We start from the raw sequence: 57,116 nt of genomic DNA on the forward strand, positions 1-57,116 counted from the left end.
GGCCCCCCCCGGCCGCCCCCCCGCCCCCCCCCCCGCCCGGGGGGGGGGGCCCCCGGGGGGGGGCCCCCCCCCCCGGGGGGGGGGGGGGGGGGGGGGGGGGGGGCCCCCCCCCCCCGCCCCCCCCGGCCCTGCGTCATGTCTGCACCATGGAAGGATGCCGCTCATGCTGCGTTGGTTGACCTCCGGTGAGTCCCATGGCCCGGCGCTCGTCGGCATCCTCGAGGGCCTCCCGGCCGACGTCGAGGTGCAGAGCTCGGACATCCAGGAGGCGCTGGCCCGTCGGCGCCTCGGCTACGGCCGGGGTGCGCGGATGAAGTTCGAGCAGGACGAGGTCCGGCTCCTCGGCGGCGTGCGGCACGGGCGCACCCAGGGTGGGCCCGTGGCGATCGAGATCGGCAACACCGAGTGGCCCAAGTGGGTCGACGTCATGTCCTCGGACCCCGTGGAGGACCCCGACGTGCTGCTGCGGGCGCGCAACGCCCCGCTCACCCGTCCGCGCCCCGGGCACGCCGACCTCGTGGGGATGCGCAAGTACGCCTTCGACGACGCCCGGCCCGTCCTGGAGCGCGCCAGCGCCCGCGAGACGGCCACGCGCGTGGCGCTCGGCACGGTCGCGGCCCGGTTCCTCGAGCAGGCGGCCGGCGTCCGGCTGGTGTCGCACGTGGTGAGCATCGGACCGGTGTTCGCCCCGGAGGACGCCGCGATCCCGACGCCCGACGACACGGCGGCGCTCGACGCCGACCCCGTGCGCTGCTTCGACGCGGCCACGTCGGCGGCGATGGTCGCGGAGATCGACCAGTGCCACAAGGACGGCGACACGCTCGGCGGCGTGGTCGAGGTGCTCGCGTACGGGCTGCCCTCCGGGCTCGGGTCGTACGTGCACTCCGACCGTCGGCTCGACGGTCTGCTCGCGGCCGCGCTCATGGGCATCCAGGCCATCAAGGGCGTCGAGGTGGGGGACGGGTTCCGTACCGCCGCCCGGCGCGGGTCGCAGGCGCACGACGAGATCGAACGCGACGGTTCCGGCCGGATCGTGCGTCGGACCAACCGCGCGGGCGGGCTCGAGGGCGGGATGACGAACGGCGAGATCCTGCGGGTGCGTGCGGCGATGAAGCCGATCTCCACCGTGCCGCGGGCGCTCGACACGGTCGACACCGCGACGGGCGAGGCCACCAAGGCGCAGCACCAGCGCTCGGACGTGTGCGCCGTGCCGCCGGCCGCTGTCGTCGCGGAGGCGATGGTCGCGCTCGTGCTGGCCGACGCGCTGCTGGCCAAGACGGGTGGCGACTCGGTGGGCGAGGTCCGCCGCAACCTCGAGGCGTACGTCGCGTCGATCCCGGACCTGCTCGCGTGAGCACGACGCCAGGCCCGCGCATCGTCCTGGTCGGTCCTCCCGGCTCCGGCAAGTCGACCGTGGCGCTCGCCCTGGGGGAGCGCTGGCAGCTCGCCGTGCGGGACACCGACTCCGACGTCGAGGCCACGGCCGGCAAGGCGATCGCCGAGATCTTCGTGGCGGACGGCGAGCCCGTGTTCCGGGCGCTGGAGCGCGACGCGGTCCGGGTCGCCCTGGAGGAGCACGACGGCGTGCTCGCCCTGGGCGGGGGAGCGGTGCTCGACGAGACCACGCAGGAGCTCCTGACCGCCTACGGCGCCGAGGGCGGGACGGTCGTGTTCCTCGACGTGACGCTGGCGCACGCCGCCCCGCGCGTCGGGTTCAACCAGGCGCGGCCGCTGCTGCTGGGCAACCCGCGCGCACAGTGGCAGGCGCTGATGGAGGCCCGTCGGCCCGTGTACGAGCGCCTGGCCACCGTGCGGGTGCTCACCGATGGCCACCGCCCGGCCGACGTGGCCGAGCTGATCGAGCAGGAGCTCGCGGTCCTGCGCCGCGGCGAAGGGAACCCGTCATGACCGACACCCGTACCGTCCGCGTCCACGGGGACCAGCCGTACGACGTCGTCATCGGCCGGAACCTGCTGGCCGCCCTGCCCGACCTCGTCGGTCCCGACGTGCGACGGGTGCTCGTCGTGCACCCGTCCGCCCTGGCGACCACCGCCGACACCGTCCGCGAGGACCTGCGCGCCCACGGCTACGAGGCGTTCATCGCCGAGGTCCCGGACGCCGAGGAGGCCAAGACCGCGCAGGTCGCGGCGTTCCTCTGGCAGGTCCTCGGCCAGGCGGACTTCACGCGCACCGACGCGATCGTCGCCGTCGGCGGGGGTGCGACGACGGACCTCGGCGGGTTCGTCGCCGCCACGTGGCTGCGCGGGATCCGGGTGGTGCAGGTGCCGACGACGCTGCTCGCGATGGTCGACGCGGCGGTCGGCGGCAAGACCGGCATCAACACGGCCGAGGGCAAGAACCTCGTCGGCGCCTTCCACCCCCCGGCGGGCGTGCTCTGCGACCTCGCCGCGCTCGAGTCGATGTCGAAGCACGACTTCGTCGCGGGCCTCGCCGAGGTGGTGAAGTGCGGCTTCATCGCCGACCCGCGGATCCTCGAGCTCGTCGAGGCGAACACCGCGGTCCTGACCGACCCCGTCGCGGCCGCGTCGTCGCCCGTGCTGCTGGAGCTCGTCGAGCGCGCGGTCGCCGTGAAGGCACGGGTCGTGGGGGAGGACCTGCGCGAGGGCGGGCTGCGCGAGATCCTCAACTACGGCCACACGTTCGCCCACGCGATCGAGCACGTCGAGCGGTTCCAGTGGCGGCACGGGGCAGCGGTGTCCGTCGGCATGGTCTACGTCGCGGAGCTCGCCCGGCTGGCCGGGCGGCTGTCCGACGAGGTCGTCGACCGGCACCGCTCGATCCTCACCTCGCTCGGGCTGCCCGTCACCTATCGCGGGGACCGCTGGGACCGGCTGCTGGCGGCCATGCGGCGGGACAAGAAGACGCGCGGCGACCTGCTGCGGTTCGTGGTGCTCGAGGACATCGGCAAGCCCGTCCGGCTCGAGGGTCCCGACCCGGCGCTGCTCGCCGCCGCGTACGCGGAGCTCAGCGAGGGCGCACCGGCCCCGTCGCGCGCGATCTCCCTCTGACCACCACAGCCGTCACCTAGGCTTCCCGACATGACGCGAGTGCTGGTGCTCAACGGTCCCAACCTGGGTCGGCTGGGGGTGCGCGAGCCCGAGGTCTACGGTTCGGCGACGCACGCCGACCTGGCTGAGGCGGTCGGTGCCTGGGCCGCCGAGCTGGGTCTCGACGTCGAGGTGCGCCAGACCGATGACGAGTCCGTGCTGGTGGGGTGGCTGCACGAGGCCGTGGACACGCGCGCCCACGTCGCGCTCAACCCCGCCGCGTTCACGCACTACTCCTACGCGCTGCGCGACGCCGCGGCGCAGGTCACCCACGCCGGCCTCGTGCTGGTCGAGGTGCACCTGTCCAACCCGTACGCCCGCGAGTCGTTCCGGCACGTGTCCGTCATCGGGCCGATCGCGACGGGCACCGTCGCCGGCTTCGGCGTCCTCGGCTACCGCCTGGCGCTGGAGGCTGTCGCAGCTCGCCTGTGACAGTGCCGCGGTTCTCGCACGGTACGATGGTCGGCGGTCTGCGGCCGTAGATGCCGCGCACGCCCTCCGGGGCCGCGCCCGCGCGCGGACCGCACAGAACTCACTCGACAGGAAGCGACGATCGTGGCGACCACCAACGACCTCAAGAACGGCACCGTGCTGAAGATCGACGGCCAGCTGTGGACCGTGATCGAGTTCCAGCACGTCAAGCCCGGCAAGGGTGGCGCGTTCGTCCGCACCAAGCTGAAGAACGTCCTGTCCGGCAAGGTCGTCGACCGTACGTTCAACGCCGGCCTGAAGGTCGAGACGGCGAACGTCGACAAGCGCGACATGCAGTACCTGTACAAGGACGGCACGGACTTCGTGTTCATGGACACGGACAACTACGACCAGATCCACATCTCGGAGGTCACGGTCGGCGACGTCGCCAACTTCCTCCTCGAGAACCAGAGCGCGATGGTCGCGACGAACGAGGGCGTGCCGCTGTACGTCGAGCTGCCGCCGTCGGTGATCCTCGAGGTCACCTACACCGAGCCGGGCCTGCAGGGCGACCGCTCGTCCGCCGGCACCAAGCCCGCGACGCTGGAGACCGGTTACGAGATCCAGGTCCCGCTGTTCCTCGAGGCCAACACGAAGGTCAAGGTGGACACCCGCGACGGGAGCTACCTCGGCCGTGTGAACGACTGAGGTGGGCGCTCGCTCCAAGGCCCGCAAGCGGGCCCTCGACGTCCTCTTCGAGGCGGACCAGCGGGGGATCGACCCGGTCGGCCTGCTGGCCGACCGCATCGCCGAGCCCGGTACCGAGGCGTCGCTGCCGCAGTACTCCGTCGACCTGGTCGAAGGAGTGATCGCCGAGCAGGACCGCATCGACGAGCTGCTCGCGACACACGCCCACGGCTGGACCATCGACCGCATGCCCGCCGTCGACCGCGCCCTGCTGCGCCTCGGCACGTGGGAGATCCTCTTCAACGACGACGTGCCCGACGCCGTGGCGGTGGACGAGGCCGTCGAGCTCGCACGGTCGCTCTCCACGGACGAGTCCCCGCAGTTCGTCAACGGGCTTCTCGGACGCATCGTCGACCTGAAGCCGACGCTGCTCGCCTGACGTCCCGACGACGCCCGCGCCCCGCCCGACGGTGCGCGGGCGTCGTTGCGTCCGGGCACGGGCGGATGGTCCGGTTCGCGTCCTCAGCCGCCGTCCGGGTGATCGTCGGTGCAAGCGCGCAGGCGAAGGTGCAGGTCGTGGGCGCGAGCCCGCTGAAACGCAGACTGCAAGTTGCTGCAAGACGTTGCGTACGTGTCGGTGGCGCGCCTAGCGTCGGCACGCGACGGCCCGACGACGGGTCGTCACCCACCGAACTCCCGGAGTGCCCGATGCACCGTCGCATCCGTCCCCTCGCTCTCGTCGCCCTCCTCCTGCCGCTCAGCGCCTGCACCGCGGCCGCGCAGGACCCCCTGCAGGCCACCCCGGAGATCACCGTGTGGGCGGACGAGTCGCGGACCGCAGGGCTCGAGCGGCTCGGGGAGCAGTACACGGCCGAGACCGGGGTCGCCGTCCACGTCGTCGGCCGGGACAACGAGACGATCCGCGACGAGTACGCGCAGGCTGTCGACCGTCGGACGGGACCGGACGTCCTCGTCGGTGCGCACGACTGGCTCGGGCAGCTCGTCTCCGCGGGCACGGTGCTGGCGATCGACCTCCCGGACCCGGCCGCGTTCGTTCCCGTCGCGGTCGAGGCCATGGCCTACGACCACGTCACGTACGGCGTCCCGCTGTCGACCGAGAACGTGGCGCTCGTGCGCAACGACGCCCTCGCCTCCACCACGCCGACCGACTTCGACGGCCTGGTCGCCCAGGGAGAGGAGCTGGTCCGCCGCGGCGTCGCCGCGTACCCGGTCCTGGTGCAGCAGACCGAGGCGTCGAGCGACCCGTACCACCTGTACCCGCTGCAGACCTCGTTCGGTGCGCCGGTGTTCGCCACCAACGAGGACGGCTCGTACTCGGACCAGCTGGCGCTCGGCGGCGACGCCGGCCACGCGTACGCGGACTACCTCGCCGCGCTGGGGGAGAAGGGCGTGCTGAGCCCGACGGTCACCGCGGACGTCGCGAAGGCGGCGTTCCTGGCGGGTCAGTCGCCGTACATCATCACCGGTCCGTGGAACACCGGGGAGTTCGTGGAGGCAGGCCTCCAGATCAGCGTGCTCCCGGTACCGCCCGCCGGCCCGCTGCCCTCGCAGCCGTTCGTGGGCGTCCAGGGCGCCTTCGTCAACAGCGGGAGCCTGCACGCGGCGGACGCCACCGACTTCGTCACGCGGTTCCTGACCACCCCGGAGGCGCAGGTCGCGCTCTACGAGGAGAGCGGTCGCGCACCCGCCCTGCGTGCCGCCGTCGAGCAGATCACCGACGACGCCGTGGTCCGGGGCTTCTCGGCCGCCGGGGCGGACGGTGCGCCGATGCCGTCGATCCCGCAGATGGCCGTCGTCTGGACCTTCTGGGGAGGGTCGGAGCACCTGGTCATCTCACGCAGCGGTGAGCCGCACCAGCTCTGGGACGACATGGTGTCGATCATCTCGACTGCCATCGCCCCGGAGGCGCTCCAGCCGTAGAGCGACCGTCAGCCGCGTCGCCGTACCGTCGCCAGCCGCGAACCGTCGCGGCTGGCGTTCGGCGTCGGTACCCCGATCGCCCGCAGGGGTCGCGCCCGCTCGGGCACGATCGCGGTCGCGCCGGTCACCGGCCGCGGTCCACGGACCGGAAGGTTGGGTGCGGCCCGGCCGAGGAAGTTGCCCTGGACGCGGGTCACGCCCATCTCGGCGAGCGCCGTGAGCTGGTGCGGGGTCTCGACACCCTCCGCGACGACCGCGAGGCCGTGGGTGCTCGCCAGCGCGACGATCGCCCGGACGACACCCCGGCCGCGCTCGGTGCCCATGTCGCGCACGAACGACCGGTCGATCTTCAGCTCGTCGACGGGGAGGCGGGCGATGCGGGCCAGCGAGCTGTAGCCGGTCCCGAAGTCGTCGACGGCGATCCGTGCGCCACGGGCCCGCAGCTCCGACAGCACGGGGACGGCCGACGAGGTCTGGACCAGCGCGCTCTCGGTGATCTCCAGCGTGAGGTGCTCCCAGAACGCGTCGCCCCAGGCGGTCTCGATCTGCTCGAGCGCGTCCGGCTCCGCCAGCTGCCGCGCCGCGATGTTGACCGAGACGGGCATCTGGAAGCGCTCCAGGGCGCGACGGGCCTGCCGGAGTATGTCGAGGCCGATGGGCACGATGAGCCCGGACTCCTCGGCGAGCTCCAGCCAGTCGGCGGGCAGGATCAGGTGGCCGTGGTGGTCCCAGCGTGCGAGCGCCTCGACCTGGACGATCTCGAGGGTCTCCGCGTCGACGATCGGCTGGAAGTACGCGGTGAAGTGCCCCTCGGCGACAGCCTCCTCGAGCGCCGCGCGCTGGTGCCGCTCGGCCTCGACGCGGCGCCGCAGCGCCCGGTCGAAGACGCGGAACCCGGACCGCGAGCGCTTGGCCTCGAGCATGGCCGTGTCCGCGTGCCGGACCAGCGCGTCGGCGTCGACGACGTCGCCGGGCAGCCAGGTCGCGACGCCCACGGTGAGGCGCGCGGGTCGGCTTCCGCCGTTGCGGTCGATGAACCCTTCGCGGATGGACCGGGCGATGACGACCAGGTCGACGTCCTGGGGTGCCCGGGCGAGGACGATGACGAACTCGTCGCCGCCGACCCGTCCGACGTAGGAGTCGTACTCGGTGAGCGCGTGCCGCAGGTAGTCGGACACCCGGACGAGGAGCGCGTCGCCGTGGGCGTGCCCGAAGGAGTCGTTGACGCGCTTGAACCCGTCGAGGTCGCAGTAGATGAGCGACACGCGGGTGCGCTCGACGTTCGCCCGCTCGAGCATCGCCAGGAGGTGCTCCTCGACCGCACGCCGGTTCGGCAGGCGGGTCAAGGGGTCGGCGAACGCCGTCACGTGCAGCCGTTCGCTCAGCTGGTAGCGCTCGGCGGCGGCGGACACGATCTGCGCCAGGTCGATGAGGAAGGTGCGGGCCTGCGGGGAGTGCTCGACCTTGTCCGACGAGAAGAGCTCGGTGACGAAGCGGTCGCGGGCGATCGGGCGCAGCGAACCCTCGATGCTCGGGTCACGCAGGATGATTCGAGCCTCGTCCCGGGCGGTGAGCAGCAGCCCGTCGGCGTCCTTGACGAACCACGCCGAGTTGGCCAGGCGGGCCAGGGCGTCGCGCATGCGGTTCTGCCGCGCCGCGGCGTCCTGCGCGTCCCGGAGCCGGTTGAGCGCGAGCACCTCGATGCCGACGGCCATCGGGATGGCCCACAGCGCCCCGAACATGGCGCCCAGGGTGTGGTCGTGGACGATCACGCCCGCCGTGAAGATCGCCAGCGACTCGGCACCGGCGACGACCAGGAGGGAACCGAACGCGGTGAGCTGGGTCCGGCCGACGGCGACGACGACGTACGACACGACGACCGCGGTCGGGATGAGCAGGAGGGCGGCGGCGAGGACGTCGGCGTCGGCGATGTACCGGTCGACCGGCACCCACCACAGGCCGGCACGCGCGAGGAAGAGGGCGATCGACGCCCAGAGCCAGTAGCGGATCTTCGGGCCGCCCGCGATCGCCCGCGTGGTGGGGATCGCCATGACCAGGAAGGCGGCCACGAGCTGGGCATGGACGAAGACGAGCACGTCTCGCACGGAGCCCGGCGTCGTCAGGGCGAAGAGCCCGCCGGCCAGCAGGATCAGGGACATCACGAGCGACCAGGCGAGCGACCATGCGGCGCTGGCGGGGCGGACCTCGCCGCGCCACCACACCCACTGGAGCGCGCAGAAGCCGGCGACCAGACCTGCAGCGAGCAGCTGCAGCACGGTGACCCACGCGGGAACGGTTCCGAGCACGAATGGTGAATCGTCATGTGCCTGCTCAGGGATGACGTGGCATCCGGGTGACTGGGACAACCGGGCTGTCATCATGGCGCTGTGACCTCGACCTCCGTCCCCGTGGTGCTGCCGCGGCGCACCGTCGTCGGCTACGCGCTCGGATCCGTCGGCACGGGCGGCTTCGGGACGCTGCCCGGACTGGTCCTGGCCTATTACCTGACGGACACCCTGGGCGTGGCCGCGGGGCTCGCCAGCCTGGTCGTCACGGTGCCGAAGCTCTGGGACGTCGTGATCGACCCGCTGATCGGGGCACGGTCGGACGTCTCCGCGGCACGGCACGGCAGCCGACGCCGGTTCCTGCTCGCGGGCGCCGTCTCGATCCCGCTCCTGTTCGCTGCGCTGTTCGCCACCCCGACCGCGCTGACCGGCTCGGCGGCGGCCGTCTGGGTGGTGGTGGCGTTCATCGCGGCGGCCACGGCGTTCAGCGTCTTCCAGGTGCCGTACATCGCGCTCCCGGCCGAGATCGCCCCCGACTACGACTCCCGGACCCGGCTGCTCGCGCCCCGCATCGCGGTGCTCGCGGTCGCGATCCTCGCGTTCGGTGCGGGCGGACCGCTCGTGCGGGACGCGGCGGGTGGCGGTCGCACGGGGTACGCGGTGATGGGGCTGGTCGGCGGTGTCGTCATCGGGCTCGGCATGCTCGCCGCCTGGTGGGGTGCGCCGCGCCGTGCGGGCATCGCGGTCCCGGCCGCGGCGCCGGTCGCCCCTCGTCCGGAGCGCCGTGGTGACGCCCTGCGGCTCGGGCTCGCGACCCTGCGCGAGCTCCCGGCGTTCCGTCGCCTGCTGTCGACGTTCGTGCTCCAGGCGCTTGCCACGGGGGCGATGCTGGCCGGCGCGCAGTACGTCGCCACCTACTCGCTCGGCTCCGAGGGAGCCGTGACCTTCCTGTTCGCCGCGCTCGTGGCTCCCGCGCTGCTGGTGATGCCGCTGGCCACCCGTCTCAGCCGTCGGGTCGGCAAGCGCACGGCGCTCACCGGCGCGACGACCCTCTTCGCCGTCGCGGCGCTCTCGCTGCTGCCCATGCGCTGGGTACCCGGTCCCTGGGTCTACGTGTCGGTCGCGCTGGCCGGCCTGGCGTACGCGGGGATGCAGCTGTACCCCCTGGCGATGCTGCCCGACGTGGCCGCGGTCGATGCGCGGGACCGGGGTGTCGACCGTGCCGGGGTCCTCGGTGGCGTGTGGACGGCGGGGGAGACCGCGGGGCTCGCGCTCGGACCCACGCTGGTGCTGGGCATGCTCGCCGCCACCGGCTTCGTGTCCCGGACCGGTGACACCGTGGTCGCCCAGCCGGCGTCGGCGCTGACCGGGATCGTGGTCGCCTTCTCCGTGCTGCCCGCCGCGCTCGCGTTCCTGAGCCTGCTGCCGCTGGCGCGCTACCCGCTGTCGGAGGCCGTCGTCGACGCGCCCGGAGTTCCCTCGAAGGAGACCCGCTCATGACCACCGGACGCTCGGCCGACGACGTCCTGGCCGACCTCGCGACGCTGCGGGCAGCCGACCCTCCGACGCACGGCGGCCGGGTGCTGTCCTATGTGTACGACCCCGGCCGCGCGGACCTGGACGAGGTCGCCGCGCAGGCGGTCCGCCTGTTCCTGCCCGTCAACGGTCTCGACCCGACGACGTTCACGTCGGTCGCGGCGCTCGAGCGACGACTCGTCGCGTTCGCACGCGACGTCCTGCACGGCGACGCCGGCACCGTCGGATCCGTCACGTCCGGCGGGACCGAGTCGTGCATGCTCGCGGTGAAGTCCGCCCGCGACCTGTGGCGCGCGGCCGACCCCGGGCGCGCGCACGCCCGGCCGACCCTCGTCCTGCCCACCACCGCGCACCCGGCGTTCCACAAGGCGGCGCACTACCTCGATCTCGACGTCGTCCCGGTCCCGGTCGACCCGGCGACGGGCACACCGTCGGCCGCCGACGTGCTGGCCGTGGTCGACGAGCGGACGGCCCTCGTCGTCGTCAGTGCGCCCAGCTACCCGTTCGGCGCCATCGACCCGGTCGCCGAGGTGGCCGCGGGTGCGGCCGCGCGCGGTGTCGCCTGCCACGTGGACGCGTGCGTCGGCGGCTGGGTGCTGCCGTGGTGGGGCGACGTCGACCAGCCGTGGGACCTCGCCGTCCCCGGAGTCACCTCGATCTCGGCGGACCTGCACAAGTTCGGCTACGCACCCAAGGGCGCCTCGGTGGTGCTCTACCGGGCGCGCGAGCGGCACCACGCCCAGTACTTCGCGACGACCGCCTGGCCCGGGTATCCGGTCGTCAACCCCACCATGCTGGGCTCGCGCGGCGCCGGTTCCATGGCGGCCGCGTGGGCGGTCCTGCAGGTGCTGGGCACGGACGGGCTCGCGGAGCTGGTCGGTGCCACGCGCCAGGCGACCGATCGCCTCATCGAGGCGGCCGGCGCCGTCCGCGGGCTGCGGGTCGTCGGGACCCCCACCGGTCCGCTGGTCGCGCTCGCCGCGGACGACTCCCTGCCCGCCACCGAGCAGGTCGACCCGTTCCTGCTCATCGACGAGGTCCGTCGTCGTGGCTTCCTGCTCCAGGCCCAGCCCGCGATGGTGCAGCCGGACGGCTCGGTCCTGCCGCGCACGGCCCATCTCACCGTCACGGCCGTGACGCACGGGATCGTCGAGGAGCTGGTGGAGGCGCTCGTCGCCGCGGCCGACGCCGTGCGCGGACTCCCTGCCGCGGTCCCGGACGCATCGCTCGCGGGACGGGTGCTCACCGAGGGGCTTCCCGACGAGCTCGCCGGGGTCATGGCCACGTTGGAGGCACTGCCGGGCGAGGTCGTGCACCCGCTCCTGATCGCGGTGCTCGCGGCGGCGATCGACCCAGCGCGCGAGTGAGACGGTGCGAAGGGCCAGCCTGCCAGCACGCTAGAGTGCCAGGCGAGACATTCCTTTAAGACCCGTCCTGTGAGGCGGGGAAGGAGCTTGCTTGATGAGCACTGGCACGCCCGCGCCCGGCACCAGCGTCGACGACGACGCCAACGTGGTCCTCGGCGCCCCGGAGATCAACCGGGCCCTCACGCGCATCGCGCACGAGATCCTCGAACGCAACAAGGGCGGCTCCGACGTCGTCCTGCTGGGCATCCCCACCCGTGGCCTGCCGCTCGCGCGCCGGCTGGCGGAGCGCCTGATCGCGGTCGAGCCCGGCCTCGACCCCGCCCTCCTGGTGGGCAGCCTCGACGTCACGATGTACCGCGACGACCTCGCGCACCACCCCACCCGGACGATCGGTGCCACCGACATCCCCGGTGGCGGCCTGGACGGCAAGGTGGTCGTGCTCGTCGACGACGTCCTCTACTCGGGCCGCACCATCCGCGCGGCCCTGGACGCGATCAGCGACCTCGGCCGTCCGCGCGCGGTGCAGCTGGCGGCGCTCGTCGACCGCGGCCACCGCGAGCTCCCGATCCGTGCCGACTACGTCGGCAAGAACCTGCCCACCTCCACGAGCGAGCGGGTCCGCGTCCTGCTCGAGGAGAGCGACGGACGCGACGCCGTCCTCATCGAGGGACGGACCCGATGAAGCACCTTCTGTCCACCGCCGACCTCGACGTCGCCGACGCCGTCCGCATCCTCGACACCGCCGGCTCGATGGCCGCCACGCAGGCGCGCGAGATCAAGAAGCTGCCCACACTGCGCGGCCGCACGGTGGTCAACCTCTTCTTCGAGGACTCCACGCGCACGCGCATCTCGTTCGAGACCGCCGCGAAGCGCCTGTCCGCGGACGTCATCAACTTCTCCGCCAAGGGTTCCAGCGTGTCCAAGGGCGAGTCGCTCAAGGACACCGCGCTCACCCTGCAGGCGATGGGTGCGGACGCCGTCGTCATCCGGCACCACGCGTCCGGGGCGCCGCACACGCTCGCGACGTCGGGCTGGACGCACGGCGCGGTCATCAACGCCGGCGACGGGATGCACCAGCACCCGACGCAGGCCCTGCTCGACGCGTACACGCTGCGCCGGCACCTGGCCGGTCCGGGCGACGTCACCGGACGCGACCTGACCGGGCTGCGGATCGCGATCGTCGGTGACGTCCTGCACAGCCGGGTGGCCCGCTCCAACGTGCACCTGCTCCACACGCTGGGTGCCGAGGTGGTGCTGGTCGCACCGCCCACGCTGCTGCCCGTCGGCGTCGGCGCGTGGCCGGCCCGGGTCTCCTACCACCTGGACGAGGTCCTGGCCGACGAGAAGCCGGACGCCATCATGATGCTGCGGGTCCAGCGCGAGCGGATGTCGAGCGCGGGCGGCGGGTTCTTCCCCAGCCCGCTGGAGTACACCCGGCGCTACGGGCTGGACGCCCGGCGACTGGCCCTGCTGCCCGAGCACGCGATCGTGCTGCACCCCGGGCCGATGAACCGCGGCCTGGAGATCTCGGCGGACGCCGCGGACTCCACGCGCGCGGTCATCGTCGAGCAGGTGGCCAACGGCGTGGCGGTCCGCATGGCCGTCCTGTACCTGCTGCTCGCGGGCGGCGACACCTCCGCTCGAGCGGCCGCCCCGAGCACGACCGACGAGACGAAGGTGGACGCGTGACCAGGAACTACCTGCTGCGGGACGTGAGCCCGCTCGGTGAGGGCACGACCGACGTGCTGCTCGCCGACGGCGTGATCGCGGCGATCGGAGCCGACGCGGAGCCGCAGGCCGGGCCCGACGCGGTGATCATCAACGGCAGCGGCCTGGTGCTGCTGCCGGGTCTGGTCGACCTGCACACGCACCTGCGCGAGCCGGGTCGGGAGGACGCCGAGACGGTCCGCTCCGGCACGCGTGCGGCGGCGATGGGTGGCTTCACCGCGGTGCACGCGATGGCCAACACCACGCCCACCCAGGACACCGCGGGCGTCGTCGAGCAGGTCTGGCGGCTCGGTCGCGACGCCGGCTGGGTCGACGTCCGACCCGTCGGCGCCGTCACGGTCGGCCTGGAGGGCGAGCGGCTGGCCGAGCTCGGCGCCATGGCCGAGTCCGCCGCACAGGTGCGCGTGTTCTCCGACGACGGCAAGTGCGTCCACGACCCGGTGGTCATGCGGCGCGCGCTCGAGTACGTCAAGGCGTTCGACGGCGTCATCGCCCAGCACGCCCAGGAGCCCCGGCTCACCGAGGGCGCCCAGATGCACGAGGGCGTCGTCTCCGCGGAGCTCGGGCTGGCCGGCTGGCCCGCCGTCGCCGAGGAGGCGATCATCGCCCGCGACGTGCTGCTGGCCGAGCACGTCGGCTCACGCCTGCACGTCTGCCACCTGTCCACGGCCGGCTCCGTCGAGATCATCCGCTGGGCCAAGTCCCGGGGCATCGACGTCACCGCGGAGGTCACCCCGCACCACCTGATCCTCACCGACGAGCTCGCCCGCGGCTACGACCCGGTGTTCAAGGTCAACCCGCCCCTGCGCACCCAGCGCGACGTCGAGGCCGTCCGCGAGGGCCTGGCCGACGGCACGATCGACATCGTCGCCACCGACCACGCGCCGCACACGCGCGAGGACAAGGACTGCGAGTGGGGCGCCGCGGCCTTCGGCATGACCGGCCTCGAGACGGCGCTCTCGGTCGTGCAGGAGACGATGGTCGACACCGGCCGGATGACCTGGGCGGACGTCGCGCGGGTGCTCTCGACCACCCCCGCCCGGATCGGCCGCGTCGCCGACCACGGCCGGCCCATCGCGGTGGGCGAGCCCGCCAACCTCACGCTGGTGGACCCGGGCATCCGCCGGGTCGTCGTGCCCGAGGAGCAGGCCACGCAGAGCGTCAACTCGCCCTTCCGCGGCCGTGAGCTGTCGGGCTGCGTCATCGCGACCTGGCTGCGCGGCCGCGCGACCGTCATGGACGGGTCGGCGTGCGACGAGAGCGTGGTGGTCAGCTCGTGAGCCGCCAGGCGGTCTCCACGCTCGTCCTGGTCCTCGTGGTGCTCCTCATTCTCTGGGGCATGCGCGCGGGCTGGCGTGCACGGACTCGCCGGTCCTCCACGCTGGTGCCCTCGCTCCCGGCCGCACCCGCCGAGCTCGGTGACGCACGCCTCGCCCCGGTCGACGCCACCTACGTCTCGACCACCCGGGCCGGCGACTGGCTCGACCGCGTCACGGCCCAGGGACTCGGGGTCCGCAGCCCCGCGCAGGTCGCCGTGTTCGACGCCGGGGTGCAGATCACCCGCCAGGGCGCCACAGACCTCTTCGTGCCGGCGACGGCGCTGCGGGGCGCGTCCGGGGCACCCGGCATGGCCGGGAAGGTCGTCGGGGGAGAGGGCCTCGTCGTCCTCACCTGGCAGGCCGATCCCGCCGACCCGCGCGGCCTCGACACCGGGCTGCGACCGAAGCATTCCGCCGACCGCGAGCGGCTCATCGCCGCGCTCCAGACCTTGACCCCGGGCCAGGCGCCCGCGCAGGAGGAGAACACATGACCGACGCAATCCTGATCCTGGAGGACGGCCGGACCTTCCGCGGCCGCGCCTACGGGGCAGAAGGCTCCACGCTGGGCGAGATCGTCTTCAACACCGGCATGACCGGGTACCAGGAGACCCTCACGGACCCGTCGTACCACCGGCAGATCGTGGTGATGACCGCCCCGCACATCGGCAACACCGGTGTGAACGACGAGGACGACGAGTCCACGCAGATCTGGGTGGCGGGCTACGTCGTGCGCGACCCCGCGCGGCGGGCGTCCAGCTGGCGCGCCGTGCGGACGCTCGACGACGACCTGGTCGCCCAGGACATCGTCGGGATCAGCGACATCGACACGCGCGCGCTGACGCGCCACCTGCGCGAGCGCGGCGTGATGCGCGCCGGCATCTTCTCGGGCGCCGCCCTGCTGGACGAGAACGGCGAGCGGCGCCCGGACGACGAGCTGCTCGACGACGTCCTGGCCGCACCCGCGATGGTCGGCGCCGACCTGGCCGGCGAGGTGTCCACGGCGACCGCCTACGTGGTCGAGCCGGTCGGGGAGCACGTCGCCACCGTCGCCGCCGTGGACCTCGGCATCAAGGCGATGACGCCGCAGCGTCTGGCCGAGCGCGGGGTCCGCGTCCACGTCCTGCCGTCCAACGCGACCATCGACGACGTCCTGGCCACCGCGCCGGACGGCGTGTTCTTCTCCAACGGTCCGGGTGACCCGTCCGCGGCGACGCACGAGATCGACCTGCTCCGCGAGGTGCTGGACCGCAAGATCCCGTTCTTCGGCATCTGCTACGGCAACCAGCTGCTCGGCCGGGCCCTCGGCTACGGCACCTACAAGCTGGGCTACGGCCACCGCGGCGTGAACCAGCCGGTGATGGACCGCGCCACCGGCAAGGTCGAGATCACCGCGCACAACCACGGCTTCGCGGTGGACGCGCCCCTCGACGGGGAGTCCGTCGCACCGCACGACGGCGGCCGCTACGGCCGGGTCGTGGTCAGCCACGTCGACCTCAACGACGACGTCGTGGAGGGTCTGCGGGCGCTCGACCTGCCGGCCTTCTCGGTGCAGTACCACCCCGAGGCGGCCGCCGGCCCGCACGATGCCGCGTACTTGTTCGACCGCTTCGTCGATCTCATGAACTCAGAGAAGGGTGCCGCCTGATGCCCCGGCGCACAGACATCAAGAGCGTCCTGGTTATCGGGTCCGGCCCGATCGTCATCGGCCAGGCCTGCGAGTTCGACTACTCGGGGACGCAGGCCTGCCGCGTGCTCAAGGAGGAGGGCCTGCGGGTCATCCTCGTGAACTCGAACCCGGCGACGATCATGACGGACCCGGAGTTCGCCGACGCCACGTACGTCGAGCCGATCACCACCGAGATCCTCACGACGATCATCGCCAAGGAGCGCCCGGACGCGATCCTGCCGACGCTGGGCGGCCAGACGGCGCTCAACGCGGCGATCGCCCTGGACGAGGCGGGCGTCCTGGAGAAGTACGACGTCGAGCTCATCGGCGCCAACATCGCGTCCATCCAGAAGGGCGAGGACCGCGAGCAGTTCAAGGAGGTCGTGGAGGTCTGCGGCGCCGAGAGTGCTCGCTCGGTCATCGTGCACAGCATCGAGGACGCCCTCGCGGCGGTCGACGAGCTGGGCTACCCGATGGTCGTGCGGCCCTCGTTCACCATGGGCGGTCTCGGTTCGGGCATCGCCTACGACGAGCAGGACCTGCGCCGCATCGCGGGCCAGGGCCTGCACTACTCGCCGACCACCGAGGTGCTCCTGGAGGAGTCGATCCTCGGCTGGAAGGAGTACGAGCTCGAGCTCATGCGCGACAAGCACGACAACGTCGTGGTCGTCTGCTCGATCGAGAACGTCGACCCGGTCGGCGTGCACACCGGCGACTCGGTCACGGTCGCCCCGGCGCTGACCCTGACCGACCGCGAGTACCAGCGGCTGCGCGACATCGGCATCGCGGTCATCCGCGAGGTCGGCGTCGACACGGGCGGCTGCAACATCCAGTTCGCCATCGAGCCGTCCACGGGCCGCATCGTCGTCATCGAGATGAACCCCCGCGTGTCCCGGTCGAGCGCGCTGGCGTCGAAGGCGACCGGCTTCCCGATCGCGAAGATCGCCGCCAAGCTGGCGGTCGGCTACACGCTCGACGAGATCCCCAACGACATCACCGGCGGATCCACGCCCGCGTCGTTCGAGCCGACGCTCGACTACGTCGTCGTGAAGGTTCCGCGGTTCGCGTTCGAGAAGTTCCCGGCGGCCGACGACACGCTGACCACGACCATGAAGTCGGTCGGTGAGGCGATGGCCCTGGGCCGCAACTTCACCGAGGCGCTCGGCAAGGCGATGCGCTCGATCGACAAGAAGGACTCGGTCTTCCACTGGGCGGGCGACGCGCTGGCGGGCGAGGCCCTCGACGCGCTCGTCGCGACGATCTCCCGGCCGACCGAGCACCGGCTCGTCGACGTGCAGCAAGTGCTGCGCGCCGGGGTGTCGCTGGAGAAGGTCTACGAGCTGACGGGCATCGATCCCTGGTTCCTCGACCAGGTCCAGCTGATCAACGAGGTGGCGGAGCAGACCCGGACCGCCGGCGCGCTGACCCGTGAGGTGCTGCTGCACGCCAAGCGGCACGGTCTGTCGGACGCGCAGATCGCGACCCTGCGCCGCACGTCGGAGGACGCGGTCCGGCGCGGCCGGCACGCGGTCGGCCTGCGCCCGGTCTTCAAGACGGTGGACACCTGCGCCGCCGAGTTCGCCGCCAGCACGCCGTACCACTACTCGTCCTACGACGAGGAGACCGAGGTCGCCCCGCGCACGCGGCCCGCGATCCTCATCCTCGGCTCGGGTCCCAACCGGATCGGCCAGGGCATCGAGTTCGACTACTCGTGCGTGCACGCCGCCCTGGCGCTCAAGGGCGAGTACGAGACCGTGATGATCAACTGCAACCCCGAGACCGTCTCGACGGACTACGACACCTCCGACCGCCTCTACTTCGAGCCGCTGACGTTCGAGGACGTGCTCGAGGTGTACCAGGCGGAGCTCGCGGCCGGGCCCGTCGAGGGCCTCATCGTGACGCTGGGCGGCCAGACGCCGCTCTCGCTCGCGCAGCGGCTCTACGACGCCGGGCTGCCCATCCTCGGCACGTCGCCTGCAGCGATCGACGCCGCCGAGGACCGCGGGGAGTTCGGCAAGGTCCTCGAGGCGGCCGGGCTGCCGGCCCCCGCGTTCGGCACCGCGACGACTCAGGCGGGTGCACGCGACACGGCCCGCCGGATCGGCTTCCCGGTCCTGGTCCGCCCGAGCTACGTGCTCGGCGGCCGAGGCATGGAGATCGTCTACAGCGAGCCGCAGCTGGACGAGTACGTCAAGCGCGCGCTCGACAACGCGGCGGACGGAGGACGTGCTGGGACGCTTCCGCCCCTGCTCATCGACCGCTTCCTCGACGACGCCATCGAGATCGACGTCGACGCCCTCTTCGACGGCACCGAGCTGTTCCTCGGCGGTGTCATGGAGCACATCGAGGAAGCCGGCATCCACTCCGGCGACTCGGCGTGCACCCTGCCGCCGGTGACGCTGTCCACCTCGGAGCTCGAGCGGATCCGGCTGTCCACCGAGGCGATCGCCCGCGGGGTCGGCGTGCACGGTCTGCTGAACATCCAGTTCGCCCTGGTGTCCGATGTGCTCTACGTTCTCGAGGCCAACCCGCGGGCGTCCCGCACGGTGCCCTTCGTCTCCAAGGCCACGGGCGTCTCCCTGGCCAAGGCCGCGGCGCTCGTCATGGCCGGCCGCTCCATCGCGGACCTGCGCGCCATGGGCATCCTCCCGGTCGACGACGCGAGCGTGCTCGACCTCGACTCGCCGATCGCCGTCAAGGAGGCGGTGCTGCCGTTCAAGCGGTTCCGCACCAAGGAGGGCGTCGTCGTCGACACCGTGCTCGGTCCGGAGATGCGCTCGACCGGCGAGGTCATGGGCTTCGACGTCGACTTCCCGACCGCGTTCGCGAAGTCGCAGGACGCGGCGTTCGGCGGCCTGCCCACGGGCGGGCGAGCCTTCATCTCGGTGGCCGACCGCGACAAGCGCTCGATCGTCTTCCCGGTCAAGCGTCTGGCCGAGCTGGGCTTCGAGATCCTGGCGACCGAGGGCACGGCGGCGGTCCTGCACCGCAGCGGCATCGCCTCGAGCGTGGTCCGCAAGTACTCGTCGGGCCGCGGCGACGCGGGGGAGCCGACGATCGTCGACCTCATCACCGCCGGCGAGGTGGACATCGTGGTGAACACGCCGTCCGGCCAGGGCGCCCGCGCCGACGGCTACGAGATCCGGGCGGCGACGACCGCGGCCGACAAGGCCATGGTCACCACCGTGCAGCAGCTCGGCGCGGCGGTGCAGGCGATCGAGGCGCGGCAGGCCGGACCGTTCCGCGTGACCAGCCTGCAGGAGCACGATGCTGCCGCCCTGCGGCGCCGCGAGGCACGCGCGGCGGCCCGCGCATGACCGCGCCGTTCGGTGCCCGCCTGGCGGCCGCCATGGACGCTCACGGGCCGCTCTGCGTGGGAATCGACCCGCACACCAGCCTGCTCGAGGCGTGGGGGCTCCCGGACGACGCGTCCGGGCTGCGCTCGTTCGCCCTGACGGTCATGGACGCGGTCGGCGGGCGCGTGGCGGCGGTCAAGCCGCAGGCCGCCTTCTTCGAGCGGCACGGCTCCGCAGGCGTCGCGGTGCTCGAGGAGGTGATCGCGGCGGGCCGGGAGACCGGGACCCTCGTGATCGTCGACGCCAAGCGCGGCGACATCGGCTCGACCATGGGCGCTTACGCCGACGCGTTCCTGCGCGACGGCTCGCCGCTCGCGGGCGACGCGTTGACCGTCTCGCCGTACCTGGGGTTCGGTTCGCTGGACCCGGCGGTCGACCTGGCGCTCTCGTCGGGACGCGGTCTGTTCGTCCTGTGCCTCACCTCCAACAAGGAGGGTCACGAGGTGCAGCACGCTCGCACGGACGACGGTGTCACGGTGGCCGCGCTGATGGCCGCACGTGCCGCAGCGCTGAACGCCGACACCGAGCCGTTCGGCTCGATCGGGCTCGTCGTGGGCGCCACCATCGGCGACGCGGCCGAGCGCACGGGTGTCGACCTGGCAGCCGTCAACGGCCCGCTGCTCGCGCCCGGGGTCGGTGCACAGGGCGCGGGCCCGCGTGAGCTGGCACAGGTGTTCGGCGCGGCACGTCGGCAGGTGCTGGCCTCCTCGTCACGCGGCGTGCTCGCCGCCGGACCCGATGCCGGGTCGCTGCGCACCGCTGCCCGACGTGCCTCCGACGAGGCGAAGGCAGCCCTCTCCACAGCTCTCTCCTGAGCTCACGGGTCGGGTGTCGCCGCAGGTCCGGGCGCACTGGACGCGCGTCCGCATTGCCGATCAGGGTGGTGCTCGCTAGTTTCGTTGTCACGATCCCGCGCATTTCCACGTGGGTCGCCGGCCCACTGACGAGAAGGTGACGCGCGTGGCACTCCCTCCGCTGACTCCCGAACAACGAGCGGCAGCGCTCCAGAAGGCCGCCGCCGCCCGGCAGGCCCGCGCTGAGGTCAAGAATCGCCTCAAGTACTCGCAGGGCACGCTCTCCGAGGTGATCGCGCAGGGGCAGGCGGACGAGACCATCGGCAAGCTCAAGGTCCTCGCGCTGCTCGAGTCCCTGCCCGGCGTCGGCAAGGTCAAGGCGCGTGCGATCATCTCCGAGATCGGAATCTCCGAGACCCGTCGCGTGCGTGGGCTCGGACCGCACCAGGTGAAGGCTCTCGTCGACCGTTTCGGGTGAACAGCTCGAGAAGGGGCGGGCCGCGCCGACCATCTCGAGGAGCACAGCACCACCCATGACGACGACGCCTGCCCGGCTGACCGTTCTCGCCGGACCGACCGCCGTCGGCAAGGGAACCGTGTCAGCCGACGTCCGGTCCCGCTACCCCGAGGTCTGGCTGTCCGTCTCGGCCACCACCAGGCCGCCCCGGCCCGGTGAGGTCGACGGCGTGCACTACCTGTTCGTCTCGGTGGACGAGTTCGACCGGATGGTCGCGCGCGGAGACCTCCTCGAGTGGGCGGTGGTGCACGGCCGGAACCGGTACGGCACCCCCAGGCGGCCCGTCGAGGAACGTCTCGCGGACGGCAAGCCGGCGCTCCTCGAGATCGACCTGCAGGGCGCCCGGCAGGTCCGGGAGTCCATGCCCGACGCCCACTTCGTGTTCCTCGCACCCCCGTCCTTCGCCGAGCTCGAGCGGCGGCTCGTCGGCCGGGGGACCGAGGACGCGGAGGAGCGCGAGCGTCGGCTGAGCACGGCGCACGTCGAGCTGGCCGCGGCGGCGGAGTTCGACCAGGTGATCGTCAACGACGACGTCCACCGGGCGACGGACGAGCTGGTCCGCGGGATGGGTATCGCGACCAGGTAGGATGGGGGTAGCCCAACCCCTTCATCTTCGGGAGATCACCGTGTCCGGAACCGTCGCCGCCCCCACGGGCATCACCGACCCGCCCATCGACCGTCTGCTCGAGCGTGCCGACTCCAAGTACGCGCTCGTCCTGTACTCGGCCAAGCGCGCGCGTCAGATCAATGCGTACTACTCGCAGCTCAACGAGGGCCTGCTCGAGTACGTCGGCCCGCTGGTGGACACCCGCCCGCAGGAGAAGCCGCTGTCGATCGCGATGCGCGAGATCGACGCCGGGCTGCTGACGTCCGAGGCCACCGAGGGCTGACCCTCCCTTCATGCGCATCGTCCTCGGCGTCGCGGGCGGGATCGCCGCGTACAAGGCCGTCCTGCTGCTGCGCCTGCTGCGCGAGCAGGGCCACGCCGTTCGTGTGGTCCCCACCCGCGCCGCGCTCGAGTTCGTCGGGCGCGCGACGTGGGAGGCGTTGTCCGGGGAACCGGTCACGACCGACGTCTTCGAAGACGTCGACCAGGTGGCGCACGTCGCCGTCGGCAAGCAGGCCGAGCTCGTGATCGTCGCTCCGGCGACGGCCGACCTCCTGGCCCGCGCGGCGTCAGGGCAGGCGAACGACCTGCTGACGGCCACGCTGCTCGTCGCGCGCTGTCCGGTGCTGCTGGCGCCGGCGATGCACACCGAGATGTGGGAGCACCCCGCGACGGTCGCGAACGTGACGACCCTGCGGGCGCGCGGCGTGCACGTGCTGGACCCGGCCGCCGGCCGCCTGACCGGCTCGGACACGGGCCCCGGACGGCTGCCGGAGCCCGAGGAGATCGCCGCCGCCGCGCTCGCGCTGGTGAACGACCGGCCGCAGGACCTGGCGGGCACGCACGTCGTCGTCTCCGCGGGTGGCACCCGGGAGCCGCTTGACCCGGTCCGCTTCCTCGGCAACCGGTCGTCCGGCCGGCAGGGCGTCGCGCTGGCCAGCAGCGCCCAGGCCCGCGGCGCCCGGGTCACCCTGGTGGCCGCGAACATCGACGTCCCGGTGCCGTCCGGCGTCGACGTCGTCCACGCCGAGACCGGCGCCGAGCTGCGGGACGCCGTGCGCGCCGCCGCCAAGGACGCGGACGTGGTCGTGATGGCCGCCGCGGTGGCCGACTTCCGTCCGCGCACCAGCGCGGAGGCGAAGATCAAGAAGCAGCACGACGGCGAGCCGACCGTCCTCGAGCTCGTCGAGACGGTCGACATCCTTGCTGAGCTCGGTGCGGAACGGCTGCGGCCGGGGCAGGTGGTCGTCGGCTTCGCCGCCGAGACGGGCGACGACACCGGCAGCGTGCTGGAGCACGGGCGGGCGAAGGCCCGGCGCAAGGGTGCCGACCTCCTCGTCGTGAACGCCGTCGGCGGTGGGCGAGGGTTCGGCACCGACGTGAACGACGTGACAATCCTGGACGGCACGGGCGCGGTCGTCGCGGAGGCCACGGGGACCAAGCTCGAGGTGGCCGACGCGGTCTGGGACGCGGTGCTCGCACGGGGCTGAGACCCTGCACGGGCGGGGTTGAGACCCTGCACGGGCCGGGCCGCGCGCCCATTACGCTGTCCGCCATGACCGAGCCCGACATGCGCCTGTTCACGTCCGAGTCCGTGACCGAGGGGCACCCGGACAAGATCTGTGACCAGATCTCCGACGCCATCCTCGACGCGATGCTCGAGCAGGACCCCCAGGCTCGCGTCGCGGTGGAGACGATGGTCACCACCGGTCTCGTGCACGTCGCCGGCGAGGTCACCACCAGTGCCTACGTCGAGATCCCGCAGATCGTGCGCGAGGTGGTCCGGGGGATCGGCTACACCTCGTCGGCGATCGGCTTCGACGGCGACTCCTGCGGCATCTCGGTGTCCATCGGGCAGCAGTCGCCGGACATCGCGGCGGGCGTGGACAAGGCGCTCGAGATCCGTGAGGACTCCGCCGACCTCGATCCGCTGGACGCGCAGGGTGCGGGCGACCAGGGTCTGATGTTCGGCTACGCCTCCGACGACACCCCCACGCTGCTTCCGCTGCCCATCTGGCTGGCGCACCGCCTCGCCGAGCGTCTGACGCTCGTCCGCAAGGAGGGCATCGTCCCGGGGCTGCGACCCGACGGGAAGACCCAGGTCACCATCGGCTACGACGGCGACCGCGCGGTCAGCCTCGACACCGTCGTGCTGTCCACGCAGCACGACCCGGACGTGCAGCTGGAGACGACCCTGCGGCCGGCCATCGCCGAGCTCGTCGTCGCGCCCGTCCTGGCGCAGCTGGACCTGGACGCCAGCGACTACCGCCTGCTCGTGAACCCGACCGGCACGTTCGTGGTCGGCGGTCCGCAGGGGGACGCCGGGCTGACCGGACGCAAGATCATCGTCGACACGTACGGCGGGATCGCCCGGCACGGTGGCGGGGCGTTCTCCGGCAAGGACCCGTCGAAGGTGGACCGCTCGGCCGCCTACGCGATGCGCTGGGTGGCGAAGAACGTCGTCGCCGCGGGGCTCGCCCGGCGGTGCGAGGTCCAGGTCGCCTACGCCATCGGCAAGGCCAACCCCGTCGGCCTCTACGTCGAGACGTTCGGCACCGAGACGGTGCCGCTCGTCCGCCTGTCCGCCGCCATCCGTGAGGTCTTCGACCTGCGTCCGGCGGCGATCGTGCGGGACCTCGACCTGCTGCGCCCGATCTACCGCAAGACGGCCGCCTACGGGCACTTCGGCCGGGAGCTGCCGGAGTTCACCTGGGAGCGCACCGACCGCGTGGCGGACCTCCAGTCCGCGGTGGGCTGACGCTGCGCGATCGACGGACCGGTGCCGCACGCGCGGCGAGTGGTCTCATGGACGCGTGGAGATGAGCGGCGACGGCGAGCAGCTGATGCTCGAGGGCCTGCCGCAGCCGAAGCGGCGTGCCCGCCCGGCCGTCGGCGGCGTTCCGCTGGCGGAGCACCTGCCGGTCGCCCGGGTGTGCGTGGACCTCGTCCCGGCGCACCTCGACCGGGTGTTCGAGTACCTCGTCCCGGCTGCTCTCGCCGACACGGCCGTTCCCGGGACCCGCGTCAAGGTGCGGTTCGGTGCGCAGGACGTCAACGGGTACGTCCTGGAGCGCGTCGCGGAGGCCGACCACGACGGCACGCTGGTCCCCGTCCGGCGCGTCGTCTCCGCGGAGCCGGTCCTCACCCCGCAGGTCGCGCGGCTGGCCCGGGCCGTCGCGGACCGGTGGGCGGGCACGCTGAACGACGTGCTGCGCCTCGCCGTCCCCGCACGGCACGCGCGCGTCGAGGCCGAGGCGCCCACGGAGCCGCAGGACCCGGAGCCGCCGTCGCCGTCCGCCACCGCGTGGGCGCCGTACCGCGGCGGTGCGGCCTTCCTCCAGCACGTCACGTCCGGCGGCGCCCCCCGGGCCGTGTGGTCCGCCCTGCCCGGAACCGCCGGAGAGCGGTGGCCCGACGCGATCGCGCAGGCCGTCGCGGCCTGCGTGCTGGGCGGCCGGGGTGCTCTCGTGGTGGTGCCCGACGCCCGGGACATCGACCGCGTGCTCGCCGCGCTGGCCGACGCCGGCATCCCTCGCTGGACGCCGGGGACTCGCGGCGGCGCCGTCCGGCTCGCCGCCGACGACGGTCCGGCGGTCCGGTACCGGTCGTTCCTCGCCGCGCTCCGGGGTCAGGCGTCGGTGGTCGTCGGCACCCGTGCGTCGGCGTTCGCCCCGGTGGCGGACCTCGGGCTCGCTGTGGTGTGGGACGACGGGGACCCCTTGCACGCCGAGCCGCGGGCGCCGTACCCGCACGTGCGCGAGGTGCTGGCTCTGCGGTCCGAGCTCGAGCAGTGCGCCCTGCTCGTCGCCGCGCACGGGCGCAGCGTCGACGCACAGTCGCTGGTCGAGTCCGGCTGGGCGCGCGAGGTCGCGGCCGACCGGGCGACGACGCGCGCACGGGCGCCGCGCGTCCAGGCGCTGACCTCCGTCGAGCTCGCGCGCGAAGGGCCGGCCGCCGCCGCGCGTCTCCCGGCCCCGGCGTGGCGCACGTTGCGGGACCGTCTCGCCGACGGCCCCGTCCTCGTGCAGGTGCCTCGGGCCGGCTACGTCCCCGCGGTCGCGTGCGGGCGGTGCCGTGCGGCGGCGCGCTGCGGCGAGTGCCACGGTCCGCTCGGACTGACCACGGCCGACGGTGTCCCGACGTGCGGCTGGTGCGGGCGGCTGGCCACGGACTGGCGGTGCACCGAGTGTGGTGGGGGGGCGTTGCGCTCGGTCCGCGTCGGCTCGGAGCGGACCGCGGAGGAGCTCGGCCGCGCGTTCCCGGGGGTCCCGATCCGCGTCTCCGGGGCCCGTGCGGCCGGCGGCGTGCTGGCGTCCGTCGCCGACGTGCCTGCGGTCGTCGTCGCGACGCCGGGTGCCGAGCCGGTCGCGCCGGGCGGGTACGCCGCCGCGCTGCTGCTCGACGCCGCCGTGAGCACGGCAGGTGCGTCGCTGCGGACGGGGGAGGACGCCCTGCGCCGGTGGCTCACGGCCGCCGCGCTGGTGCGCCCGGCGTCCGCGGGCGGGACCGTCGTGCTCGTCGGCGACGCCGAGGAGCGGGTCACGCAGGCGCTCGTCCGCTGGGACCCCTCGGGGTACGCCTCACGCGAGCTCGCAGAACGCGCCGAGCTGGCCCTGCCGCCCGCCGTGCGGATGGCTGCGGTCACCGGCTCCCGCGACGCCGTCGACACGCTCCTGTCCCGGCTCGACCTCGCGGACGCGGAGATCCTGGGCCCGGTCCCCGTGGGCGTCGCCGAGCAGGGTGCGCTCGAGCCGGACGTCCGCGCCGTCGTCCGCGTGCCGCGCACCCGCGGCGCTGCACTGGCGCGCGCGTTGTCCGCGTCGCTGGCCGTGCGCAGTGCCCGGCGTGAGGGTGGCACGGTGCGCGCGCAGATGGACCCGGCGGAGCTCGGATGATCGACACCGTCGTGCTCGACCTCGGCAACGTGCTCGTGCGGTGGGACCCGTACCGGCCGTTCGTCGGGCGGCTCCCGCAGCGCGACACAGACGCCTTCCTCGTCGGCTTCGACTTCCTCGCGTTCAACCACCGGCAGGACGCCGGGCGATCCTGGGCCGATGCGCGGGCGGACCTGGCCGCGAGCGCCCCCGAGCACCTGCCGGCGCTCGACCTGTACGTGGAGCACTTCGCCGAGACGTTGACCGGACCTGTCCCGGGGTCGCACGAGCTCGTGCGTGACCTGCGCGCGGCCGGTGTCCGGCTGCTCGGGCTCACCAACTGGTCGGCGGAGACGTTCCACCTGGCCGAGCCGGCGGCACCCGCGATCGGGCTGCTCGAGGACGTGCTGGTCTCGGGCGAGGTCGGGGTCGCGAAGCCCGACCCACGGATGTTCGCGCTGCTGACGCAGCGGTTCGGCCTGCGGCCCGAACGGACCGTGTTCACCGACGACTCGGCGACGAACGTCGCCGCCGGCACGGGGGCCGGGTTCGACGCCGTCCTGTTCACGACTGCCGAGGCCCTGCGGACGGAGCTCCTGGCGCGCGGCGTCGCGCTGCCGCGCACCTAGGATCGACGCCATGCGACTGCTCTTCGCCGGAACTCCCGCGGCCGCGGTGCCGTCGCTCGAGGCGCTCCTCGACTCCCGCCACGAGGTGGTCGCGGTCCTGACGCGCCCGGACGCCCGCTCGGGGCGCGGCCGAGCCTCGGCGCCGAGCGAGATCAAGGCGCGCGCCCTGGAGGCCGGGCTCGAGGTCCTGACTCCGCAGCGTCCGCGCGACGAGGACTTCCAGGCGCGGCTCGCGGAGCTCGCTGTCGACGCGGCGCCGGTCGTCGCCTATGGCGCCCTGATCCCGCCGGCGCTGCTGGACGTCCCGACCCACGGCTGGGTCAACCTGCACTTCTCGGTTCTGCCCGCCTGGCGCGGCGCGGCTCCCGTGCAGCACGCGATCATCGCCGGCGACGAGGTGTCGGGTGCCTCGACGTTCCGGCTCGAGGCGGGCCTGGACACGGGGCCCGTGTTCGGCTTCCTCACCGAGACGATCCGTCCGCGGGACACCTCCGGCGACCTGCTCGGTCGGCTGGCGGTCGCCGGCGCCGGGCTGCTGGTGCAGACGCTCGACGCCCTGGAGGACGGGATCCTCAGCCCGGTGGTGCAGTCCACGGACGGCGTGAGCCTGGCGCCGAAGATCGAGGTCGAGGACGCGCGGGTGCGCTGGTCCCACCCGGCGCACGCCGTCGACCGGCTCGTCCGCGGGTGCACCCCGGCACCGGGGGCCTGGACGACACTGCCGGACGGCTCCCGGCTCGGCCTGGCGCCCGTGGTCCCGGTCGCCGACGTGACGGACCTGGCGCCGGGGCAGCTGCTGGCCGGCAAGAAGGAGGTGCTCGTCGGCACCGGCGGGCACGCGGTGCGGCTGACCGAGGTGACACCGCAGGGCAAGCGGGCGATGTCCGCGGCCGACTGGGCCCGCGGCGCGCGCCTCACGTCCGACACCGTGCTCGGGGGTGCCGCATGAGCCCCGCCGACGACCGTCGCGATGCGAGCGGCCGCCAGCGCGGCGCCGCCCGGTCGCAGGGCAGGACGCAACGGTCGGCGGCCGCACCGTCCCAGCGCCGACGGGGGAGCGACCCGGCGCGGACCGCCGCCTACGACGTCCTGCGCTCCGTCGACGGCTCCGACGCGTATGCCAACCTCGTGCTCCCGCCTCTGCTGCGCGAGCGCCGGATCACCGGCCGCGACGCGGCGTTCGCCACCGAGCTCGCCTACGGCACGCTGCGGCTGCGCGGCCGGTACGACGCGGTCATCGCCGTGGCGGCCAGCCGCGAGGTCAGCACCATCGACGCTCCCGCGCTCGACGTCCTGCGCCTGGGCGTCCACCAGCTGCTCGGCATGCGAGTGCCCGCGCACGCGGCGGTCTCGGAGACGGTCGGCCTCGCACGCGAGCAGCTGGGCACCGGTCCGTCGCAGTTCGTCAACGCCGTGCTGCGGACGGTCGGACGGTCCTCGCCGCAGGAGTGGGAGGACACCATCCGTGCGGCCGCGGGGGACGACGAGCTCGCCGGGTTGGCGGTCGTCGAGAGCCATCCGCTGTGGGTGGTGCGTGCGCTGCGTGAGGCGCTGGTGGGCAACGGACGGTCCGCCGACGAGATCGCCGCGCTGCTCGCAGCCGACAACGCCGCACCCCGCGTGACCATCGTCGCGCGTCCCGGCCTCGCCGACACGGACGAGGTCCTGGACGACGCGGGCGACGACGTCGGGACCGTCGGCGCACTGGCGCCGACCGCGGTCGTCCTGTCGGGCGGCGATCCCGCAGCCCTGACCAGCGTGCGCGACGGACGCGCGGGAGTGCAGGACGAGGGCAGCCAGCTGGTCACGCTCGCCCTCACGCAGGCACCCCTCGACGGTCCGGACGACCGGTGGCTCGACCTGTGCGCCGGGCCCGGCGGCAAGGCCGCGCTGCTCGCCGCCGTCGCGGGGGAGCGCGGCGCCCGGATCGTGGCGAACGAGGTGCAGCCGCACCGCACACGCCTCGTCGAGCAGGCGTTGCGCGCGGTGCCGGCGGACGCGGTCGAGGACGTCCGGACGGGCGACGGGCGAACGGTCGGGACCGACGAGCCGGGCGCGTACGACCGCGTCATGGTCGACGCGCCCTGCACCGGTCTCGGCGCGCTGCGCCGGCGCCCCGAGGCACGCTGGCGCCGGACCCCGGCCGACCTCGCCAGCCTGAGCGCGCTGCAGCGCGACCTGCTCGTCTCGGCCCTGCAGGCGGTCCGGCCCGGCGGTGTCGTGGCGTACGTGACCTGCTCGCCGCACCTCGTCGAGACCCAGCTCGTCGTGAAGGACGCCGTGCGGGCTGTCGCACGCCTCGGCGTCGAGGTGGTCCCGATCGACACGCCGGCGGTGGTCCGTGGCATCGCCCCCGGCGGCGAGGTGGACCTCGACGACACCCGCACGGACGTGCAGCTGTGGCCGCACGTGCACGGCACGGACGCGATGCACCTGACGCTGCTGCGCCGCACCAGCTGAGCCCCTCTAGGCTGGCCGCGTGCCTGCGCTGATCAACCCGAGCATCCTGTCCGCCGACTTCGCCAACCTCGAGCGTGACCTCCAGGCGATCGCCGCGGCCGACTACGTGCACGTGGACGTCATGGACAACCACTTCGTACCCAACCTGACGCTGGGCCTGCCCGTCGTGAAGCGGATCGCCGAGGTCTCGCCCGTCCCGCTGGACGTGCACCTGATGATCGAGGACGCCGACCGCTGGGCCCCCGAGTACGCCGCGCTCGGCGCGGCCTCGGTGACCTTCCACGCGGAGGCCACCCAGGCACCTGTGCGGCTGGCGCGGGAGCTGCGGTCGCGCGGCGTCCGCGCGGGGATCGCCCTGCGTCCGGCCTCGCCGGTCGAGTCGCTGCTCGACCTGCTGCCGGAGTTCGACATGCTCCTGGTGATGACGGTCGAGCCCGGCTTCGGTGGCCAGTCCTTCATCGAGGGCATGCTGCCGAAGATCCGGCGGGCACGTGCCGCGCTCGACGCGTCCGGCGGCAGCACGTGGATCCAGGTGGACGGCGGGGTCGCACGGGACACCATCGGCCGGATCGCGCAGGCGGGCGCGAACGTCTTCGTCGCGGGCTCCGCGGTGTACGGGGCAGCCGACGTCGGCGCCGAGATCGTCGCTCTGCGGCAGCTGGCGGACGCGGACGCCTGACGGACGGGAATGCCTGGTGTGGCATGATCGTTTGCGCAGTACGAACACATACACGTGCTCCGGGGTCGGTGTAATTCCGAGCCGGCGGTGACAGTCCGCGACCCGCACGGTCCGCAAGGATCGGGCGGTTGACCTGGTGGAACTCCAGGACCGACGGTGAAAGTCCGGATGGGAGGATCACGTGGCGGCGCCCTGGCGCCGTGGCTGCGGGACCCTTCCTGCCGCCCTCACCCCGGAGCCCCGCGCGTCCGGAGGTGAGCATGTCCAGCAGCGAGACCGTCGTGCGCGCACCCTCCGAGCTCGGGGCCATGCGGCGCGCCCTGGAGATCGCCCGGCGCGGACCGGCCAACGGTCCGAACCCGCGCGTCGGCTGCGTCCTGCTCGGCCCGGACGGCGAGGTCCTCGGCGAGGGCTGGCACCGCGGCGCGGGCACACCGCACGCCGAGGTGGCCGCCCTGACCGATGCCGCGGACCGCGGAGCCTCGACGCGCGGCGCCACGGCCGTCGTCACGCTCGAGCCGTGCAACCACACCGGCCGCACCGGACCGTGCTCCGAGGCGCTCCTCGCCGCGGGGATCGCCCGCGTCGTCGTGTCCGTGCAGGACCCGAACCGCGTCGCCGCCGGCGGTGCCGCGCGGCTGCGTGCCGCCGGGGTCGACGTGGAGACCGGCCTGCTGGCCGACGAGGGGCGGGCGCTGCTCGGCGCCTGGCTGCCGTCGGTCGAGCGCGGGCGCCCGTTCGTCACCCTCAAGATCGCCACGTCGCTGGACGGTCGGGTCGCGGCAGCGGACGGTTCCAGCCGCTGGATCACCTCGGAGGTCTCGCGGCACCACGCGCACGACCTGCGGGCCGAGGTCGACGCCATCGTGGTCGGCACCGGGACCGCGCTCATCGACGACCCGTCGCTCACCGCGCGCAACGCCGCGGGCGAGCTGCACGGGCAGCAGCCGCTGCGCGTCGTCGTCGGCCACCGTGACCTCCCGCCCGACGCCCGCCTGCACGGTCCCGGCGGGGAGCTGGTGCACGTGCGGACGCACGATCCCGCGCAGGTGCTGGCCCAGCTCGCGGAGCGCGAGGTCCGGCACGTGCTCGTCGAGGGCGGCCCGACGCTGGCCGCCGCGTTCCTCGCCGCCGGGCTGGTCGACGAGGTGCACGCCTACGTCGCCCCCGTCCTGCTCGGCTCCGGCCGTCCCGCGATGGCGGACCTGGGCGTCACCACCATCGGCGACGCCGTCCGCCTGATCACCCGATCCGTCATCCCGCTCGGTCCCGACGTCCTCATCGTCGCGACCGTCGACACCCAGAGCACCACGGAGGAGAACTGATGTTCACCGGAATCGTCGAGGAGATCGGCACCGTCGAGGCGATCGAGCACCGGGGGGAGGGCATGGACGCGCGCCTGCGGGTCCGCGGACCGCTCGTCGTGTCCGACGCGCACCTGGGTGACTCCATCAGCGTCTCCGGTGTCTGTCTGACGGTCACGGAGCTCCCCGGCGACGGCACGTTCTTCGCGGACGTCATGCCGGAGACCCTGCGGCGCAGCGCGCTGGAGGACGTCGGGGTGTCCAGCCCGGTCAATCTCGAGCGCGCGCTCCCGGTGGGTGGCCGGTACGGCGGCCACGTCGTCCAGGGCCACGTCGACGGCGTCGGCACGATCCTGAGCCGCTCGCCAGGTCCGCGGTGGGACGACGTCGAGATCGGGCTCGCCCCCGAGCTGGCGCGGTACGTGGCCGAGAAGGGGTCGATCGCGGTCTCCGGCATCTCGCTCACCGTCACCCACGTCACCGACGAGTCGTTCGGCGTCTCGCTCATCCCCACCACGCTCGAGGCGACGACCCTCGGCACGCTCGCACCCGGTGCCCGGGTCAACCTGGAGGTCGACGTGCTGGCCAAGTACACCGAACGGCTGCTCTCGACGGCGGGGGTGCTGCGATGACGGCCCCCGCCGGCGTGCGCCTCGGCACGGTCGAGGACGCGCTGGAGGCCCTGCGCGCGGGGCGTCCGGTGCTCGTCGCCGACTCGCCGGACCGTGAGAACGAGGCCGACGTCATCCTCGCCGCGCAGTCGGCGACGCCCGAGTGGATCGCGTGGACCATCCGGCACTCGTCGGGCTACCTGTGCGCCCCGATGCCGGCGTCGCGGGCCGACGCGCTCGACCTGCCGTTGATGGTGCCGCACAGCCAGGACCCGCGGCGCACCGCGTACACCGTCACAGTGGACGCCGCGACGGGCGTCACGACGGGGATCTCGGCCTCGGACCGCGCACGCACGCTCCGGGTGCTCGCGGACCCGGCGTCGGGCCGTGAGGACCTCATCCGCCCCGGTCACGTCCTGCCGCTGCGCGCGGTCCCCGGCGGCGTCCTGCACCGCGCCGGGCACACCGAGGCGGCCGTCGACCTGTGCCGGCTCGCCGGGCTCGAGCCGGTCGGAGCCATCGCCGAGCTGGTCAACGACGACGGGTCGATGACCCGGCTCGACGTCGCGTCGGCGCTGGCGGAGGCCGAGGGCCTGGTCCTGCTGACCATCGAGGACATCGTCGGGTGGCGCACACGGCACGGCGACGACGTGACGGCCGAGGTGGCGGTCGCGGCGCCCCCCAAGGAACGGGTGCACGCGACACACACGGCGTACCTGCCCACCAAGCACGGCGACTTCCGCATCCACGGCTACCGGGACCTGCGCACGGGCGCGGAGCACGTCGCGCTCGTGCCGACCGCGGGGCTGGCCGAGGAGCCCGTCGTGCGTGTGCACTCCGAGTGCCTCACGGGGGATGCGTTCGGCTCGGCCCGGTGCGACTGCGGCCCGCAGCTCGACGCGGCCCTGGAGCTCGCGGCCGAGCAGGGCGGCGCCGTCGTCTACCTGCGCGGGCACGAGGGACGCGGGATCGGCCTGCTGGCCAAGGTCGCGGCGTACGCGCTGCAGGACCAGGGCCGGGACACCGTCGAGGCCAACCTCGACCTCGGGTGGCCAGCGGACCGGCGCGAGTACGGTGCGGCCGCGGCCATCCTCACCGACCTCGGGGTGCAGCGGGTCAGCCTGCTGACCAACAACCCCGCGAAGGTGGCCGGCCTGCGCGCCCACGGCATCGAGGTCGCGGAGATCCGCAGCCTCGAGGTCGGCCGGACGCCGCAGAACGAGGCCTACCTGCGCACCAAGGCGACCTCGATGGGGCACCTGCTCCACCTGCCGCCCGGCACGGAGCGCGAGCCCATCGCGGTCTCGCCCGTGCACGCCACGCCGGCGACGCCCGGCGCGGACCACGACGACCACGCGTTCGAGAACCTGGAGGACCTGGCATGAGCGGCGCTGGAGCACCCACCCTGACCGTCGACGGCACCGGCCTGAAGGTCGTCGTCGTCGCGGCGAGCTGGCACACCGTCGTCATGGACGGCCTGCTCGCCGGGGCGCTGCGCGCGCTGGCGGCGGCCCACGTCGACGACGTCACCGTCGTCCGCGTCCCCGGCACGTTCGAGCTGCCGGTCGCCGCCCAGGTCGCCGCCGAGAACGGTGCCGACGCGGTCGTCGCGCTCGGCGTCGTGATCCGCGGCGGCACCCCCCACTTCGACTTCGTGTGCCAGGGCGCGACCCTGGGGCTCACCGACGTGGGCGTCCGCACCGGTGTGCCCGTCGGGTTCGGCGTGCTCACCTGCGACAACGAGGAGCAGGCGCTCGACCGTGCCGGCCTCGAGGGGTCGCACGAGGACAAGGGGACCGAGGCGGCCGAGGCGGCGGTCGCGACCGTGGTCGCCCTGCGCGCGCTCCGTGGTACTCAGACGCGCCCTGCGCCCCTCTCCGTCTAGAGTCTCCGCGTGAAAACCTTCGACACCCTGTTCGCCGAGCTCTCGGAGAAGGCTGTGACCCGCCCGGCGGGATCCGGCACCGTCGCGGAGCTGGACACCGGCGTGCACGGGATCGGCAAGAAGGTCGTCGAGGAGGCTGCGGAGGTCTGGATGGCCGCCGAGCACGAGTCCGACGAGCGGACGGCCGAGGAGATCTCCCAGCTCCTGTACCACCTCCAGGTGTTGATGATCGCGCGCGGGCTCACCCTCGCCGACGTGTACACCCACCTCTGAGAGGAACGACCGTGCTGAGGATCGCCGTCCCGAACAAGGGCTCCCTGTCGGAGCCCGCCGTCGAGATGCTCAAGGAGGCCGGGTACCGGCAGCGTCGCGACTCCCGTGAGCTCGTCCTGCCCGACCCGGACAACGACGTCGAGTTCTTCTTCCTGCGCCCCCGCGACATCGCGGTGTACGTCGGTGCAGGCACCGTCGACGTCGGCATCACCGGTCGCGACCTGATGCTCGACTCGGAGTCCGCCGCGGTCGAGCACCTGCCCCTGGGGTTCGCACGCTCCACCTTCCGGTTCGCCGGGACCGCGGGGGAGTGGACCGACGTCAAGCAGGTCGGTGACCGTCGCGTCGCCACGTCGTACCCCGTGCTCGTCCGGTCCTACCTGCGCTCGCTCGGCATCGAGCCGGCGGGTGTCGTGCGTCTGGACGGCGCCGTCGAGTCCGCCATCAAGCTCGGCGTCGCCGACGTGATCGCCGACGTCGTCGAGACCGGGACCACGCTGCGGGCAGCCGGGCTGGAGATCTTCGCCGAGCCGATCCTGCGCTCGGAGGCCGTGCTCGTGCGGCGTGCCGACGGTGACGAGCCGGCCGGCCTCGACGTGCTCACGCGCCGGATCCAGGGCGTGCTGACCGCGCGCGAGTACGTGCTGATGGACTACGACGTGCCCCTCGGGCTGGTCGACGCGGCCGTCGCGATCACCCCCGGCCTGGAGTCGCCGACCGTCTCACCGCTGCACAACCGCGACTGGGCGGCCGTGCGCGCGATGGTCCGGCGCGACCAGACCAACCGGGTCATGGACTCCCTGTACGACATCGGTGCGCGCGCGATCCTCGTGACGTCGATCCACGCGTGCCGGCTCTGAGCGGTCCGCCCGTGGACGAGCTCACGGCTCCGTTCCGGCCGCGGTTCGCGCGGGTGGTCACCATCGCCCTCGCGGTCCTCGTCCTGGTGTCGACCGCGGCGATCATGCTGGCCATGACCGTGCTCTCCACCGGGGACCGCATCGGCTTCGCGCTCGTCGGCGGGCTCATCGTCTGGTTCCTCTGGCGACAGGCGTCCGTCACGGCGAGGGTCGACGACGACGGGCTCACCGTCCGGAACCTCGTGTTCACGCGACGCCTCGAGTGGGCCGAGGTCGTGTCGGTGCGGTTCGGCTCCGGTCGGCCGTGGGTCCAGCTCGACCTGTCCGACGGCGACACGCTCGCCGTGATGGGGATCCAGCGGGCCGACGGTGCGTTCGCCGACGCCGAGGCCCGCCGGCTCGCGACGCTGGTCGCGATGCACACGGCCACCCCGCGGGACGACTGAGCCCTACAGCTCGACCGCGTGCACCCCGGCCGCGGCGGCGGCGAGGAACGCCTCCGGGTCCTGGTCGAGACCGCGGCCCATGGTGGACAGCCGGACGGGCGAACCGGTGAGCGCGCTGCGGAGGTCCGGTCCTGCCGGGACCTCGACGAGCCGGTGTCGTTCGCCGAGCGCGGCGGCCTGCTCGCGGACGCGCGCCCCGAGCTCTCCCTCGAGCAGCGGGACGACGACGTCGGCGGGTGCCAGCGCGACCCGGCCGTAGGCCGTCAGCGAGTGGTGCGACACCCCGAGATGACGTTCGCGCTGGTCCGCACCCGAGACCCGCAGCGAGGCGACGGGTCGACCGCCGAGCGTGCCGACGGCGTTCACCGCCTCGCCGGCCGCGACACCGGAGAAGCCCCACCGGGTCCCCGTGCCGAGATTGCCCGGCCCCTGCGCGACGACGACCAGGTCGGCGCCGACGACGTACCGCGCCGCGAGGAGGCCCGTGTGCACCGTGACCGCCTCCAGGTCACCGCCGAACGACTGCCCGGTGGTGACGCACGCCTCGATCCACCCGGCGGACCGCAGCCCGGCGACCGTGCGCGAGAACCACGCGGGAAGGGCGCCGCCGTCGGTCATCACGTACGCGACGCGCGGCATCGGCCGCCCCGCACGGTCGGCCGCGAACCGAGCACCCGCGACGATCGCGGGCAGCGCGGAGTGCAGGTCGGCGACGACGACCGGCAGACCGTCGAGGTCATCGGCGTCGCGCAGGAGCTCGTGGTGCGGCGACTCCTGGTCGTCGACCCCGAGCACCATGGCCTGCAGGGGTGTGTAGCGCGCCTTGACCAGGTGTCCGGGACCCGCCGGCGGGTCCGGGGGAGTGCGGTCGGGCAGCGCGATCACGAGCGCGTAGCCTCCGGTCCCCAGCCCACGGGCCAGCGCCGAGACGTTGAGCAGCACCCGGTCACCGATCTCCGGGCTCCCGACGAGGGAGGGGAACGCCAGCGCGCGGACCGTGTCACCTGCCGTCGCGGTGCCGACGGGAGCCTCCAGCTCGACCGTCACCTCGGCGGCCCCGGGCCACGTGGCCCCGAGCGACACCACGACACCCGCACGCCACGTGATCACGCGCCCACGCTACCGGCCACTACGGTGGTGCTCGATGGCCGCTCAGATCGCCCCCGCAGAGCGCCTGCTCAACCTCGTCATCGCCCTGGTCAACACGGCCGGGCGCATGACGAAGGAGCAGGTGCGCACCAGCGTCGCCGGGTACCAGGAAGCGCCGTCGGACGACGCCTTCGAGCGGATGTTCGAGCGGGACAAGGACACCCTGCGCGACCTCGGCATCCCGATCCTCACGGTGACGGACGCCGGGCACGGTGACGACATCGGCTACCGGGTGGACCTGGACGCGTACGCGCTCCCGCCGCTCGACCTGACCGCCGGTGAGCTCGGTGTGCTCGCGATGGCCGCCCAGGTGTGGCAGGACCAGGCGGTCCTCGCCGACACCAGCCGGGCGCTCACCAAGCTCCGAGCCGTCGGCGACGCCCCCGAGTCGACCGACCTGGTGGCCGGGCTCGCGCCTCGCGTGCGGGCCGGCGGTGGCGCGTTCGGGCCGCTGGTCGACGCGGTGCAGGCGCGGCAGGCCGTCCGGTTCACGTACCGCGCGGCCACCACGGGGGAGGTCCGCGAGCGCACGGTCGAGCCGTGGAAGCTGCTCGCCCGCCGCGGCGGCTGGGTGCTGGTGGGCCGCGACCGGGACCGTGGTGCCAGCCGGTCGTTCCGCCTGAGCCGGATGGAGGGCTCGGTCCGGACGGTCGGCGAGCCGGGCTCGTTCACGGCCCCGTCCGCGGACGAGCTGGCGGACGCGCTGCAGACCTGGGCGAGCGGACCCGAGCGCGTCGCGACCCTCGCGATCCTGCCGGAGCGGGCGAGCGCACCCCGCGCCCGCGCGGTCCCGGCTCCTCCGGACGAGCCGGACTGGTCCGACGACCCCCTCCTGGCCCACCGCGACCTGGTGCACGTGCCGTTCCGCGCCGAGTGGGAGCTCGCGGAGGAGCTGGTGGGGTACGGCGACGCGGTCGTGGTGCTCGCCCCGGCGGGCCTGCGACAGTCGGTCCTGCACCTGCTGCGCACCGCCGCGACCCTCGACCGGGAGGTGGGTACCGATGGCTGAGCGGGCGAGCGACCGGCTCCTGCGGATGCTCGGGATGATCACCTACCTGGACCGCCACGAGGGCGTGCCCGTGGAGGCGATCGCCGAGCAGTTCGGCGTGAGCACCCGCCAGGTCATGGACGACATCGACACGCTCTGGGTCACCGGCACCCCGGGCTACTACCCGCACGACCTCATCGACTTCGACGCGGCGTCCTACGAGCAGGGCGTCGTCCGGCTCACGGAGTCGCGCGGCATGACCCGGCCGCTGCGCCTGGGTGCCCGGGAGGCGGTCGCCCTCGTGGCCGCCCTGCGTGCCGTCGAGGCGGCACTCGGCGACGCCATGGACCCCGAGCGGGCCGCGGTGCTGCGTTCCGCGCTGGCCAAGCTGACGGTCGCCACCGGTGACGCCGCTGCGGCGGTGGACGTGCAGCTCTCGATCGACGCCGCGCCGGACGTCGCGGCGGCGGTCGCGACGGCGCTGCGGCACGGTCGCCGGTTGCACCTGCGGTACGTCAACGCCTCCGACGTGACCACGGAACGGGACGTCGACCCGGTCCGCCTCGTCACCGACGACGAGCGCTCCTACCTGCTCGCGTGGTGCCTGCTGGTGGACGGGGAGCGCCTCTTCCGGGTGGACCGCGTGCTGTCCGCCGAGGTGCTCGACGCCGACGCCGAGGACCACGAGGTCCGGGCGGGCGCCGAGGTGTTCTCGCCGGGCGCCGAGGGCGAGCTGGTGACGCTGCACCTGTCGAGCCGCGCGCGGTGGGTCGCGGAGACCACCCCGGTGGATGCCGTACGCAACCTCGACGACGGCTCGTTCGAGGTCGACGTCCGCGTGGTCCAGCACGCCTGGCTGCGCCACCTGGTGCTGCAGGTGGCCGACGACGTGCTCGAGATCAGACCTGCGCGCATCGCGCAGGAGGTGGCCGCGGCCGCACGAGCTGCGCTGCGTGCGTACGGGGAGATGATCTGACGGTGCTCTGGTTCTCGGTGTGGACCGTCCTCGTCCTCGCGACGCTCGGTGGGGCGTTCCTGCTCGGTCGCAGCCTGTGGCGCTCCTCCGTCGCGCTCCTGCACGAGCTCTCGCGCGCGGCGGACGTCACGGCGCAGCTGGCCGAGCGCATCGACGAGCTCCAGGAGGCCGCGGGGACGCGGGACACCGGTCCGACGCTGTTCGCCGATCGTGCCGTGCTGCAGGCCCGGCTCGACGCGCTGCGTGAGGCGGCGGCCGGGCGCCGGGCGGAGCGCGAGCAGCGGCACGTGGCTACGCGGTTGCGGTGGCAGGCGTACTGGCGGTAGCCGTCTGCACTCCATCCCCAGGTGACGCGGGTACTATCACCCGGTCATCGAGATTCCGACGGAGGACCTGACGTGTTGCGAAACATCAGCGCCTGGCACGTGATCATCGTGGTGCTCGTGGTCGTCCTGCTGTTCGGCGCCAAGCGCCTGCCCGACCTGGCCAAGAGCGTGGGCCAGTCGATGAAGATCTTCAAGCACGAGGTCAAGGACCTGCGGGACGACGACGCCCCCACGGCGACGACGACGACCACCTACCCCCCGGTGGTGGCTCCTTCCGACGTGACTCCCGTCAGCGCACCGCCGGCCGTCCCTCCTGTGGTCGAGCCCCAGTACGTGACCCCGGTCCGGCCCGTCACGGAGCCGTCCGAGGGCAACGCCCCGCCGAAGGCCTGACCCGCACGTGAACGCTCGCCGCGGGGATGAACCCGGCGGCCGGATGCCGCTGCGCGCCCATCTGGTCGAGCTCCGCCGACGTGTCTTCCTCGCCGCGATCGGTGTCGTCGTCGGTGCCGTCATCGGCTGGTTCCTCTACGACCCCGTGTTCACAGCGCTCCAGCGGCCGATCGAGCTCGTCGCCGCGGAGCGCGACGACCTCATCACACTGAACTTCGCGGGCATCGCCACGTCGTTCGACATGCAGGTCAAGGTGTCGTTCTTCCTCGGCATCATTCTGTCGAGCCCCTGGTGGCTGTACCAGTTCTGGGCGTTCGTGACGCCCGGTCTGACGAGACGGGAGCGGGGGTACGCCATCGGCTTCGTGGCTGTCGCCGTGCCCCTCTTCCTCGCAGGCGCGTTCATGGCGTGGTGGGTGCTGCCCAACGCCGTGCGGCTCCTCACCGAGTTCACGCCAACGGGCGCGACCAACATCATCGACGCCCAGACGTACCTCGGCTTCGTCATGCGCATCATGCTCGCGTTCGGGATCGCCTTCCTGCTGCCGATCATCATGGTCGCGCTCAACTTCGCCGGGATCGGCACCGCCGCCACGTGGCGTAAGGGCTGGCGCTGGGCGGTGCTGCTGTCGTTCGTGTTCGCTGCGATCGTGACCCCGACGCCGGACGCGATCACGATGCTCGCGGTCGCCATCCCGATGAGCGCGCTGTACTTCCTGGCGCTCGGCGTCTGCGTCCTGCACGACCGCCGGGTCGACCGCCGGCGGGTGGCCGCGGGCCTGCCGCGGCTGGACGGCACGATGGCCGACGAGCCCGACGCCGCGGCCGGCCCCGCGTGATCCACCTCGGCCTCGTCATCAATCCCACCGCGGGCAAGGGTCGCGGCACGCAGGCCGGTCGCCGGGTGCACGAGCTCCTGCGCTCGCGCGGCCACAAGGTGGAGGACCTCTCGGCGGCCACGCTCGCGCAGGCGACCGACCGGGCGCGCGCCGCGGCGGTCCAGGGGCTCGACGCGCTGGTCGTGGTCGGCGGCGACGGGATGGTGCACCTCGGCGTCAACGTCGTCGCGGGCACCGGCCTGCCGCTCGGCATCGTCGCCGCGGGGACGGGCAACGACATCGCCCGCACGCTCGGTCTCCCGCGCGGCGACACCGAGGCGTCCGTCGCGGCGGTCGAGCACGGCCTGCTGGACGGACCGCGTCGCGTGGACGCCGTCCGCGTCGGTTCACCGGTGCACGCGGCGCACGAGTGGTACCTCGGGGTGCTGTCCTGCGGCTTCGACGCCGCGATCAACGCGCGCGCGAACGAGATGACGTGGCCCAAGGGGTCCGCCCGCTACGTGCGGGCGCTGGCGGCCGAGCTCGGCCGGTTCCGGCCCTACGGCTACCGCGTCACCCTCGACGACTCGGTGTGGGAGTCCGCCGGCACGCTCGTCGCGGTCGCCAACGTCCCGTGGATCGGCGGCGGTCTGAAGATCGCGCCCGACGCGGTCATCGACGACGGGCTGCTCGACGTCGTCGTCGCCGGTCCGTTCACCAAGCCGGGGGTCGTGAAGATCTTCCCGGGCATCTACCAGGGCAAGCACGTCGGCCACCCCTCGGTCGACGTGCTCCGCAGCCGGTCCGTGCTCATCGAGCCGCTCACCGACCTCGGACCCGTCCCGCCGGTCGCGTTCGCGGACGGTGAGCGCGTCGGCCCGCTGCCCCTACGCGTCACCGTCGACCCCGGCGCGCTGTCCGTCCTCTGCTGAGCGCGCCGCGTGATGCGGGCCGGGGCGGTGTGCCTAGGGTGTGCAGGTGGTATCCCGCTCCCGGAGATCCGTCCCGCCGTCCTCGTCACCGAGCGTGAGCACGCCGCCCGCTGAACCCTCACCGGCCGAGCGCTACGCCGCGGCCCGACGCCGGGCCGAGGTCGACCGCAGCGAGCTCGGGCAGTTCCGCGAGCTGCTGGGCTTCCCGCTGGACGAGTTCCAGGTCGACGCCTGCCAGGCACTGGAACGGGGGAGCGGCGTGCTGGTCGCCGCTCCGACCGGCGCGGGCAAGACCGTGGTCGGGGAGTTCGCGGTGCACCTCGCGCTGGCGGCGGGCCGCAAGGCGTTCTACACGACGCCCATCAAGGCCCTGTCCAACCAGAAGTACTCCGACCTGGTCCGTCGCTACGGCGCCGACCGGGTCGGTCTGCTCACGGGCGACACCACGATCAACGGCGACGCACCCGTCGTCGTCATGACCACCGAGGTCCTGCGGAACATGCTGTACGCGGGATCGACGACCCTGCAGGGCCTCGGGTTCGTGGTCATGGACGAGGTGCACTACCTCGCCGACCGGTTCCGGGGACCGGTCTGGGAGGAGGTGATCATCCACCTCACCGACGACGTGCAGCTGGTCTCGCTGTCCGCCACCGTGTCCAACGCGGAGGAGTTCGGCGACTGGCTGGCCACGGTCCGCGGCGACACGACCGTGGTGGTCAGCGAGCACCGGCCGGTCCCGCTGGGCCAGCACGTCCTTGTACGCGGCGACCTGCTGGACCTGTACGCCGGCCACGTGGACCCGACCGCGCCCGGCGTCGACCCGCCGATCAACCCCGACCTGACGCACCTCCTGCGACGCAGCAACCGCGAGGAGGTGGGCCAGCCGCGCCGCGGACCGCGCGACCGTGGCGGTCGGCCGAGGCCCGGCGGCGGGCGTCCCGGGGGAGGTCGTCCGACGCCCCGGTTCGCCGTCGTCGACGCGCTCGACCGCGACGGTCTGCTCCCGGCGATCGTCTTCATCTTCTCCCGCGCCGGGTGCCAGGGGGCCGTCCAGCAGTGCCTTGCCGCCGGGGTCCGGCTGACCACGCCCGCCGAGGTCTCCCAGATCCGCCAGATCGTCGAGGAGCGCTGCGCGGCCGTGCCGCCCGAGGACCTCGACGTGCTCGGCTACTGGGAGTTCAGCGATGCCCTGCAGCGCGGGGTCGCCGCGCACCACGCCGGCATGCTGCCGCTGTTCAAGGAGACCGTGGAGGACCTGTTCTCCCGCGGCCTGGTCAAGGTCGTGTTCGCCACGGAGACGCTCGCGCTCGGCATCAACATGCCCGCTCGGTCCGTGGTCATGGAGAAGCTGGTCAAGTGGGACGGGTCGAACCACGTCGACGTCACGCCGGGGGAGTACACGCAGCTGACCGGGCGCGCGGGCCGGCGGGGGATCGACACGGAGGGCCACGCGGTCGTCGTCGCCCACCCCGGCCTGGACCCGGTGCAGCTGGCGGGGCTGGCGTCCAAGCGGCTGTACCCCCTGCGCTCGAGCTTCCGGCCGACCTACAACATGGCGGTCAACCTGGTCGCGCAGGTGGGGCGGGACCGGGCGCGAGAAGTGCTCGAGACGTCCTTCGCGCAGTTCCAGGCCGACCGGGGCGTGGTCGGCCTCGCGCGGCAGGCACAGGGCCACGCAGAGGCCCTGGAGGGGTACGCCCGCGCGATGGTCTGCCACCAGGGCGACTTCGCGGAGTACGCCGGGCTGCGGCGCCAGATCACGGCCCGCGAGAAGGACCTGACGCGGGCCGAGGCCTCCGCCCGCCGGGCCGAGGTGGCGCGCACGCTCGAGGGTCTGCGCGTCGGCGACGTGCTGGAGATCCCGGTCGGCCGACGGTCCGGTCACGCGGTGGTCATCGACCCGGGTGGCGACGCCGGCTTCGACGGGCCGAAGCCGACCGTGCTCACCGTCGACCGCCAGGTGCGCAAGCTCACCGTCGCGGACGTCGGGACCGGTGTGCGCACGGTGGGCTTCCTGCGCGTGCCGAAGGGCTTCACGGCGCGCGTGCCCGCTGCGCGTCGCGACCTCGCCGCCGCCCTGCGCTCCGCGGTCGGCGCCGGCAGCGGCCCGACCCGCAAGGACCGGCCGAAGGGTGACCGGCGCGCGGCGCAGGACGATGCCGAGATCGCCGCCCTGCGCCGGCAGCTCCGCGCGCACCCGTGCCACAGCTGCCCGGACCGCGAGGAGCACGCCCGCTGGGCGGAGCGCTGGGCCAGGCTGGCCGGCGAGCACGACGCCCTCGTCGCGCGCATCGCCGGCCGGACCGGGTCGATCGCCGCGGTCTTCGACCGCATCTGCGACATCCTGCTGCGGCTCGGCTACCTGTCCACGACGACGGACGACGCCGGCCGGGCCGCGCTGCAGGTCACCGACGACGGGCGCTGGCTGCGCCGGCTCTACGCGGAGAACGACCTGCTCCTGGCCGAGTGCCTGCGCCGCGGCGTCTTCGACGAGCTCGATGCCCCGGGGCTCGCCGCGGCCGTCTCGACGCTCGTGTACCGGTCGCGTCGCGACGACCAGGGCGAGCCGCGCATCCCCGGCGGTCCGAACAGCCGGCTCGGCGTCGCGCTCGACGCGTGCGTCCGTGCCTGGTCCGAGCTGGACGACCTCGAGACCGCGCACAAGGTGGAGACCATCCAGCCGCTCGACGCAGGCCTGGTCGAGGCGGTGCACCGGTGGGCCGCCGGGCGAAGCCTCGACGCCGTGCTCAAGGGCAGCGAGCTCTCGGCGGGGGACTTCGTGCGGTGGTGCAAGCAGGTCATCGACGTGCTCGACCAGGTCTCCCAGGCGGCACCGCACCAGCGGCTGCGGGAGACCGCTCGGCAGGCGGTCGATGCACTGCGGCACGGGGTCGTCGCGTACTCCTCGGTCTGACGTGACGCCCTTCACCCGGGCGCTCGTCCGCTTCCGCACGCTATGTCGGGCTGGGCTGCCCTATCGTGTGCCCCTGTGAGCTCGACCCTGTACCGGCACGGCGTGGTGCACTCCGCCGCCGACCCCTTCGCCGAAGCGCTGCTCGTGGACGACGGCACGGTCGTCTGGATCGGCGCGGACGACACCGCCGACGGCCTCGTGTCGCGCGCCGACGAGGTGGTCGACCTCGACGGCGCGCTGGTCGCACCCGGCTTCGTCGACGCGCACGTCCACGTCCTGGAGACCGGGCTCGCCCTGGAGTCCATCGACCTGTCGCCCGCCGGCGGCGTGCACTCGCTGGCGGACGCGCTCGACGCCGTGCACCGGGCCGCTCGGGACCGGACCACCGAGGCCCCCGTTCTCGGCTTCGGCTGGGACGAGCTGCTCTGGCCCGAGGGCCGGCCGCCCACCCGCGAGGAGCTCGACGCCGCGGCCGGCGGGGCGCCGGTCTACCTCGCGCGCGTCGACGTGCACTCCGCGGTGGTGTCGAGCGCGCTGTCCGCCGCGGCAGGCCTCGACCGGCTCCCGGGCTGGAGCTACGACGGCCGGGTCGAGCGGGACGCCCACCACGCCGCGCGCGACGCCGCCCGCGAGGTGAGCCCCGAGCGACGGACGGCCCTGTACCGGCGCGCCCTCGAGCACGCCGCGGCTCGCGGTGTCGTCTCGGTGCACGAGCACTCGGCGCCGTCCATCGACACCCGGGCCGGGCTGGTCGAGCTCCTCGAGCTCACCGCCGACGCCACCAGCGGGTTGCCGCACCTCGTGGCGTACCGCGGCGAGCAGTGCGTCACGGTCGACGACGCGCGCGAGATCCTCGCGGCGATCCCGGGCCTGACCGGCATCGGCGGCGACCTCAACATCGACGGCTCGCTGGGCTCGCACACCGCTGCCGTCCGGTCGCCGTACACGGACGCGCCGGACAGCACCGGGGTGCTCTACCTGAGCGCCGAGCAGATCTGCAACCACCTCACCGCGGTGACGCGCGCCGGCGTACAGGGCGGGTTCCACGTCATCGGCGACCGGGCGATGGACGAGCTGCTGCTCGGCCTGCGCGCCGCCGTGGACGTCGAGGGTCCCGACGCCATCGCGCGGATGGGGCACCGGCTCGAGCACGCCGAGATGGTCGACGCCCCGACGCTCGCCGCGCTCGTCCTGCTGGGCGTGCGACTCAGCATGCAGCCCGCGTTCGACGCCGCGTGGGGCGGTCCGGGCGGCATGTACGCGACCCGGCTCGGCGCGGGGCGTGCGGCCGCGCTCAACCCCCTCGCCGACCTCGCTGCGGCCGGGGTGCCCCTCGCGTTCGGCTCCGACTCGCCCGTGACCCCGGTGGACCCGTGGGCCGGCGTCCGAGCGGCCGTCCAGCACCGCGCCGTCGACCAGCGGATCTCTGCGAGGGCCGCGTTCCGCGCGTCCACGCGGGGCGGCTGGCGGGTCGCGGGTCTCGACCACACGGGCGCCGGCGAGCTGCGCGTCGGCGCACCGGCCCACCTCGCCGTCTGGCGTGCGGAGAACCTGACCGTGCAGGCCGCCGAGGGGCAGTTCTCGTCCTGGAGCACCGACGCGCGCGCAGGCATCCCGCTGCTGCCCGACCTGGCACCCGACGCTGCGGACCCGGTCTGCCTGCGGACGGTCCGCGGCGGCGTGGTCCTGCACGACATCCTCTGACCGCGGCTCGGAGCGGGTGAAATCTCGGCCGCTCGCCGTCGACCGGATCCGCCCGATTCGACCGGATCCGACGACACGCGCAGCGACACGCCGAGCCGAACCGGTCAGACGGGACCGATGGTGCGCGGATGACCTGCGAGGACGGCTCCCACCTGCACCGACGCGACCTTGACACTCCTGCGGATCTCGGTAGGTTCCTCAGGAGATCCACCGTTGCGGACAGGCATTCGACGACGACGTCGCGAGCGTGTGAGGGCAACGGTTGGGGGAGGGCTCCGACCGGGCCCGCGTGTTCAGTAGACAACGGTCCGTGCGCCTGCACGCCGACCGGTACGAAGGACACGCGGGCCGGTCGGTCGGACCCGTCCGACGGTCGTCACCTCCTACGGACTCGGCCCTCAGCCCGCTGACGTACCCTCCAGTGGTGCCCGCCCGTGAACCCGCCCGATGGTGGACTCTCGTCCTCGCCGTCACGGGTGGCCTGCTCACCCGCCTCGCGTTCCCGGAGCCCGGCTGGTGGGGCACGGCCTTCCTCGGCGTCGCCCTCCTGTACCTGGCCCTGCGCCGCGACAGCGCGCGCTGGAACGCCCTGGTCGGGTTCGTGTGGGGGCTCACGTTCTTCCTGCTGCTGATCACCTGGGCCGACGAGGCCGTCGGGCTGGTGCCGTGGCTCGCGCTCAGCACGCTCGAGGCGGCGTACTTCGCGCTCCTCGGCGCCGCCTGGAGCTGGGCGCGGCGGGGCAACGCGGTCTGGCGGAGCGTGGGCCTGCAGGTGGTCGTCTTCACGATCCTGTTCGTCGCGACCGAGGAGTTCGCCGCGGCCTGGCCCTTCGGAGGCTTCCCGTGGGGCCGGCTGGCGTTCTCCCAGGCCGACTCGCCCCTCGCCGCGCTCGCCTCCCTGGGCGGGACGCCGCTGCTCACCGGGGCCGTCGTGGCCGTCGGCGTGCTGCTGGCCCGGATCATGCTGGCTGCCCGCCGGCTGGAGATCGGCCGCCTGGTCGTCGCGACAGCCGTCGTCGGAGGTGTGCTGGTGGTGAGCATGCTGATCCCGCTCGACACGCAGGCGCAGACCGGCGGCCTGCGCGTGGGCGCCGTCCAGGGCAATGTGCCCGGGATCGGGCTCGACGCGTTCGGGCAGCGGCAGGCCGTCCTGAACAACCACGTCACCGGCACGCTCGCGCTGCTGGACCAGGTGGAGCCCGGCGAGCTCGACATCGTCCTGTGGCCGGAGAACGGCACGGACATCGACCCACAGGCCGACCAGACGGCGGCGGAGCTCATCGACGGAGCCGCGCAGGCCGTCGACGCGCCCATGCTCGTCGGGACCGTCGAGTACCCGCCGAGCGGCGGGCGCTACAACACGGCGGTCCTGTGGGAGCCCGGCGTGGGCGTCACCGCGACGTACACCAAGCAGCACCCGGCACCGTTCGCCGAGTACATCCCTATCCGCTCGTTCGTCCGGCAGTTCTCGTCGGCGGTGGACCTGGTGACGCGCGACATGCTCCCGGGCACCAAGCCCGGCTACATCCCGCTCGAGTCCGAGCGGCTCGGTCGGACCGTCGGCATCGGCGACGTCATCTGCTTCGAGGTCGCCTACGACGGCATCGTGCGGGAGGCCGTCCGTGCCGGGGGAGAGGTTCTTGTGGTCCAGACGAACAACGCGTCCTTCGGGGTCTCCGACGAGTCCACGCAGCAGCTGGCGATGTCGCGCATCCGCGCCATCGAGCACGGCCGGGCGACCGTGCAGATCTCGACGGTCGGCGTCAGCGCGGTCATCGAGCCCAACGGGGTGGTCACCCAGCAGACCGGCCTCTTCACCGCGGAGCAGATGGTGGCTACCCTTCCTCTGCGCGACACGCTGACGCCCGCAACGCGGCTGGGCTCGTGGCCCGCATGGATCATCGACGCCCTCGCGGTGTGCGTGGTGCTCGCCGGTGCAGCCGGGGCTCACCGGGTGCGCCGCGCCGACCGGATCGAGACAGCCGTATGACCGACGCCCTGTCGCGGGTGCTCGTCGTCGTCCCGACGTACAACGAGCGCGAGAACCTGCCCGGCGCACTGGACCGCCTGCGCACCTACGTCCCGGACGCCGACGTCCTCGTCGTCGACGACGGCTCACCGGACGGGACCGGCGAGCTCGCCGAGAAGATCGCCGAGTCCGAGTCGACCGAGTCCGGAGGTGCCGACGGCTCCCGCCGCATCCACGTCCTGCACCGCGCGGGCAAGCTCGGGCTGGGCACCGCGTACGTGGCGGGGTTCGGCTGGGCCCTGGAGCGCGGGTACGACGTGGTCGTCGAGATGGACGCCGACGGCTCGCACCGGGCGCAGGACCTCCCGCTGCTGCTGGCGGCCCTCACCAACGCCGATCTCGTGCTGGGCTCCCGGTGGGTGCCGGGTGGGAGCGTGCTCAACTGGCCGGTCAGTCGCCACGTGCTCTCCCGCGGCGCGAACACGTACACGCGGATCATCCTCGGCATCCCGCTGCGCGACGCGACGGGCGGCTTCCGCGCGTACCGCGCGGAGCTGCTCGGGCAGCTGGGCCTGGACGACGTGGCGTCCCAGGGCTACTGCTTCCAGGTGGACATGGCCTGGCGTGCGGTCCGCACGGGCGCGCGCGTGGTGGAGGTTCCGATCACGTTCGTCGAGCGGGAGCTCGGCCAGAGCAAGATGAGCCGCGCCATCGTCGTCGAGGCGCTGTTCAGCGTGACCCGGTGGGGGATAGCAGAACGCTCCCGCCGTGTGGCGGGAGCGTTCCGTCGATCTGGGGGCTGACGCCCCACAAGCGCAGCGCCGGTAGGCGCCTCGCTGTGTGGCTCAGGCGCTGCGACGCAGCTTGCCCGACCGGAGCAGGTCCAGGCGCTCGTCGAGGAGCTCCTGGAGCTCACCGACCGTGCGGCGCTCGAGCAGCATGTCCCAGTGGGTGCGCGGCGGCTTGCCGGCCTTCACCTCGGGGCGGGATGCGTCGCGGAGCAACGCCTCCTCGCCGCAACGGCACTCCCACACCACCGGGACGTCGGCCTCGACCGAGAACGGCAGGATGATGGTGTGCCCGTTGGGACAGTCGTAGTGAGCCTGGAGACGGGGGGCGAACTCGACGCCATCTTCCGTCTCCATGCTGTGGGACCCGATGCGCATGCCGCGCAGGGACCGGTTTGCCATCTGGGGAACCTCCGTGCCGTTGTACGGCCGTCGAGAGTGAGAACTTCCACCGATGTCAACGGTGGTCGCCCCTCCAGTGTTCCAGGAGGACGTGAAGGTCTCGTGAATGCACCTGGTGTGCGGGGGAGAGGCTTAGGGTTGCCCGGGTGAGCAATTCGACCTCTTCCGTCCCTCCAGCCTCTCGCACCGGCGCCGAGATGTCTTTTCGACAGCTCGGTGTCAGCGGTCTCGTCGTCTCCGTCGCAGGTCTCGGGTGCAACACGTTCGGAGCAACGCTCCCGCCGCAGGACGTCCCCGCGCTGGTCGCAGCGGCGCTCGATGCGGGCATCACGTTCTTCGACACCGCGGACGTGTACGGCGGCGTCCCGGGCCAGAGCGAGGAGCTGTTGGGCGCCGCCCTGGCGGGACACCGCGACGACGTGGTGATCGCGACCAAGTTCGGCATGGACACCGGGGGGCTGAACGGTCCCGACTGGGGCGTGCGGGGGTCCCGTCGCTACGTGCGACGTGCGGTCGAGAGCTCCCTGCTCCGGCTGGGTACCGATCACGTCGACCTCTTCCAGATGCACGCCCCCGACCCCGTGACGCCGATCGAGGAGACGCTCGCCGCCCTGCACGAGCTCGTCGTCGAGGGCAAGGTCCGGTACATCGGCTCGTCGAACTTCGCGGCGTGGCAGGTGGTGGACGCGGACTGGAGCGCTCGCACCGCCGGCGCGACGCCGTTCGTGTCCGCGCAGAACCGGTACAACCTGCTCGACCGCAGCGCGGAGGCCGAGCTGGTGCCGGCAGCCGAGCAGGTGGGTGTCGGGCTCATCCCGTTCGTGCCCCTCGCGTCGGGCCTGCTGACCGGCAAGTACCGGCGTGGCCAGGCCGCACCGGACGGGACGCGGCTCACCCGGATGCCCGACCGGCTGGCGCGGGCCGACTTCGACCGGATCGAGGCGCTGGACGCACTGGCCGGCGAGTGGGGCATCGACCTGCCGACCCTGGCGCTCGGTGGGCTCGCGGCGCAGCCCGCCGTGGCGACCGTCATCGCGGGTGCGCGCACGCCCGAGCAGCTGCGCGCGAACGTCGCCTCGATCGCCTGGGAGCCCACCCTCGAGCAGCTCGCCGCGATCGACGAGGCCGCGCCCGGTCCGTCGGCCTGACGCCGGGTCGTCGGCACCGGCGCTCACCACTCGAGCACGCGCGCCCGGCTCTCGCCGATCGCCACGATCGCCCAGAGGCGGACCCCCGCGTCGTCCGCGGCGTCGCGCAGCACCGGGACCCACTGCGCCTCGTATCCGCCGAGGTCACCACCTGCCGCACGCACGAGCCCGACGACCACCGACCCACCCGGGGCGTCCGAGCGCAGGACCGAGTCGAGGACGGCGACGAGCCGGCGAGCGACTGCGCGGTCGGCGCGCATCGGCACGTCCACGATGGGCAGCACGAGGGGGATGGTCCGGTCCTGAGCGTCGAGCAGGACGAACCAGAGAGCCGGTGACCCGGCGCGATCGGGTCCGACGAGGTCGAGCAGGACTGCCAGGGCGTCGGTGCCGGAACGCAGCGCGACGCCCGGCGGGTCGGGCAGCTCGTGGACGGGCCCGTCGATCCCGAGATCAGCCGGGAAGGCGTCCCACAGGTCGTCCTCGTCGCTGTCGTCCCAGTCCTCGTCGAACCACCCGTGCTCCGTCATGCCCACAGGCTCGGGCGCGCACGGCGACCGTGGCGTCGGGCACCGACGATCTGTGCGCGATCACCGCGCGCGACGAGACTGTGGGCGGCTCAGGCGAGGTGCGCGGTGAGCGCCTCGACGACGAGTGCGTGGTCGTCGGCCTGGGGGAGACCGGACACCGTCACCACCCCCACGATGCCGACGTCGCGGACACGCACCGGGAAGGCGCCACCGTGCGCGGCGAACTGCTGCAGCGGCAGGTCGTGCTGCGCCGCGAACGTGGTGCCCTTGGCCGTGGCGCGCAGACCGACGAGGTACGACGACGCCCCGAACCTCTCCACGACCCGGACCTTGCGCTCGACCCAGCTGTCGTTGTCGGGCGTCGTCCCGGGGCGTGCCGCGTGGAAGAGCTGCTGGGTCCCGCGGCGGATGTCGACGGTGACCGGCAGGTCACGCTCCTGGGCCAGCTCGACGAGCAGGCAGCCGAGGCGCCAGGCGTCGTCGTTGGTGAACGTGGCGAACACGAGGTCGTGCTCCTGCTGCTCGACGTGCGCGATGACGCCGTCGATGTCGTCTGTGCTCATGTCGTCATCGTGGCACGGGCCTCGTCAGGCGTCGGCGCGACGCCGAAGTTGCCGTCGAACACGTGGTCCGGGTCGTAGAGGGACTTGAGCCGTCCGATGCGGGCGAGGGTGTCGGGCGGGAAGGCCTCGGCGAGCCGGTCGGGGGACTGGTTCGTCTCGAAGCTGAGGTAGACGCCGTTCAGGTGCGATGCGAGCCGCTCCCACCACGCGTCGATCCTCGCGCGGCGGCTGCCGCGGGCGGACGCCAGCAGGGAGAAGTTCTGGGTCCGGTGGGCGTAGGCGGTCGCCGCCGGGTCGACGTCGTTCACCGCGCCGCCGACCGCCCTGAGCTGCAGCATGTCGGCGTCACCTGTGGCCAGGAGCTCGGCGAGCAGCGCGGCGAGCTCGGGCGTCACGTGCTCGACCAGGCCGCCGCGGCTGGCGGGCGCCGAGCCACCCGTGTGCTCGCCGTGGTGGGCGGCCACCGTCGCGGCGTACGGCACCAGCTGGGCCTGCTGCTGCAGAACGGGCGCCAGGTCGAGGAACCGCTCCAGCGCGACGACGGCCGCCTCGGTGTCGTCGTCCGCCCAGACGATGATCGTGTAGCCGACGGCGGGGTCGTGGCCGCGGGCCGGGACCAGGCTGAGGAAGCTGGTGAGCTCGCGCGGCGACGACTCCACGAGCTCCGCCCAGGCCTGCACGAACGACGCCGCGTCGGTCGCGTCGAAGATGATCGTCGCGTGGACGACGTTGCCGACCTCGGCCGCCTCGATCTCCACCGCCGTGAGGATGCCGAAGTTGGCACCCGCGCCGCGCACGGCCCACAGCAGGTCGGGCTCGTGCTCCGCGTCGGTCCGCACGAGACGCCCGTCCGCGAGGACCAGCTCGGCCGCGACGACGTGGTCGAGCGTGAGCCCGTACGACCGTCCGAGGAAGCCCTGCCCGCCCGCGGTCACCAGGCCGCCGACGCCGACGTCCCCGTAGTCGCCGGAGCTGATGGCCAGCCCGTGCGGGGACAGCGCGGCAGCCACGTCGCCCCAGCGGGCGCCCGCACCGAGGCGGACGAGGCCCTGCTCGCGGTCGAGCACCTCGACGGTGTCGAGCGCGCCGACGTCGATGACGATGCCTCCGTCGTTGGTGGACCGGCCGCTGATCCCGTGCCCACCGCTGCGCACCGCGAAGGGCACGTGCTGTGCCCGGGCGAACGCCACCGCGTCGCTGACAGCCTCGGCGTCCTGCGGTCGCAGGACCAGCCCGGGGGAGCCCGCGTAGAGGTACGTCGACCGCACGCTGCCGTACTGGCGGTCGCCGGGTTCCACGGCGGTCGCGACGAGCGACGCGGGCAGGCCGTCGTAGTCGATGCCGGGTCGCCGCTTGGCCAGGGAGGCCACGGGCCGGACGGTGCCCGTCGCGGTCCCGGCCGAGGCCCGCGCGGCCGTGACGGCGTCGCGCAGGGCGGGTGCGACCTCCTCGCCGAACCGCGCGATGGTCGTGGGGTCGTCGCTGCCCAGGATGAACGTCGAGATGCCGTCCTCGAGGACCAGGGGGAGCAGGTCCTCGACCCACCGCTCGGCCGGTCCCTGGAGGAAGCCGGCGCCCGAGAACGACCCGCCCCCGAGGTTCAGCAGGCGTCGGACCTCGCGCGGGTCCCGGCCGGCCGCCTCCGCCGACTCGTCGATCCGCGCGTTCCCCGCGGCCAGGTCGCCGTCCTTCAGGTAGCCCAGGCTCGGCAGCCAGCCGTCGGCATTGCGGCCCACGAGGCCGAGCATCCGCGGCTTGTACGCGCCGAGCCAGATCGGGATGTCGTGGGCGGGCGTCGGACCTCGCTTGGCGCCGTCGACCCGGTGGTACGTCCCGTGGACCCGCAGCGGGGCCCGCTCGTTCGTGTCCCAGATGCCACGGATGATGTCGATGGCCTCGTCGAGCGCGTCGACGCCCTGACCGGGCGTCAGCCGCGGGGAGCCCATGGCGACGATGGCGTCCCAGAACGCGCCGGAGCCGAGCCCCAGCGCGAACCGGCCGCCCGAGAGCAGGTCGAGGCTCGCGGCCGCACGCGCGAGGACGGCGGGCGGGCGCAGCGGGAGGTTGAGCACGTTCCCGGCGACCTGGATGCGGTCCGTCGACGCGGCGACCCAGGACAGCAGGGTCCACGTGTCGAGGAACGCGGGCTGGTACGGGTGGTCCTGGAACGTCACGAGGTCCAGCCCGGCGCGCTCGCTGGTCTGTGCCAGCGAGACGACCTGCTGGGGGTTCTTCGCAGCCGGCGTCAGGAAGGTGCCGAGCACGAGATCGTGGCCGTAGTCAGGCATCCGTCGTCCCCCCTCATGGTTGATTCTTCAACTATACCCGCCGACTGAGCGCAGCGTGGCACGATCGTGCGAGTGAGCAGCACGCCCGCCTCGGCCCAGCACCTGAGCGACCTCGCGCGCCTACGACGGGTGCGGGACCGGATCGACCGCGAGTACGCCCAGCCGCTGGACGTCGAGGCGCTCGCGCGGGGTGCGCACATGTCGGCCGGGCACCTCAGCCGCGAGTTCCGCCGCGCCTACGGCGAGTCCCCGTACGCCTACCTCATGACCCGTCGTATCGAGCGGGCGATGTCGCTGCTCCGTCGCGGCGACCTGAGCGTCACGGAGATCTGCTTCGCCGTCGGGTGTTCCTCGCTCGGCACGTTCAGCACCCGCTTCACCGAGCTGGTCGGCGTGCCCCCGAGCGTCTACCGCCGTGAGCACGCCGGCGTGACCGAGGGGATGCCGTCGTGCGTCGCCAAGCAGGTCACCAGACCGGTCAGGAATCGAGAAGCGCGGACCCCCGAGCCGCACCTAGCGTGACTGTCATGGACATCGCCCTGCACTACGCCTTCCTCCCGCACGACGACCCGGACGCCGCCTTGGCGTTCTATCGGGACGCCCTCGGCTTCCAGGTCCGCAACGACGTCGGCTACAACGGCCTGCGCTGGATCACGGTCGGCCCCGCCGACCCGTCGGCGCCGGCGATCGTCCTGCACCCGCCCGCGGCCGAGCCCGGGCTCACCGACGACGAGCGCCGCACGATCGTCGAGATGATGGCGAAGGGCAGCTACGCCGCCATCACCCTGGCCACGCACGACCTCGACGAGGTCTTCGCGCGGCTCGAGGCCAGCGGCGCCGAGGTCGTCCAGGAGCCGACCGACCAGCCGTACGGCGTGCGCGACTGCGCCTTCCGGGACCCGTCGGGCAACCTGCTGCGCATCAACGAGCTCACCTGAGAGATCACGCGACACTGCTGAGATCGACAGAGTTGCTGCTGACGGAGGCCTCGACCGCCTCCGCCCCACAGATGGAGCCCTGATGAGCACGGACACGCACCCCGCCGACAGCCACGACCTGATCCGGGTGCACGGCGCGCGGGAGAACAACCTCAAGAACATCAGCGTCGAGATCCCGAAGCGTCGGCTGACCGTGTTCACGGGGGTCTCCGGCTCGGGCAAGAGCTCGTTGGTGTTCGACACGATCGCGGCTGACTCGCAGCGGATGATCAACGAGACGTACAGCGCGTTCGTCCAGGGCTTCATGCCGACGCTGGCGCGGCCGGACGTGGACGTCCTCGACGGCCTGACGACTGCGATCATCGTCGACCAGGAGCGCATGGGCGCGAACCCGCGCTCCACCGTCGGCACCGCCACGGATGCCAACGCGATGCTGCGGATCCTGTTCAGCCGCCTCGGCACCCCGCACATCGGCTCGCCCCAGGCGTTCTCGTTCAACGTCGCCTCGATCAGCGGCGCCGGTGCCGTCACCATCGAACGGGCCGGCCGCGAGACGAAGGAGCGGCGCAGCTTCAGCATCCTCGGCGGGATGTGCCCCCGGTGCGAGGGCCGCGGCTCGGTCAACGACATCGACCTCACGCAGCTGTACGACGCGAGCCTGTCGCTCAACGAGGGTGCACTGACGATCCCCGGCTACAGCATGGACGGCTGGTACGGCCGGATCTTCCGGGGCTGCGGCTTCTTCGACCCCGACAAGCCGATCGCGAAGTACACCAAGCGGGAGCTCGACGCCCTGCTCTACAAGGAGCCCACCAAGATCCAGATCGAGGGCATCAACCTCACCTACGAGGGCCTGATCCCGCGGCTCCAGAAGTCCTACCTCGCCAAGGACGTCGAGGCGCTCCAGCCGCACATCCGGGCCTTCGTCGAGCGTGCGGTCACGTTCTCGACCTGCCCCGAGTGCGACGGCACCCGGCTGAGCAAGGAAGCCCGCTCGTCGACCATCGAGGGCAAGAGCATCGCCGACGTCTGTGCGATGCAGATCAGCGACGTCGCCGACTGGGTCCGCGGGCTGGACGAGCCGTCGGTCGCGCCTCTGCTGGCCGGGCTGCAGCTCCTGCTGGACTCGTTCACCGACATCGGGCTGGGCTACCTGTCGCTCGACCGGTCGTCGGGGACGTTGTCCGGGGGAGAGGCGCAGCGCACCAAGATGATCCGGCACCTCGGCTCGTCGCTGACCGACGTCACCTACGTCTTCGACGAGCCGTCCATCGGTCTGCACCCGCACGACATCCAGCGGATGAACCAGCTGCTGCTGCAGCTGCGGGACAAGGGCAACACCGTGCTCGTCGTCGAGCACAAGCCGGAGATGATCACGATCGCGGACCGCGTCGTCGACCTCGGCCCGGGCGCCGGGACAGCCGGCGGCACGGTCTGCTTCGAGGGCACGGTCGAGGACCTGCGCACCAGCGGCACCCTGACCGGCAAGCACCTCGACGACCGCGCCTCGGTGAAGGGCGAGGTCCGGTCACCGTCCGGCGCGCTCGAGATCCGCGGCGCGACGGCCAACAACCTGCGCGACGTCGACGTCGACATCCCGCTCGGCGTCCTCGTCGTCATCACCGGGGTCGCTGGGTCCGGCAAGAGCTCGCTCGTGCACGGCTCGATCCCCGCGGGCGACGGTGTCGTGTCGATCGACCAGGGCGCCATCCGCGGCTCGCGCCGGAGCAACCCGGCGACCTACACCGGGCTGCTCGAACCCGTCCGCAAGGCGTTCGCCAAGGCCAACGGCGTGAAGCCGGCCCTGTTCAGCGCCAACTCCGAGGGTGCGTGCCCCGCGTGCAACGGTGCGGGCGTCATCTACACGGACCTCGCGATGATGAGCGGCGTCGCCACCGTGTGCGAGGTGTGCGAAGGAAAGCGTTTTCAGGCGTCGGTCCTGGACTACCACCTGGGCGGCCGCGACATCAGCGAGGTGCTCGCGATGTCCGTCACCGAGGCGGAGGAGTTCTTCGGGGCGGGGGAGGCCCGGACGCCGGCGGCGCACGCGGTGCTCGCGCGGCTCGTCGACGTCGGGCTCGGGTACATCAGCCTCGGCCAGCCGCTCCCGACACTGTCGGGTGGCGAGCGGCAGCGGCTCAAGCTGGCGACGCACATGGGGGAGAAGGGCACGGTCTACGTGCTCGACGAGCCCACGACCGGCCTGCACCTCGCCGACGTCGAGAACCTGCTCGGCCTGCTCGACCGCCTGGTCGACTCGGGGAAGTCGGTCATCGTGATCGAGCACCACCAGGCGGTCATGGCACACGCCGACTGGATCATCGACCTGGGTCCGGGCGCCGGCCACGACGGCGGCCTGGTCGTCTTCGAGGGGACCCCCGCCGACCTCGTCGCCACCCGACCCACCCTGACCGGCGAGCACCTCGCCGCCTACGTCAGCGTCTGACCAGAGATCTGACCACGAGAAGGGATCTGACCATGGCAGAGAGCAAGAAGGCCGGAGCATTCACCGAGGAAGAGCGCGACGCGATGAAGGAGCGCGCCAAGGAGACCCGCCGAGCATCGAAGGCGGCCGACGGCGAGCAGGACCTCCTCGCGAAGATCGCCGAGATGAGCGAGGCCGACCGCGTGCTGGCCGAGCGCATCCACGCCATCGTCACCGAGACGGCGCCGGAGCTCGCACCCAAGACCTGGTACGGCCAGCCCGCCTACGCCAAGGACGGCAAGGTCGTCGTGTTCTTCCAGGCGGCCTCGAAGTTCAAGACCCGGTACGCGACGCTCGGCTTCAGCGAGGACGCGAACCTCGACGACGGCACCATGTGGCCGACGTCGTTCGCCGTGGTCTCCTTGACGGACGCCGATGAGAAGCGGATCACGGAGCTGGTGAAGAAGGCCGTCGGCTGACGTCGGTCGGTGCGCTCCCGGACGAGGGCCAGTACGCACGGGCGTCCTCAGGTACAGCCCGAAGACGCCTACGCTGTGTCCTCT

General features: G+C 73.1%; 54 protein-coding genes and 1 riboswitch. Of the genes, 48 read left to right on the forward strand and 6 right to left on the reverse strand.

Annotated features, from left to right (window positions below):
• Positions 1-163 precede the first annotated feature (163 nt).
• From aroC to J2X26_RS14025, 7 genes are all read left to right on the forward strand, one after another.
• A complete protein-coding gene (gene aroC / locus J2X26_RS13995; protein ID WP_307493191.1) occupies positions 164-1,354 on the forward strand; it encodes a chorismate synthase in 1,191 nt (396 codons plus the stop codon).
• Complete coding sequence (locus J2X26_RS14000) at positions 1,351-1,908, forward strand: shikimate kinase (protein WP_307493193.1); 558 nt, start codon at positions 1,351-1,353, stop codon at positions 1,906-1,908. Before aroC ends, J2X26_RS14000 begins: the two co-directional genes overlap by 4 nt.
• Positions 1,905-3,029, forward strand: coding sequence for a 3-dehydroquinate synthase (gene aroB / locus J2X26_RS14005; RefSeq protein WP_307493195.1), 1,125 nt, complete (start codon positions 1,905-1,907; stop codon positions 3,027-3,029). Before J2X26_RS14000 ends, aroB begins: the two co-directional genes overlap by 4 nt.
• 30 nt (positions 3,030-3,059) lie before the next feature.
• Positions 3,060-3,500, forward strand: coding sequence for a type II 3-dehydroquinate dehydratase (locus tag J2X26_RS14010; protein WP_307493197.1), 441 nt, complete (start codon positions 3,060-3,062; stop codon positions 3,498-3,500).
• A gap of 123 nt (positions 3,501-3,623) precedes the next feature.
• A complete protein-coding gene (gene efp, locus J2X26_RS14015) occupies positions 3,624-4,187 on the forward strand; it encodes an elongation factor P (RefSeq protein ID WP_307493199.1) in 564 nt (187 codons plus the stop codon).
• A 1-nt stretch (position 4,188) separates the two neighbouring features.
• Positions 4,189-4,605, forward strand: coding sequence for a transcription antitermination factor NusB (gene nusB, locus J2X26_RS14020; RefSeq protein ID WP_055914424.1), 417 nt, complete (start codon positions 4,189-4,191; stop codon positions 4,603-4,605).
• Positions 4,606-4,874: 269 nt separating this feature from the next.
• The gene (locus J2X26_RS14025; RefSeq protein WP_307493201.1) at positions 4,875-6,107 is read left to right on the forward strand and encodes a sugar ABC transporter substrate-binding protein; all 1,233 of its coding nucleotides are present in this window, start codon (positions 4,875-4,877) and stop codon (positions 6,105-6,107) included.
• An 8-nt stretch (positions 6,108-6,115) separates the two neighbouring features.
• Here J2X26_RS14025 and J2X26_RS14030 read toward each other — a convergent pair whose 3' ends face one another.
• On the reverse strand, positions 6,116-8,413 hold the full coding sequence (locus tag J2X26_RS14030; protein ID WP_307493203.1) for a putative bifunctional diguanylate cyclase/phosphodiesterase: 2,298 nt from the start codon (positions 8,411-8,413) through the stop codon (positions 6,116-6,118).
• A gap of 81 nt (positions 8,414-8,494) precedes the next feature.
• On the opposite strand from J2X26_RS14030, the gene J2X26_RS14035 reads away from it, so the two are divergent.
• The 26 genes from J2X26_RS14035 to J2X26_RS14160 all read left to right on the forward strand — a co-directional run bounded on the left by J2X26_RS14035 (position 8,495) and on the right by J2X26_RS14160 (position 35,303).
• A complete protein-coding gene (locus tag J2X26_RS14035; RefSeq protein ID WP_307493205.1) occupies positions 8,495-9,892 on the forward strand; it encodes an MFS transporter in 1,398 nt (465 codons plus the stop codon).
• Positions 9,889-11,295 carry a pyridoxal phosphate-dependent decarboxylase family protein gene (locus tag J2X26_RS14040; RefSeq protein ID WP_307493207.1) on the forward strand — a complete coding sequence of 469 codons (1,407 nt, stop codon included), beginning with the start codon at positions 9,889-9,891 and terminating at the stop codon, positions 11,293-11,295. The genes J2X26_RS14035 and J2X26_RS14040 overlap by 4 nt, the downstream gene beginning before the upstream one ends.
• A 94-nt stretch (positions 11,296-11,389) precedes the next feature.
• The gene (pyrR, locus tag J2X26_RS14045) at positions 11,390-11,977 is read left to right on the forward strand and encodes a bifunctional pyr operon transcriptional regulator/uracil phosphoribosyltransferase PyrR (protein ID WP_307493208.1); all 588 of its coding nucleotides are present in this window, start codon (positions 11,390-11,392) and stop codon (positions 11,975-11,977) included.
• Positions 11,974-12,984 (forward strand): aspartate carbamoyltransferase catalytic subunit, encoded by a 1,011-nt coding sequence (locus tag J2X26_RS14050; RefSeq protein WP_307493210.1) that lies wholly within the window; start codon positions 11,974-11,976, stop codon positions 12,982-12,984. Before pyrR ends, J2X26_RS14050 begins: the two co-directional genes overlap by 4 nt.
• Entirely contained in the window at positions 12,981-14,303 is a 1,323-nt protein-coding gene (locus J2X26_RS14055; protein ID WP_307493213.1) for a dihydroorotase, read from the forward strand. Before J2X26_RS14050 ends, J2X26_RS14055 begins: the two co-directional genes overlap by 4 nt.
• Entirely contained in the window at positions 14,300-14,833 is a 534-nt protein-coding gene (locus tag J2X26_RS14060; protein WP_307493215.1) for a PH-like domain-containing protein, read from the forward strand. Before J2X26_RS14055 ends, J2X26_RS14060 begins: the two co-directional genes overlap by 4 nt.
• Positions 14,830-15,987, forward strand: a complete 1,158-nt coding sequence (gene carA, locus J2X26_RS14065) for a glutamine-hydrolyzing carbamoyl-phosphate synthase small subunit (protein ID WP_307493217.1) — start codon at positions 14,830-14,832, stop codon at positions 15,985-15,987. The genes J2X26_RS14060 and carA overlap by 4 nt, the downstream gene beginning before the upstream one ends.
• Positions 15,987-19,325, forward strand: a complete 3,339-nt coding sequence (gene carB / locus J2X26_RS14070) for a carbamoyl-phosphate synthase large subunit (protein WP_307493219.1) — start codon at positions 15,987-15,989, stop codon at positions 19,323-19,325. The genes carA and carB overlap by 1 nt, the downstream gene beginning before the upstream one ends.
• Positions 19,322-20,179 (forward strand): orotidine-5'-phosphate decarboxylase, encoded by an 858-nt coding sequence (pyrF, locus tag J2X26_RS14075; protein WP_307493220.1) that lies wholly within the window; start codon positions 19,322-19,324, stop codon positions 20,177-20,179. Before carB ends, pyrF begins: the two co-directional genes overlap by 4 nt.
• A 145-nt stretch (positions 20,180-20,324) precedes the next feature.
• Positions 20,325-20,636: an integration host factor, actinobacterial type gene (gene mihF / locus J2X26_RS14080; protein WP_028046342.1), complete on the forward strand. Its 312-nt coding sequence runs from the start codon at positions 20,325-20,327 to the stop codon at positions 20,634-20,636.
• Positions 20,637-20,691: 55 nt separating this feature from the next.
• On the forward strand, positions 20,692-21,261 hold the full coding sequence (gene gmk / locus J2X26_RS14085) for a guanylate kinase (RefSeq protein WP_307493223.1): 570 nt from the start codon (positions 20,692-20,694) through the stop codon (positions 21,259-21,261).
• A gap of 40 nt (positions 21,262-21,301) precedes the next feature.
• Positions 21,302-21,565, forward strand: coding sequence for a DNA-directed RNA polymerase subunit omega (rpoZ, locus tag J2X26_RS14090; RefSeq protein ID WP_028046344.1), 264 nt, complete (start codon positions 21,302-21,304; stop codon positions 21,563-21,565).
• A gap of 10 nt (positions 21,566-21,575) precedes the next feature.
• The gene (coaBC, locus tag J2X26_RS14095) at positions 21,576-22,772 is read left to right on the forward strand and encodes a bifunctional phosphopantothenoylcysteine decarboxylase/phosphopantothenate--cysteine ligase CoaBC (RefSeq protein ID WP_307493226.1); all 1,197 of its coding nucleotides are present in this window, start codon (positions 21,576-21,578) and stop codon (positions 22,770-22,772) included.
• 65 nt (positions 22,773-22,837) lie between these two features.
• Positions 22,838-24,040, forward strand: a complete 1,203-nt coding sequence (gene metK / locus J2X26_RS14100) for a methionine adenosyltransferase (RefSeq protein ID WP_307493228.1) — start codon at positions 22,838-22,840, stop codon at positions 24,038-24,040.
• Positions 24,041-24,101: 61 nt separating this feature from the next.
• The gene (locus J2X26_RS14105) at positions 24,102-26,177 is read left to right on the forward strand and encodes a primosomal protein N' (protein WP_307493230.1); all 2,076 of its coding nucleotides are present in this window, start codon (positions 24,102-24,104) and stop codon (positions 26,175-26,177) included.
• Positions 26,174-26,785 (forward strand): HAD family hydrolase, encoded by a 612-nt coding sequence (locus J2X26_RS14110; protein ID WP_307493231.1) that lies wholly within the window; start codon positions 26,174-26,176, stop codon positions 26,783-26,785. Before J2X26_RS14105 ends, J2X26_RS14110 begins: the two co-directional genes overlap by 4 nt.
• Positions 26,786-26,795: 10 nt before the next feature.
• Positions 26,796-27,734, forward strand: coding sequence for a methionyl-tRNA formyltransferase (gene fmt, locus J2X26_RS14115; RefSeq protein WP_307493232.1), 939 nt, complete (start codon positions 26,796-26,798; stop codon positions 27,732-27,734).
• Entirely contained in the window at positions 27,731-29,245 is a 1,515-nt protein-coding gene (locus J2X26_RS14120) for an RsmB/NOP family class I SAM-dependent RNA methyltransferase (RefSeq protein ID WP_307493233.1), read from the forward strand. The genes fmt and J2X26_RS14120 overlap by 4 nt, the downstream gene beginning before the upstream one ends.
• A 19-nt stretch (positions 29,246-29,264) precedes the next feature.
• On the forward strand, positions 29,265-29,924 hold the full coding sequence (gene rpe / locus J2X26_RS14125) for a ribulose-phosphate 3-epimerase (RefSeq protein WP_307493234.1): 660 nt from the start codon (positions 29,265-29,267) through the stop codon (positions 29,922-29,924).
• A 51-nt stretch (positions 29,925-29,975) separates the two neighbouring features.
• Positions 29,976-30,108: riboswitch (FMN riboswitch) on the forward strand.
• Positions 30,109-30,184: 76 nt separating this feature from the next.
• Positions 30,185-31,249, forward strand: a complete 1,065-nt coding sequence (gene ribD / locus J2X26_RS14130; protein ID WP_307493235.1) for a bifunctional diaminohydroxyphosphoribosylaminopyrimidine deaminase/5-amino-6-(5-phosphoribosylamino)uracil reductase RibD — start codon at positions 30,185-30,187, stop codon at positions 31,247-31,249.
• Positions 31,249-31,860: a riboflavin synthase gene (locus tag J2X26_RS14135; protein WP_055914486.1), complete on the forward strand. Its 612-nt coding sequence runs from the start codon at positions 31,249-31,251 to the stop codon at positions 31,858-31,860. The genes ribD and J2X26_RS14135 overlap by 1 nt, the downstream gene beginning before the upstream one ends.
• The gene (ribA, locus tag J2X26_RS14140; RefSeq protein ID WP_307493236.1) at positions 31,857-33,224 is read left to right on the forward strand and encodes a GTP cyclohydrolase II; all 1,368 of its coding nucleotides are present in this window, start codon (positions 31,857-31,859) and stop codon (positions 33,222-33,224) included. Before J2X26_RS14135 ends, ribA begins: the two co-directional genes overlap by 4 nt.
• A complete protein-coding gene (gene ribH, locus J2X26_RS14145) occupies positions 33,221-33,724 on the forward strand; it encodes a 6,7-dimethyl-8-ribityllumazine synthase (RefSeq protein WP_307493237.1) in 504 nt (167 codons plus the stop codon). Before ribA ends, ribH begins: the two co-directional genes overlap by 4 nt.
• A gap of 9 nt (positions 33,725-33,733) precedes the next feature.
• On the forward strand, positions 33,734-33,997 hold the full coding sequence (locus J2X26_RS14150; protein WP_056027473.1) for a phosphoribosyl-ATP diphosphatase: 264 nt from the start codon (positions 33,734-33,736) through the stop codon (positions 33,995-33,997).
• Positions 33,998-34,008: 11 nt separating this feature from the next.
• A complete protein-coding gene (hisG, locus tag J2X26_RS14155) occupies positions 34,009-34,857 on the forward strand; it encodes an ATP phosphoribosyltransferase (RefSeq protein ID WP_307493240.1) in 849 nt (282 codons plus the stop codon).
• Between the two features lie 11 nt (positions 34,858-34,868).
• Positions 34,869-35,303 (forward strand): PH domain-containing protein, encoded by a 435-nt coding sequence (locus tag J2X26_RS14160; RefSeq protein ID WP_307493241.1) that lies wholly within the window; start codon positions 34,869-34,871, stop codon positions 35,301-35,303.
• Between the two features lie 3 nt (positions 35,304-35,306).
• Here J2X26_RS14160 and J2X26_RS14165 read toward each other — a convergent pair whose 3' ends face one another.
• Positions 35,307-36,413, reverse strand: coding sequence for a DUF3866 family protein (locus tag J2X26_RS14165; RefSeq protein WP_307493242.1), 1,107 nt, complete (start codon positions 36,411-36,413; stop codon positions 35,307-35,309).
• A gap of 34 nt (positions 36,414-36,447) precedes the next feature.
• On the opposite strand from J2X26_RS14165, the gene J2X26_RS14170 reads away from it, so the two are divergent.
• From J2X26_RS14170 to J2X26_RS14215, 10 genes are all read left to right on the forward strand, one after another.
• Positions 36,448-37,461 (forward strand): helix-turn-helix transcriptional regulator, encoded by a 1,014-nt coding sequence (locus tag J2X26_RS14170; protein WP_307493244.1) that lies wholly within the window; start codon positions 36,448-36,450, stop codon positions 37,459-37,461.
• Positions 37,454-38,416: a helix-turn-helix transcriptional regulator gene (locus tag J2X26_RS14175; protein WP_307493245.1), complete on the forward strand. Its 963-nt coding sequence runs from the start codon at positions 37,454-37,456 to the stop codon at positions 38,414-38,416. Before J2X26_RS14170 ends, J2X26_RS14175 begins: the two co-directional genes overlap by 8 nt.
• A 2-nt stretch (positions 38,417-38,418) precedes the next feature.
• Positions 38,419-38,742, forward strand: a complete 324-nt coding sequence (locus J2X26_RS14180) for a hypothetical protein (protein WP_307493246.1) — start codon at positions 38,419-38,421, stop codon at positions 38,740-38,742.
• A 72-nt stretch (positions 38,743-38,814) separates the two neighbouring features.
• Complete coding sequence (gene tatA, locus J2X26_RS14185; protein ID WP_307493247.1) at positions 38,815-39,135, forward strand: Sec-independent protein translocase subunit TatA; 321 nt, start codon at positions 38,815-38,817, stop codon at positions 39,133-39,135.
• A gap of 43 nt (positions 39,136-39,178) precedes the next feature.
• Positions 39,179-39,973 carry a twin-arginine translocase subunit TatC gene (tatC, locus tag J2X26_RS14190; protein ID WP_307493250.1) on the forward strand — a complete coding sequence of 265 codons (795 nt, stop codon included), beginning with the start codon at positions 39,179-39,181 and terminating at the stop codon, positions 39,971-39,973.
• Complete coding sequence (locus tag J2X26_RS14195) at positions 39,970-40,884, forward strand: diacylglycerol/lipid kinase family protein (protein ID WP_307493252.1); 915 nt, start codon at positions 39,970-39,972, stop codon at positions 40,882-40,884. Before tatC ends, J2X26_RS14195 begins: the two co-directional genes overlap by 4 nt.
• Before the next feature lie 94 nt (positions 40,885-40,978).
• Positions 40,979-43,798 (forward strand): DEAD/DEAH box helicase, encoded by a 2,820-nt coding sequence (locus tag J2X26_RS14200; RefSeq protein WP_307493254.1) that lies wholly within the window; start codon positions 40,979-40,981, stop codon positions 43,796-43,798.
• A gap of 75 nt (positions 43,799-43,873) precedes the next feature.
• Entirely contained in the window at positions 43,874-45,502 is a 1,629-nt protein-coding gene (locus J2X26_RS14205; protein WP_307493255.1) for an amidohydrolase, read from the forward strand.
• A 424-nt stretch (positions 45,503-45,926) separates the two neighbouring features.
• Positions 45,927-47,492: an apolipoprotein N-acyltransferase gene (lnt, locus tag J2X26_RS14210; protein WP_307493256.1), complete on the forward strand. Its 1,566-nt coding sequence runs from the start codon at positions 45,927-45,929 to the stop codon at positions 47,490-47,492.
• On the forward strand, positions 47,489-48,274 hold the full coding sequence (locus tag J2X26_RS14215) for a polyprenol monophosphomannose synthase (RefSeq protein WP_307493258.1): 786 nt from the start codon (positions 47,489-47,491) through the stop codon (positions 48,272-48,274). The genes lnt and J2X26_RS14215 overlap by 4 nt, the downstream gene beginning before the upstream one ends.
• Before the next feature lie 42 nt (positions 48,275-48,316).
• Here the strand turns inward: J2X26_RS14215 and J2X26_RS14220 are convergent, their stop codons facing one another.
• Positions 48,317-48,661 (reverse strand): RNA polymerase-binding protein RbpA, encoded by a 345-nt coding sequence (locus J2X26_RS14220; protein WP_028046368.1) that lies wholly within the window; start codon positions 48,659-48,661, stop codon positions 48,317-48,319.
• A 197-nt stretch (positions 48,662-48,858) separates the two neighbouring features.
• Between J2X26_RS14220 and J2X26_RS14225 the strand changes: the two genes are divergently transcribed.
• On the forward strand, positions 48,859-49,809 hold the full coding sequence (locus J2X26_RS14225) for an aldo/keto reductase (RefSeq protein WP_307493261.1): 951 nt from the start codon (positions 48,859-48,861) through the stop codon (positions 49,807-49,809).
• Positions 49,810-49,832: 23 nt separating this feature from the next.
• Here J2X26_RS14225 and J2X26_RS14230 read toward each other — a convergent pair whose 3' ends face one another.
• From J2X26_RS14230 to J2X26_RS14240, 3 genes are all read right to left on the reverse strand, one after another.
• Positions 49,833-50,339: a hypothetical protein gene (locus J2X26_RS14230; RefSeq protein ID WP_307493263.1), complete on the reverse strand. Its 507-nt coding sequence runs from the start codon at positions 50,337-50,339 to the stop codon at positions 49,833-49,835.
• Positions 50,340-50,428: 89 nt separating this feature from the next.
• Positions 50,429-50,902 carry a heme-degrading domain-containing protein gene (locus tag J2X26_RS14235; RefSeq protein WP_307493265.1) on the reverse strand — a complete coding sequence of 158 codons (474 nt, stop codon included), beginning with the start codon at positions 50,900-50,902 and terminating at the stop codon, positions 50,429-50,431.
• A complete protein-coding gene (locus tag J2X26_RS14240; RefSeq protein ID WP_307493266.1) occupies positions 50,899-53,190 on the reverse strand; it encodes an LLM class flavin-dependent oxidoreductase in 2,292 nt (763 codons plus the stop codon). The genes J2X26_RS14235 and J2X26_RS14240 overlap by 4 nt, the downstream gene beginning before the upstream one ends.
• Before the next feature lie 72 nt (positions 53,191-53,262).
• Here J2X26_RS14240 and J2X26_RS14245 point away from each other — a divergent pair, with 72 nt between their 5' ends.
• The 4 genes from J2X26_RS14245 to J2X26_RS14260 all read left to right on the forward strand — a co-directional run bounded on the left by J2X26_RS14245 (position 53,263) and on the right by J2X26_RS14260 (position 57,032).
• Positions 53,263-53,712, forward strand: a complete 450-nt coding sequence (locus J2X26_RS14245; RefSeq protein ID WP_307493268.1) for a helix-turn-helix transcriptional regulator — start codon at positions 53,263-53,265, stop codon at positions 53,710-53,712.
• A gap of 5 nt (positions 53,713-53,717) precedes the next feature.
• Positions 53,718-54,128, forward strand: coding sequence for a VOC family protein (locus J2X26_RS14250; protein ID WP_307493269.1), 411 nt, complete (start codon positions 53,718-53,720; stop codon positions 54,126-54,128).
• Positions 54,129-54,210: 82 nt separating this feature from the next.
• On the forward strand, positions 54,211-56,574 hold the full coding sequence (locus J2X26_RS14255; RefSeq protein ID WP_307493271.1) for an excinuclease ABC subunit UvrA: 2,364 nt from the start codon (positions 54,211-54,213) through the stop codon (positions 56,572-56,574).
• A 32-nt stretch (positions 56,575-56,606) separates the two neighbouring features.
• Positions 56,607-57,032: an iron chaperone gene (locus tag J2X26_RS14260; protein WP_307493273.1), complete on the forward strand. Its 426-nt coding sequence runs from the start codon at positions 56,607-56,609 to the stop codon at positions 57,030-57,032.
• Positions 57,033-57,116: the final 84 nt, after the last annotated feature.

Source organism: Cellulomonas humilata, from assembly GCF_030814415.1.
In the GTDB taxonomy this organism is placed as follows: Bacteria; Actinomycetota; Actinomycetes; order Actinomycetales; family Cellulomonadaceae; genus Cellulomonas; species Cellulomonas humilata_A.

Bases quoted from the DNA above. Each gene is read 5' to 3' on its own strand.
- J2X26_RS14230 (WP_307493263.1), bottom strand. From the start codon at position 50,339: ATGACGGAGCACGGGTGGTTCGACGAGGACTGGGACGACAGCGACGAG.
- J2X26_RS14040 (WP_307493207.1), top strand. From the start codon at position 9,889: ATGACCACCGGACGCTCGGCCGACGACGTCCTGGCCGACCTCGCGACG.
- coaBC (WP_307493226.1), top strand. From the start codon at position 21,576: ATGCGCATCGTCCTCGGCGTCGCGGGCGGGATCGCCGCGTACAAGGCC.
- J2X26_RS14120 (WP_307493233.1), top strand. From the start codon at position 27,731: ATGAGCCCCGCCGACGACCGTCGCGATGCGAGCGGCCGCCAGCGCGGC.
- J2X26_RS14235 (WP_307493265.1), bottom strand. From the start codon at position 50,902: ATGAGCACAGACGACATCGACGGCGTCATCGCGCACGTCGAGCAGCAG.
- J2X26_RS14025 (WP_307493201.1), top strand. From the start codon at position 4,875: ATGCACCGTCGCATCCGTCCCCTCGCTCTCGTCGCCCTCCTCCTGCCG.
- ribD (WP_307493235.1), top strand. From the start codon at position 30,185: ATGTCCAGCAGCGAGACCGTCGTGCGCGCACCCTCCGAGCTCGGGGCC.
- fmt (WP_307493232.1), top strand. From the start codon at position 26,796: ATGCGACTGCTCTTCGCCGGAACTCCCGCGGCCGCGGTGCCGTCGCTC.
- metK (WP_307493228.1), top strand. From the start codon at position 22,838: ATGACCGAGCCCGACATGCGCCTGTTCACGTCCGAGTCCGTGACCGAG.
- J2X26_RS14135 (WP_055914486.1), top strand. From the start codon at position 31,249: ATGTTCACCGGAATCGTCGAGGAGATCGGCACCGTCGAGGCGATCGAG.
- pyrF (WP_307493220.1), top strand. From the start codon at position 19,322: ATGACCGCGCCGTTCGGTGCCCGCCTGGCGGCCGCCATGGACGCTCAC.
- J2X26_RS14215 (WP_307493258.1), top strand. From the start codon at position 47,489: ATGACCGACGCCCTGTCGCGGGTGCTCGTCGTCGTCCCGACGTACAAC.
- J2X26_RS14255 (WP_307493271.1), top strand. From the start codon at position 54,211: ATGAGCACGGACACGCACCCCGCCGACAGCCACGACCTGATCCGGGTG.
- J2X26_RS14105 (WP_307493230.1), top strand. From the start codon at position 24,102: ATGAGCGGCGACGGCGAGCAGCTGATGCTCGAGGGCCTGCCGCAGCCG.
- J2X26_RS14110 (WP_307493231.1), top strand. From the start codon at position 26,174: ATGATCGACACCGTCGTGCTCGACCTCGGCAACGTGCTCGTGCGGTGG.
- ribH (WP_307493237.1), top strand. From the start codon at position 33,221: ATGAGCGGCGCTGGAGCACCCACCCTGACCGTCGACGGCACCGGCCTG.
- pyrR (WP_307493208.1), top strand. From the start codon at position 11,390: ATGAGCACTGGCACGCCCGCGCCCGGCACCAGCGTCGACGACGACGCC.
- gmk (WP_307493223.1), top strand. From the start codon at position 20,692: ATGACGACGACGCCTGCCCGGCTGACCGTTCTCGCCGGACCGACCGCC.
- J2X26_RS14250 (WP_307493269.1), top strand. From the start codon at position 53,718: ATGGACATCGCCCTGCACTACGCCTTCCTCCCGCACGACGACCCGGAC.
- J2X26_RS14175 (WP_307493245.1), top strand. From the start codon at position 37,454: ATGGCTGAGCGGGCGAGCGACCGGCTCCTGCGGATGCTCGGGATGATC.
- J2X26_RS14225 (WP_307493261.1), top strand. From the start codon at position 48,859: ATGTCTTTTCGACAGCTCGGTGTCAGCGGTCTCGTCGTCTCCGTCGCA.
- J2X26_RS14220 (WP_028046368.1), bottom strand. From the start codon at position 48,661: ATGGCAAACCGGTCCCTGCGCGGCATGCGCATCGGGTCCCACAGCATG.
- J2X26_RS14170 (WP_307493244.1), top strand. From the start codon at position 36,448: ATGGCCGCTCAGATCGCCCCCGCAGAGCGCCTGCTCAACCTCGTCATC.
- J2X26_RS14010 (WP_307493197.1), top strand. From the start codon at position 3,060: ATGACGCGAGTGCTGGTGCTCAACGGTCCCAACCTGGGTCGGCTGGGG.
- tatC (WP_307493250.1), top strand. From the start codon at position 39,179: ATGCCGCTGCGCGCCCATCTGGTCGAGCTCCGCCGACGTGTCTTCCTC.
- carA (WP_307493217.1), top strand. From the start codon at position 14,830: ATGACCGACGCAATCCTGATCCTGGAGGACGGCCGGACCTTCCGCGGC.
- carB (WP_307493219.1), top strand. From the start codon at position 15,987: ATGCCCCGGCGCACAGACATCAAGAGCGTCCTGGTTATCGGGTCCGGC.
- J2X26_RS14050 (WP_307493210.1), top strand. From the start codon at position 11,974: ATGAAGCACCTTCTGTCCACCGCCGACCTCGACGTCGCCGACGCCGTC.
- aroC (WP_307493191.1), top strand. From the start codon at position 164: ATGCTGCGTTGGTTGACCTCCGGTGAGTCCCATGGCCCGGCGCTCGTC.
- J2X26_RS14260 (WP_307493273.1), top strand. From the start codon at position 56,607: ATGGCAGAGAGCAAGAAGGCCGGAGCATTCACCGAGGAAGAGCGCGAC.
- aroB (WP_307493195.1), top strand. From the start codon at position 1,905: ATGACCGACACCCGTACCGTCCGCGTCCACGGGGACCAGCCGTACGAC.
- J2X26_RS14240 (WP_307493266.1), bottom strand. From the start codon at position 53,190: ATGCCTGACTACGGCCACGATCTCGTGCTCGGCACCTTCCTGACGCCG.
- ribA (WP_307493236.1), top strand. From the start codon at position 31,857: ATGACGGCCCCCGCCGGCGTGCGCCTCGGCACGGTCGAGGACGCGCTG.